Raw genomic sequence first — 57,671 nt, forward strand, 5'->3', positions numbered from 1 at the left:
TTTTCTTTTTTTCATTGCGTTGTGCTGTACCGTAAATGTATATTCACAACAGGATTGGGGGTATTTAAACTTTGAAATTCCTAGCGGAAATAGCCATGGTGCCATTTACCCCATAAATGAAAACATTGTACACATCGCTGCCGATTTTGGCTATTTTTATAAAACGGAAGACGGCGGAAGCAATTGGGTTGCCTACGACAGTGGGGTTTCGGAATATTTTTTAGATATGGTTTTTCAGGATTCGAATACCGGTTTTGCCGTTGGAACCCATGGGGCTATTCTAAAAACTGTCGATGGAGGACAAAATTGGTCGCAACAGGTTTCGGGTACTTCCGAAGATTTAATTTCGATCGCCATCGCTGCCTCTAATAATATATGGGTTGTTGGTAATGAAGGAGTCGTATTGCACTCAACAGATGGAGGTCTGACGTGGATTCTAAACACAGCGATTACGAGTGAAAAACTAAATAGCATACAATTTAAAGATGAAAACGTTGGATATTTCGCCGGAAATAACGGTGCATTTTTCCACACTTCAACAGGAGGAGCTATATGGAATCCTTTATCCATAGGTACTTCAGAAGATCTATTTTCTATTTCCATCACCGAGAATTACACGCAGGTCTTAGCTGGATTCGCCGAAGACGGCGGAAGTTATTATTATATGGGCAATAGTATTTTTAAAACAATAGATAACATTCAGTGGACGAATTATATATTAGAAGATATTTTAGAGGGTGCCGCCGATTTGTATTTTCAAAATGACAATTTGGGTTTTGTTATGAGTTCGGCAGCGCTTTTATGTGATTGTTGTTATGTTAAAATAAATAAATCCTTCGATGTAGGTGACACTTGGATTGAAAGCTATTTTGAAGAAACAAACGCTGATAATTGCAATGCAAATCCAGGTTATGCCGACTTAAAATTTGCGGATGAAGATATTGGTTATGCGCTCCTAGGAAATAAAATTCTTACTACCAACCCCATTGTTTTTGGTGTTCTCGATTATACGCGTCCACAAATTACACTATACCCAAATCCGGTAGAGGGTGGGCATTTCAATATAGAAATTAGCAATACTAAATCGGATACTATTTCTATTGAAATCTTTGATATAAACGGGAAAATGATCTATTCTGAAAAAATCCTGAAAAGCAAGACGAAGGTTTCGATACCTCAAGCCAAAGCAGGGCTCTATTTTGTACAACTAACGCGAAATGGAGATGCCATTGAAACTCAAAAATTAATTCTGATTCAATAAAAAACCACCTATTGCGTAGGTGGTTTCGTATTAGTATATAAACGATGGTCTTAGAACATCTCTCTTCCTGAAAAATGAAAAGCACCTTCAATCGCTGCATTTTCGTCGCTATCGCTTCCGTGTACGGCATTTTCACCAATAGAAGCAGCATATAATTTACGAATGGTACCTTCGGCAGCATCGGCAGGATTGGTTGCACCAATCAACGTACGGAAATCCTCCACCGCATTTTCCTTTTCGAGAATGGCAGCTACAATTGGACCTCGCGTCATATATTCCACTAATTCTCCAAAGAACGGGCGCTCTTTGTGCACCGCATAAAATGCCTTCGCATCATCTGTGGTCATCTGGGTTAGTTTCATCGCTACAATTCTGAAACCTGAAGCAGCAATTTTTTCAAGAATAGCACCAATATGTCCTTTTTCAACACTGTCGGGCTTTAACATAGTAAACGTTCTATCTGTTCTCATAGGTTTTTTAAAATTTTGTGCAAAAGTAGACATTTGTACTACAAAAACAAGGAATAAACCATAGTTTAATAATGGCGCATTGGGTTCGCATAAAAATAATCGCTGTTTCAAAATATGAATAAGTTGTATCTTCGCAAACTATGAATGCAGAAACAACGCTTCGGCTTACCCAATTACTCGACACACCTAAAAAAGTGGTGGTTGTAGGTCATAAAAATCCGGATGGAGATGCTGTTGGCTCCTGTTTGGGATTGACTTTTTTTCTGAAACAATTGCGACATGAGCTTACTATTATCATGCCCAATGATTTCCCCGATTTTTTAAAATGGTTGCCGGGCTGCGATGAAATTGTAATTCACGACAAGGATACAGCGGCCAGTGCTGCTTTATTGGATAAGGCTGAAGTGATCTTTACCTTGGACTTTAACAGTCTGGATCGCACAGGAGATATGCAAACCTATCTCGAAAAGGCCTCAGCCCAATTTGTGATGATCGATCACCATCAGGCACCCGATGGATATGCGGTAGCGACGTATAGCGACGTGGCGATGAGTTCTACCTCCGAAATGGTCTATCACCTCATCGCGGCTTTGAAGGGTTTACATTTGCTGAATAAAGACATAGCTACCCAATTATATACAGGAATTATGACCGATACCGGTTCGTTCCGGTTTCCATCAACGACGGCTACAACGCATAAGGTGATTGCACATCTTATTGAAGTGGGTGCTAATAATTCTGAAATTCATCAGAAAGTATATGATACCAATAGCCCAGACCGACTCAAACTATTGGGTGTGGCCTTAAAGAATATGCGCTTCCTACCGGAATACCATACGGCCTATATTTCACTTTCCCAAAAGGAGCTGGATGCTAACAATTTTAAAAAAGGCGATACCGAAGGTTTTGTAAACTACGCACTTTCGGTGGAGGGCATTTGCTTCGCCGTAATCTTTATAGAGAATAAGCAGGATGGAATTGTTAAAATGTCTTTCAGAAGTAAAGGCACTTTTTCAGTAAACGAATTTGCGCGAAATCACTACAGCGGTGGCGGGCACATTAACGCGGCCGGAGGACGAAGTTTAAAGACATTATCAAAAACAATTTCTGAATTTATTAGTATCTTGCCTAGCTATTCAGATGCCTTGTCCCATGATTCGTAACCTATTTTATCTGTTTCTACTGCTAGTCGCTTTCGCCTCTTGTAAAAGTCCGGAAGCCCGAAAACCGGTACAAAGAAGTTCAGGCTCGTTTATAAAAGAATCGGCCGAACGCAATAAAAAGATTTTTGAAAAAGAAGAAGCCCGAATTTCGGAACTCATGCAAGCCAACCCACAATATGAATATAAAGCTTCGGAAAATGGGTTTTGGTATTTCTATAATATCGAAGATACCATTGCAACCAAGTTACCCGAGTTTGGAGATGAAGTTACCTTCACCTTCGACATCAAAGATTTGAATGGCACTACCATCATTTCAGAAACAGAAAACGGCCTACAACTGTACAAGGTAGACCAAAGCAATCAAGATCTTATCTCAGGGATCCGTGACGGGATTAAACTAATGAACGTAGGTGAGCAGGTGACCTTCCTATTCCCTTCGTATAAGGCCTATGGTTACTACGGAATTGAAAACAAACTAGGCACCAATATTCCTGTGCAAAGTACAGTTACGCTAAAATCCATCTTAGATCCGCACGGAAATTAGAAAATCCTAACTTTCTGCTTAAATAATTCATAATTTTCTATGTTAAATCGAGGATTCAATTATTTTTGCAACATCCAAAATAAGACAAACTGAGTGTCGTATTTTTTAAAACAAAAATTTAAAAAGATGAAAAAACTAACATTGTTATTTTTATTAATTTCATTAACACTCGCTTCATGCGAGAATAAGTACCCCGACTTAAAGGATGGCGTCTATGCCGAATTCGTCACCAATAAAGGTACGTTTGTAGCAAAACTCTATCACGAAGATACTCCATTAACCGTTGCCAACTTTATTGCATTGGCGGAAGGTAATAACACCATGGTTGATTCTACTTTTAAAGGGAAAAAGTTCTTTAACGGACTTACTTTTCACCGAGTGATCAAGGATTTTATGATCCAAGGGGGAGACCCAAAAGGAGATGGTACTGGAAATCCGGGATACCGTTTTCCGGATGAATTCGTCGACAGTTTGGCACATAGTAAAAAAGGGATTTTATCCATGGCAAATTCGGGCCCCGATACCAATGGGAGTCAGTTTTTCATCACATTAAAGGAAACTCCTTGGTTGGACGGAAAGCACTCGGTATTTGGTGAGATTGTAATTGGACAAGAAATCGTAGATTCTATCGGTACTATGGAAACAACCAAGCCGGGAGACAAGCCTGTTGAAACAGTTACCATGCAGGAAGTCAATATCATTAACAAAGGAAATATAAAAGTAGCTTCATTTACGGAAGCGATGGAAAATATTGAGAAGAAGACAAAAGAGAAAGAAGAGCGTATTGCTAAAGTAGCAGCGGCAAAGGCTGTTGAATTAGCTGCGGTACTTGAGGGAGCTGAAACTTTTCCTTCCGGAATTAAAATCTATTGGAATACCAAAGGAACTGAAGCAAAACCAGCTGAGGGTAGTAAAGTGCTTATGAACTATGCTGGATATTTGACCAACGGTATGCTTTTCGATTCAAACTTATTAGATGTGACCGAAGCGTACGAAGCAGTTGACCACCGCAAAGTAGACGGTGGTATGTACAGTCCAACGGCTACCGATTATAGCCCGGACGCTCGTTTGATCCCTGGATTTAGAGAGGGTCTTTTGGCAATGACAATTGGCGATAAGATCACCTTAATGATCCCATCGCATTTGGCCTATGGAGAGCGCGGTTACCCACCGGTGATTGCTCCGGATAGCGACCTGATTTTCGAATTGGAATTGGTCGGTATCGTTGAATAAACGATCTATATAAATAAAAAAAGCCGCTTGAAACAAGCGGCTTTTTTTATTATAGGTGAAATTATTTTTTTGGGATGTTTTTCAAGATCTCCAATACAAATTCCCAGTATTTCTGAGTAGACGAAATACTAGCTCGTTCATCGGGCGAATGTGCTCCTTTGATGGTAGGACCAAATGAAATCATATCCATCCCGGGATAGTTTTGACCCAAAATACCACACTCAAGACCTGCATGGCAGGCCGCAACATTTGCTTTTTCCCCATTCAGCTTTGTATATAGGATATCCAAGACCTTTAGGATGGCACTGTCCATATTGGGCTCCCAACCCGGATACGACCCGGTTAAAGTAACATTGCATCCGGCAAGTGCAAACACCGCTTTTAGCGTATTGGCCATATCGTACTTAGAAGACTCTACCGAAGAACGTGTTAAGCATTCGATCTTGATAGCTCCATCCTTTGCTGTAACTTTCGCAATATTGTTAGATGTTTCCACCAAATCCTCGATCGCAGGGCTCATTCTAAAAACACCGTTGTGAGCGCCATAAATCACATTCAGAAACGCGTTTTGATCGTTTCGATCCATTACTTTATTTGGCACTTCCGAAATTTTTTCAGCTGAAATAACAAGTCCCTTTTCAAGTAATTTGTATTCATCAAGAAGTTGGGCTTTGACCTTATTTATTTCGGCCATAAACAAATCTGCTTTTTCCGAAGGAACCACAACAATAGCTACACTTTCTCTGGGAATAGCATTCCGAAGACTTCCTCCCTGTAATTCGGCTAGCTGCATCGTAGAATTCGCCGCATATAGTAATCGGTTCATCATTTTATTGGCATTCCCCAATCCCTTAATAATGTCCATCCCGCTATGACCGCCGTTTAGCCCCTTTACCGTAATCTTATAGGCTTCAGACTTGACAGCAGGCGTCACTTCGGCATAGTTTCTGGTCGCGGTAACATCTACACCTCCGGCACATCCCACTCCAATCTCATCATCTTCTTCGGTATCGAGATTTAACAAAATCTCCCCTTTCAGCAATCCCCCTTTTAGACCCATAGCACCTGTCATTCCGGTCTCTTCATCTATGGTAAATAATGCTTCCAACGCAGGATGGGCAATCTCTTTACTTTCCAAAATAGCCATGATGGTTGCAACGCCCAGGCCGTTATCTGCACCAAGGGTCGTTCCTTTGGCACGTACCCAATCTCCGTCCACAAACATTTCTATTCCTTGGGTATCAAAGTTGAAGTCGGTATCGTTATTCTTTTGATGTACCATGTCCAAATGTGACTGCATGACAATGGCTTTTCGGTCTTCCATCCCGGGGGTAGCTGGCTTCCGTATAATTACATTGCCAACGGCATCTTCTATTGTTTCCAATCCGAGTTGATTTCCAAAATCCTTCATAAAGGCAATCACGCGCTCTTCTTTTTTGGAGGGTCTGGGAACCGCATTTAAATCGGCAAATTTGTTCCAAATCGCTTTTGGTTCTAAGTTTCTAACCGCTTCATTCATGTGTTTAATGTTTGTTGTTTTACTGAAATAATTTCAGCCTTGACAAAATTACCATTTTAAGACACGATTTAAAATTATGTGATAAAAGATTTCTTTGTATGTTTGAAATATGCAAAGAAGAACACGCCTCATCCTTACCTTTTTGTTACCGGTTCAGATTATTTTTTTGCAGCTTCTCAAAAATTTTCCAGAGTTTGTTGAAACCTATTATAGCAGAGGCCTTTATACGGTTTTATCGAAAGTATCGCGTTATCTATTTGGCTGGATCCCTTTTTCAATAGGAGACCTGTTCTATCTGCTAATCGCCATAGTAGCGATTCGGTGGGTCTATAAAAACTACCATCGTCTTTGGCGAGAACCTGTTTGGTTTTTTATGGATATTACTGCCACGTTATCCATTGTTTATTTTGTATTTAATATGCTTTGGGGGTTCAACTATTATCGCGTGCCCTTACACCAAACCCTCGACCTGGACAATGAGTATACCACCGAAGCGCTGATTAGAACAACCGAAAGGCTCATTCTAAAATCCAATGAGTTGCATGCTCAACTGGGTTATGCAGATACGGTGAAAATTGATCTTCCCTTTACCCAAAAGGAAATGTTCAAAAAATCGATTAATGGATATCAAAATTTAGAGAAAGAATTTCCGAGTCTGGCCTATTCACCCCGAAGCATCAAAAAAAGTGGGTGGAGCTTGGCGTTGACCTATATGGGCTATAGCGGTTACTACAATCCGTTTTCGGGAGAAGCGCAGGTGAATAACCTCATGAAAACCTATAAGTTTCCGGTGATAAGTTGTCACGAAGAAGCACACCAAATTGGGTATGCACGTGAAAACGAAGCCAATTTTATCGCGACCTTGGCTACACTTCACAATGATGACCCATATATTCAATACACAGGATATATTTTTGCGCTGCGTTATTGTATCAACGAAATTGCAAGGCGGGATCTAGACAAATATGAAGAAATACTTGCTACGGTAAATCCGGGAATTTTAAAAAGCTATAAGGAGATGCGTGATTTTTGGGCGAGCTATGCCAACCCCTTCGAAACACTGTCTAAGAGTTTTTGGGATCAGTTCTTAAAAGCAAATAACCAATCCAAAGGAATTATGAGCTATAGCTATATGGTTGCACTGGTAGTGAATTACTTTGAAGACAAACCCTTTTAATGTTAAAAAACTTAACAAGATGTTAAAAGCCAACTCGATGTTTCCCAAACTTGTTTTACATTCCTATCTTTAAAAACCTATTATAAATACAACCAACCACACTATGAAACAAATAACAAGTATCCTCTTGTTGTTCCTATGTATACAGCTGGTTTCTGCTCAGGATTATTTTCCGAAGAACGATGGTGTTAAAGAAGAAAACAACAATTTTACGGCATTTACCAATACCACTATTTTTATTACGCCTACTCAGAAGATTGACAATGGTACCCTATTGATTCAAAAGGGAAAAGTAGTTGCTTCGGGAAAATCGGTTACTATTCCGAAGAATACCGTGGTAATCGACCTGCAAGGGAAATTCATCTACCCCTCTTTTATAGATCCCTATACCGGATTTGGAGTGGAAAAGCCCGAGCGTGCCGAAGGTCGAGGCCGTTCCCCTCAATACGAACCAAGTCGGGAAGGCTTTTATTGGAACGATCATATCATGCCCGAAAATGCGGCCATCAATTCGTTTAAATACAATAAAAAAGATGCCGATGAATTTCGGAAGGCGGGTTTTGGTGTTGTAAATACACATATTATGGATGGGATTGCCCGTGGAACGGGGGTTCTGGTAGCACTAAATGATGACGATGGCGATGCCACTAGGATCATTGAAGATGCATCGGGGCAGTATTTTTCCTTTTCTAAAAGTGTGGCTAGCAGACAATCCTATCCGGGATCACTTATGGGTGCTATGGCCTTGTTACGGCAGATGTATCACGATGCCGACTGGTACGCCAAAGGCAATGTTACGACCAAGGATCGTTCGTTGGAAGCACTCATTAAAAACAGGTCCCTTACTTCGTTTATTGAAGCCGGAAATAAGGGAAATGATCTACGAGCCGATAACATTGGCGACAAGTTCAGTATCGATTACGTAATTGTTGGTGGCGGCGATGAATACGAGATGATCGATAAGATTAAAGCGACCAATGCCCGGTATATCATTCCTATCAACTTTAAGGATGCCTTTGATGTGAGTGATCCGTATATGGCCAATTATATATCCTTAGAAGATATGCGAGCCTGGAATCAAGGTCCTATGAATCCGAAGGTATTGGCCGACAACGGTATTACCTTTTCACTAACCACACATGATCTGAAGAAGCCATCCGAATTCAGTGAAAAACTGAAAAAGGCCTTGGAATATGGTTTGGATAAGACAAAGGCCTTGGAAGCCTTAACTACTGTTCCCGCTCAATTATTGGGCAAGAGCGATCTTATAGGTTCTTTACAACCGGGACGTTTTGCAAATTTTTTAATTACTTCGGGTGATGTATTTGATAAAGAGACCACCCTCTATGAGAATTGGGTACAAGGTGCTAAAAACGTGATCAACGACAAGGATCAAAAAGACATCCGAGGAAGCTACAACCTCAGTGCTGGGGGTAAAATTTACGATATGAACCTTTCAGGGGAAGCTTCAAAACCGAAAATTGAAGTCAGCATAGGCGATGTAAAATACCCTTCAAAAATAGAGTATACTTCAAATTGGGTGACTTTTTCATTTACCGATGATACTTCGAAAGAGGTGTATCGCGCCACAGCTGTCATTCCGAAGGAGGGCACTAATTTCTCCGGAAAATTAGTACTGCCAAACGGTTTAGAAGCAACATTTATGGCAAGCCGAAAAGGAGCTGCTGTTGCCGAAGAGGAAGCGAAGAAAGACACTTCAGAAGAAAGCAAAATAGAAATAGTTCCCCTTACCTATCCCAATGTGGGCTACGGCTTTACTACAAAACCGCGACAGCAAGATATGCTGTTCAAAAATGCGACGGTTTGGACCAGTGAAGCGGCCGGTGTATTGACCGAAACGGATGTTTTGGTAAAGAATGGAAAGATCTCGAAAATAGGAAAGAACCTTTCGGCAGGTGGTGCTCTAGTTGTAGACGCTACCGGTAAACATTTGACCGCCGGAGTGATCGATGAGCATTCGCATATCGCTGCACTGTCGATAAACGAAAGCGGCCACAATTCTTCTGCCGAAGTAAGCATTGAAGATGTAGTAGATCCCGAAGATATTGATATCTACCGAAATCTGGCAGGTGGGGTTACCTCCATTCAAATCTTACACGGCTCGGCCAATCCCATTGGCGGTAGATCGGCCATCATAAAATTAAAATGGGGCGAAGAGGCAGATGGGCTAATTTATAAGAATAGTCCGAAATTTATAAAATTCGCCTTGGGTGAAAATGTAAAACAATCCAATTGGTCGAGTTTCGAACGTTTCCCACAAACGCGTATGGGTGTGGAGCAGTTGTATGTGAATTATTTTAACCGCGCCAAGGAATACGATGCCAAAAAGAAAAGCGGGCAAGCCTTCCGATACGATGAAGAGCTGGAGGTTTTAGCCGAAATCTTAAACGGTGAACGCTTTATAAGCTGTCACTCCTACGTTCAAAGCGAGATCAATATGTTGATGAAGGTCGCCGAACGTTTCAATTTTCGCGTCAATACATTTACCCATATTTTGGAAGGATATAAAGTAGCCGATAAAATGGCGGCACATGGCGTGGGTGGATCTACTTTCAGTGACTGGTGGGCCTATAAATATGAAGTAAATGATGCCATACCTTATAATGCTACGATTATGAGTAGCCAAGGCGTGACAGTGGCCATCAATAGTGATGATGGCGAAATGTCCAGAAGACTCAATCAGGAAGCTGCTAAAAGTGTAAAGTATGGAGGTATGACAGAAGAAGAGGCATGGAAGATGGTGACCATCAATCCGGCGAAACTGCTTCATTTGGACGATCGTGTAGGAAGTATCAAGGAAGGAAAAGATGCCGACTTGGTTTTATGGTCAGACAATCCGCTATCGGTCTATGCGAAAGCAGAAAAGACCTTAATCGAAGGAACCGTTTATTTTGACCTAGCGGAAGATATAGCAAAGCGGAACGCGATTTCAGCGGAACGAAACAAACTGATGAAGCTAATGCTCAACGAAAAAAATGGAGGCGGTAAAACGCGTCCTCCAAAGAAAGAAGATAAAATTCATTTTACCTGTGAAACCATAAACTAAACTGCCATGAAAAAAGTAAAACAATTTAGTATAGCCATAGCATTGTGTGCAGGTTTCGCAATAAGTGCTCAGCAAACACCGGGACCAGATCAAAAAGAAGCCATTACTATTAGCGGAGCAACAGCCCATATTGGAAATGGGGCCGTTATTGAAAACGCTGTATTGGTATTTGAAAACGGAAAGATAACCGCCATAGGTGGGGCAAATACCCCATCCAAAGGCCGTGTGATTAATGCACAGGGCAAACATCTGTATCCGGGATTTATTGCCCCTGCGACCTCTTTAGGGCTTGTAGAAGTAGGAGCCGTACGTGCGAGTGACGATCAGGATGAATTGGGCGATTTTATCCCCAATATTCGAAGCATTATTGCGTATAATGCCGAAAGTAAGGTGGTGGAAAGCTTGCGTCCCAATGGTGTCTTAGTAGCACAGGTTGCACCACAAGGAGGTACCATTTCTGGGACTTCAAGTATTGTTCAGTTTGACGCGTGGAATTGGGAGGATGCTGCTGTAAAGCTAGACGATGGAATTCATTTAAACTGGCCCAATAGCTTCCGAAGAGGACGCTGGTGGATGGGTGAAGAACGCGGTTGGAGTCCGAACAAGGACTATACAAAAGATATCGATGCTATCAAGCACTTTATTGCCAATGCAAAGGCGTATGGAAATTCGAAAAGTGCTTCAGAAAATGAAGGCTTTAAAAACATGAAAGGTCTTTTCGATGGAAGTCAGAAACTATACATTTATGCACATGGAGAAAAGGAATTGATTGATGCCGTTACCGCCGCCAAGGAAAGTGGCGTTCAGGAAGTAGTGATTGTTGGCGGCTACGAGGCCTACAAGATTATTCCATTTTTAAAGCAACACAATGTTCCTGTTCTTGTAAGACATACGCATCAATTGCCCCTTATGGCCGATGATGATTATGACTTGCCATACAAACTACCCAAACTATTGGTAGATGGCGGTTTACTGGTTGCCTTGCAGAATTCGAGTACTTCCGGTTTCCAAACACGTAATCTGCCGTTTTATGCAGGGCAAATGGTGGGTCAGGGCATGGATAAAGAAACTGCTTTACAGCTTATCTCAGGAAATGCTGCAAAGATCTTGGGACTTGACAATTATGGAACCTTGGAGACAGGTAAAAGTGCTACCTTATTTATTAGTGAGGGAGATGCACTGGATATGCGGACCAACCAATTGACAAAGGCGTTTGTTGATGGAAGAGAAATTTCTTTGGAAACCCATCAAACCGAATTGTGGAAACGCTATATGGAAAAATACAGCAGAGATTAAACTGTTTTAAGAATAAAAAAAGCAGCTCAATGAGCTGTTTTTTTTATTCGTTTTATACATATGATTTTTAGCTTCTCAGTGATTGAATAACAATCCACTTACTATCTTTGTTGCATGGAAAAAACGATCTCCAGTCTTCAAAATCCGTTGGTAAAGCAATTGGTTCTACTTTCCGAAAAATCCCGTGAACGAAAGAAAACAGGACTATTTGTAATTGAAGGGCAACGTGAGATTGCTCTGGCCCTAAAAAGCGACTATTTGCTAAAAACTGTACTATTCTGTTCCGACATACTTTCTGAAGAAGACCTGTATGTCATAAAAGAGCAGGCGAACAGCAAAGCTGAATTTATCGAATTATCCATTGAAGTGTATCAGAAGGTGGCCTACCGGGGCAGTACAGAGGGAATTCTAGCCATCACCCAAGCAAAGGAGTTAGGTCTTCAAAATCTGGCGATTACAAATCCGAAGCCGTTAATTCTTATAGCCGAAGCCCCCGAAAAACCGGGCAATATTGGTGCCTTGCTCCGCACAGCAGATGCTGCCAAGCTGGATGCCGTGATCATCGCAAACCCCAAAACTGATATCTACAACCCAAATATTGTTAGGAGTAGTGTGGGTTGTGTATTTACTAATCATATCGCAACGGGAACTACCTCAGAAATCATTTCGTTTTTAAAAGACAAAAACATTGCAATTTATTGCGCTGCGCTACAGGCCTCTAGCCCCTATTACAGTTGTGATTTTAAGGAGGCGGCTGCTATTGTAGTGGGTACAGAAGCCACCGGATTGTCAAAAGAATGGTTGGCTCATAGCAATCAAAATATAATCATCCCTATGCAGGGTGAAATAGATTCTATGAATGTTTCAGTAGCGGCGGGAATCCTTATCTTTGAAGCCAAACGACAGAGAGGGTTCAATGAATAATGAATAATGAATAATGAATGATGAATGATGAATAATGAATAATGAAAGAGAATCTTATTGCGAACAAATCCTATTCATTTGCCATTAAAATTGTTAACCTCAATAAACAATTGATTGCGAAAAATGAATATGTTCTTTCAAAACAACTTTTGCGCTCAGGAACATCAATTGGCGCGAATGTTGAAGAAGCCATAGGAGGAATTTCAAAAAAGGATTTCAGAGCAAAAATGGCAATCGCCTATAAAGAGGCTCGTGAAACCCATTATTGGTTAAGGTTATTGAAGGATACAGATCAAATAAAGGAAAATGAATTTGATCTTTTAAATATTGAATTAACAAGTATTTTAAAAATATTGTACAAAATTATTGAGTCATCAAAGTGATTGTTAATCATGCATCATTAATTACTCATCTTTAATAACTTATGACCTCACAACTACTATTTTATATCATCATCGGAATTCTTGTACTGAATTTTATAATCGATAAAATACTGGACACACTCAATGCCAAACATTTTAACGATCCTATTCCTGAAGAATTACAAGACGTATACGACGCTTCCGAATACCAAAGATCGCAGCAGTACAAAAAAGAAAATTATCGCTTCGCTACCTTAACGGCGAGTATTTCGCTGGTTGCCACCTTGATGTTTTTCTTTTTCGATGGGTTTGCCTGGGTGGATACATGGGCGCGAACATTTAGCGAGAACAATATTGTTATAGCCCTAATCTTCTTCGGAAGTATACTCTTTGCCAGTGACCTACTAAGCACGCCATTTAGTTATTACCACACCTTCGTGATCGAAGAAAAATACGGTTTCAACAAAACAACGAAAAAAACGTTTATACTGGACAAGCTGAAGGGATGGTTTATGTTGGCCGTAATTGGAGGCGGTTTGTTGGCTGTGATTATTTGGTTCTATGAAACCACCGGGAGTCAGTTCTGGTTGTACGCTTGGGGAATCCTAACCATCTTCACCGTTTTCCTGAATTTATTCTATGCGCGTTTGATCGTTCCGCTTTTTAACAAACAAACACCCTTAGCTCCCGGCGATCTCCGCTCGAAAATTGAGGCATATGCAAACAAGGTGGGATTCAATTTAAGCAAGATCTTCGTCATTGACGGCTCCAAACGCAGTACCAAGGCCAACGCCTATTTTTCCGGTTTCGGAAGTGAAAAAAGAGTCACTTTGTACGATACCCTGATCAACGATCTGGACGAGGAAGAGATCGTGGCTGTATTGGCACATGAGGTGGGGCATTACAAAAAACATCATATAATTTTTAATCTGGGAGCCTCAATACTCACCACCGGGTTTACCTTTTGGGTATTATCCCTTTTGGTGGGTAACCCATTACTTTCCGAAGCACTGCAAGTTACGCAACCCTCTTTCCATATAGGATTGATCGCTTTCGGGGTATTGTATACGCCCATATCAGAAATCACCGGCTTGGTGATGAATTTCCTCTCCCGAAAGTTCGAATACCAGGCAGATGCCTACGCCAAAAATACCTACAAGGCACCACCGCTTATTTCGGGCTTAAAAAAACTTTCGAAAAACAATCTGAGTAACCTTACCCCCCATCCGGCCTATGTCTTTGTGCATTACTCACACCCTACTTTGTTGGAACGCTTCCGTAATTTAAAAAAATAGAAAGGGCTTATCCGAAGTGAAAGGCCGTACCTTTCTTTAAAAGAATCAGATTCCGTATATTGTTTCTTACAAACGGAAATCGTACTTTTAACCTATGACAGAAGCGGTTTTAGAAGCGGAAAAAAAAGAACTTGCCAGACAGTATAAGGAGCTCTTAAAGGTTAGTTATCGCACGCTTTCGGCGGAAGATAAAAAACTCATACGAAGTGCCTTCGATGTCGCTGTTGACGCCCATAAAGAACAGCGCCGAAAAAGTGGTGAAGCCTATATTTTCCACCCGATTGCTGTAGCGAAAATCGTCGCTTCAGAAATTGGGCTGGACGCTACTTCTATTGCTGCTGCCCTGTTACACGATGTGGTTGAAGATACCTCCTATACGCTAGCCGATATTGAACAAATGTTTGGTGAGACCGTAGCCCGCATTGTAGACGGGCTTACCAAAATCTCTAATATGCCCTACGACAAGGATGCATCGTTGCAGGCAGAGAACTTTCGGAAGATGCTCTTAACGCTCAACGAGGACATTCGGGTGATCATTATAAAGATCGCCGACCGTTTACACAATATGCAGACGATGGATTCCATGCCTGCCGAAAAACAGGCTAAGATCGCTTCAGAAACACTCTACATCTATGCCCCTATGGCGCATCGTATTGGACTGTACAATATTAAAACCGAATTGGAGGATTTAGGGTTAAAGTATACCGAACCTGAAGTCTATGAAGATATCCTGAGTAAGATTAAGGAAAGTAAGGAGGAACAGGACGAATACATTGAAGCATTTTCAAAGATCATCAAGGACTCACTGGACGCCGAAAAGTTGGAGTATTCCATCAAAGGGCGACCCAAATCGATTTTTTCTATCCGAAGAAAGATGATGACTCAGCATGTGAGCTTTGACGAGGTCTATGATAAGTTTGCGGTCCGAATTATTTACAAAAGCGATACCATTGAAAGCGAAAAGTTTATAGCGTGGAAGATCTATTCTATCGTTACAGATCACTTCCGTCCAAATCCTATACGGCTTAGGGATTGGATCTCTTCTCCCAAATCCACCGGCTACGAGGCGCTTCATATTACCGTCATGGGGCCAAAAGGTCGTTGGGTGGAAGTGCAAATTCGCAGCGAACGCATGAACGAAATTGCCGAAAAAGGATATGCAGCGCATTATAAATATAAGAATACCGAGAAAGATGACGGCGGCCTAGACGACTGGCTCAACAAATTACAAGATACCCTGGAAAACGCCGAGATTAATGCGGTTGATTTTGTGGAAGAATTTAAACTGAATTTATATGCGAAGGAGATCTTTGCCTTTTCTCCAAAGGGAGATCTGTATTCACTTCCGAAGGGATCCACAGCCCTGGACTTTGCCTTTCACATCCATACCGAAGTCGGTCTGCATACAAGAGGAGCCAAGGTAAATGGAAAATTGGTACCACTCAGCCACGAACTAAAAAGTGGGGATCAGGTTGAAATTATTACATCCGATAAATCGAAACCTTCGGCCAACTGGCTTGATTATGCCACCACAGGCCGCGCGCGTTCGAAGATAAAATCCTCCCTCAAGGATGAGCAAAAACAACTGGCCGATGAAGGGAAGGTTATCCTTGCCCGTAAGCTGAAATCCCTTAAAATTACACTTGACGAGAAGACGGTCAACCAATTGGTGGTATACTTTAAAGTGAAGACGAGCCTCGATCTTTTCTATCGGGTAGGCGCCGGTATTATCGACAATCAAAAACTAAAGGACTTTGCAGCCTCCCGAAGCAATGCCTTTGTGAGCTTCTTTAAGAATAGAATTCGCAAACCCGGCAGTCTTGAAGATGTTCATAAGGAAGAGATTACCCATAAATACGATCAACTTGTTTTTGGCAAGGAAGAAGAAAAACTGGATTACAAGATGTCTAACTGCTGTAACGCCATCCCGGGTGACGATGTCTTTGGCTTTATTACCGTAAACGAAGGGATCAAAGTACATAAAAAGAATTGCCCAAATGCGGTACAACTGCGTAGCAACTACAGCTACCGTATTATGCCTGCAAAGTGGATCGACTCTACACAAAGCGATTTTAAAGCCGAATTATCCATTACCGGAATCGACACCATTGGTCTGGTCAATGAGGTGACTAAAGTAGTTTCTAACAATCTGCATATCAATATGAAAAGCGTACACTTTGATAGCAATGATGGGGTCTTCACCGGAAAGATTGTCGTAATTGTAAAAAACAAATCTATTCTTGATAACCTCGTGGAAAACATTAAAAAAATAAACGGAATAGATAAAGTTACCAGGTCATAATTGAGTAACTTTGCTGCTTTATTATGAGCTCAAAGACAAATCAAAATAATCAGGCTATTGTCAAGAATGTTTTTACGGCTTTTCTAGAGGAAAAAGGACACCGTAAAACACCGGAACGCTATGCGATTCTGCAGGAAATCTATGACCACGACGATCATTTTGATATTGAATCGCTTTACGTTAACATGAAGAACAAAAATTACCGTGTGAGCAGAGCGACTTTGTACAATACTATTGAATTGCTCCTGGATTGTAGATTGGTGCGCAAACATCAATTCGGGCAAAATCAAGCGCATTACGAAAAATCATATTTCGATAGACAGCACGATCATGTAATCCTATCGGACGGTGAAGTGATCGAATTTTGCGATCCGCGCATTCAATCTATCAAAAAAACCATCGAAGAGGTTTTCGATATAGAAATTACAAAACATTCGTTGTATTTCTACGGAAACAAAAAAACATCCAATTCTGAATAAATTATGGCAGTAGACTTACTACTTGGATTACAATGGGGAGACGAAGGAAAAGGAAAGATCGTCGACGTACTTACCAAAAATTATGATATCATCGCACGTTTTCAGGGAGGTCCCAACGCAGGACACACCTTGGAGTTTGACGGGATAAAACACGTATTACATACGATCCCCAGCGGTATTTTTCATGAAAACGCCATGAATTTGGTGGGTAATGGCGTGGTCATCGACCCCGTAATCTTTAAGAAGGAATTAGACAATCTGTCCAAATTTGAAGGGAATTTCAAGGAAAAACTGCTTATCTCTCGAAAAGCACATCTTATCCTGCCAACGCATCGTTTGTTAGACGCTGCTTCCGAAGCCTCTAAAGGTAAGGCAAAGATTGGCTCGACCCTCAAAGGAATTGGCCCAACCTATATGGATAAGACCGGCAGAAACGGAATCCGCGTAGGCGATCTGGAAATGGACAATTGGCAAGAAAAATACAGAGCTTTGGCAAATAAACACGAGGCCATGATCGATTTCTACAATGTGCAATTGCAATATAATTTGGCCGAATTGGAAGCCGATTTCTTTGAAGCAGTAGAAGTATTGAAGTCGTTGAAATTTATCGACAGCGAAGAATATTTATATCAGGCACAAAAGGCGAATAAAACGATTTTGGCAGAAGGTGCTCAAGGCTCTTTGCTCGATATCGATTTTGGAACCTATCCCTTTGTAACTTCTTCTAACACCACAGCTGCCGGTGCTTGTACTGGTTTAGGTGTTGCTCCCGGAAAAATTGGCGAAGTATTCGGTATTTTCAAAGCGTATACAACGCGTGTGGGCAGTGGCCCCTTCCCAACCGAATTGTTCGATCAGTACGGTGAGACCATGGGACGTGTTGGAAAAGAGTTTGGCGCCACCACAGGCCGTCCTAGACGTTGTGGCTGGATAGATCTGGTGGCATTAAAATATGCTGTGCAGGTGAACGGAGTGACGCAACTGATAATGATGAAAGGCGATGTGCTGAGTGGTTTTGATAAACTTAAAATCTGTACCGCTTATAACTACAGGGGTGAAAAAATTGAACATTTTCCATTCAATATTGAAGCAGAAAATGTAACTCCGGTCTATACCGAAATGCCGGGTTGGAAAGAAGATCTAACTAAAATGACCTCCGCTTCTCAAATGCCAAAGGCTTTAAACGATTATATCGAATATCTGGAAAAAGAATTGGAAGTGCCTATTAAAATTGTTTCGGTAGGACCGGATAGAACGCAGACCATTCATAGGTAGCCCACTATTTTCAGCTCCCTAACGTTAGTGTTTATAACAAGAACTGTATTTTGAATTTATTTATACAAAATTTAATTACTGCGCATGTTGGGTTGAACACTTTCAAAACGACAAGGAGCTTTACTTGCTTGTTCTTTTTTTTCTTCGGAATTACAGTATTCGCACAGAACGATACCAATACCACGAAAGTTTCGGTACAATCCGGATACTTAGAAAAGAAACCCGAATTTCCCGATGCCGTTATTTATACCAAGGACGAGACCGGACAAGTATATATTGTTCATGAAGGGGTGGAAATGTGGTGCGATCAAGCCTTTGTGTACCTCAAAGACAATTTTGTAAAGGCCTACGGAACGGTTCGAATTACACAGGGAGATACGGTTTCCATGAACAGTAAATACGCCGAATACAACGGTAACACCCAATTTGCCTTTGCCAGCGGAGATGTCCTCTTAACCGAACCCAAAACCACCCTTAAAACCGACACGCTGTACTTTGACCGCATCAAGCAGCAGGCCTACTATCGCACAGGAGGAACCGTTCGGGATACCGCCAGCACCCTAACTAGCAGGATAGGCCGTTATTATGCCGAAACTAAAAAGTATCAATTCCTTTCGGCCGTAAAGATTGTCAATCCGAAGTATACAGTGCATAGTGAACAGTTGGATTTTTATTCCGAAACCGGAGGCGCTTACCTCTATGGCAAATCCACCATTGTAAGTGAGACAAGTACGGTCTATTGCGAACGCGGGTACTACGACACCCGAAACGACAACGGCTATTTTGTAAAAAACTCGAGGGTGGACTACAACAACCGAATACTTTATGGCGACAGTATCTATTTTGACCGAACAAAGAGCTTTGCTTCTGCGACCAACAATATAAAAGTGTTGGATACGGTTAATAAGAGCATCATCCGGGGTCATTATGCCGAAGTATTTCGGGAAAAGGATTCGGTCTTTATCACCAAACGGGCGGTTGCCGTTACTCTTCGCGACAACGATTCTATCTATGTCCACGCAGACACCCTTCAGGTAACCGGAAAACCAGAAAATAGGATCATTAAAGGGTTTTACCGCGCTAGAATGTTCAAACTAGGCAAACCGGGCGAAGCACCTACAAGCGGGAAGTGCGATTCGATCTTTGTAGACCAAAAGAAAGGAATTACCAAGTTACTCCGTAATCCGGTACTTTGGAGTGGTGAGAATCAAATGACCGGAGATACCATTCATATCCTTTCCAACACCAAAACTGAAAAATTAGACAGTTTAAAGGTCTTTAAAAATGCATTTTTGGTGCAAAAGGACAGTGCCGGATACAATCAGGTTTCAGGGGAACGGCTAATTGGGTTGTTTACCAATAACGAACTGGACACCGTAGACATTATTAAAAATGCACAGGTAATTTACTATCCGCGAAATGATAAGCAAGAACTAATCGGCATCAACAATACCGTTTCCAGTTCCATTCAGTTGTATTTGGAACAGCAACAGATTGTTGGAATTCGGTTTATAAAACAGGCCAAAGGAAAGATCTACCCATTGTCTGAATTTCCTAAAAATGCACGACTGTTACCCGGTTTTATATGGCGTGGTGACGAACGATTGTTAAAAGTGAATGACCTTTTCAAAGGCAAAGAAGCTCCTGTATTACCGAAAATTAAAGGAATACCGCTGCCAAAGGATGAAGGTGAATTTTTTGAAAATATTTCTGAAGAAGAACTTGATCTTCCGGAGGCATCCAAACTAAAACCGAAAAATCTTCAGAACAACCCGGACGACCCGAAACCGATGACCCTCGATTCCGAAATCGAACAGGCTTCAAAAGCCACAGATACTTTAGATAATAGGAAGCAAGTTATAAAAAAGGACAACTAATGTTGGACGACTTTTTCACATATCAGGCGCAAACCACACCGCATCCCTTGGCCATGGAAATCTCACATGCCAAAGGGAGTTATATCTATGACACCAATGGGAAAAAACATCTGGATTTTGTAGCAGGTGTTTCAGCCTGTACCCTAGGACACTGTCATCCACGTGTTGTCCGGGCTATCCAAGAACAATCAGACCGCTACCTACATGTGATGGTCTATGGAGAATATGTTCAGGCGCCGGCGGTTGCCTTGTCAAAATTACTGGCGCAGCAGCTACCAGCACCTTTGGAATCCACCTATTTAGTAAACAGCGGTGCCGAAGCCATTGAAGGTGCACTAAAACTAGCGCGGAGAGTGACCGGTCGAAGTGAAATACTGTACGCAGACCATGCCTATCACGGCAATACCTTCGGCGCTTTGAGTGTGATGGGTCATGAAGAACGTAAAAAACCCTTTGCACCCCTACTCCCCGACTGCCATCCCATAAAATTCAACAGTCTTTCAGATATTGATAGAATCACGTCCGAAACTGCAGCGATCATTCTAGAAACCATCCAGGGTGGTGCCGGTTTTATTCTCCCTGAAAATGCGTATCTCAAAAAAGTTAAAAAACGTTGTCAGCAAGTGGGCGCGCTGCTTATTTTGGATGAAATTCAACCGGGTTTCGGCCGAACCGGAAAACTCTTCGGGTTTGAACATTACGATGTGGTGCCCGATATTATCGTTGCCGGAAAAGGGATGGGCGGTGGCTTGCCCATAGGTGCTTTTACAGCTTCGAAAGCACATATGGCCCTGTTGAAAGACAATCCGAAATTAGGCCATATCACAACCTTTGGCGGAAATCCGGTGATCGCATCGGCGGCACTGGCAACGCTTCAAGAGCTAATGGAAACGACCCTTATTCAAGATGCACTTCAGAAAGAAAAACACTTCAGAAAATTGCTGCAACACCCCCTTATTAAAGAAGTTAGGGGAAAAGGCCTGATGCTGGCTGCGCTCTTCGAATCGGCCGAAATTGCTTCGGAAGTGATACTGGAATGCAAAGAAAAGGGACTGGTCCTTTTTTGGCTGCTCTTCGAGCCCAAAGCAATCCGCATAACACCTCCACTAACCATTTCAGAAGCAGAAATAGCGGAAGGCTGTGCCATACTGACAGCCGTGATGGATTCTATTCAGAAAAAAAGAAAGTAATTACCACCTTGAATTTCAGAGATTTAAAGTCTAAAAATTCTGTTAATAAGCCTGTTAACAACAATCACGGCATAACTATTGAAATCTTTTTTACATCAGTATCTTTAAATTAGAAGAAACAGTTAAACCGCTGCGTATGCAATTGAGCCCTAACGAGCATAACAACTTCTCACTTACCCGATTTGAATCCATGCTAAAAACGAATAGTATTCTCTTCTTCGACTCTGAAGAATTCGAAGAGATTATTCACTATTATTTGGAAAATGGAAAGATTGCCCTTGCAAAAAAGGCGACCAAGCTGGGACTAGCGCAACATCCCTCTTCGACCAATCTCAAATTGTTTCGGGTAGAGATGTACATTTTTGAGAACGAATTGGACACGGCCGAAGCCTTGTTGGACGAGTTATATGTTTTGGAACAATCCAATGAAGAAATCTATATACAAAAAGCGAATATTTTTTCTCGTAGGGACAAACACAAGGAAGCAATTCAACTGCTGGAACAGGCCTTGAACATTACCAACGACGAGGCCGACGTCTTGTCTTTAATGGGCATGGAGTACTTGTTTATGGAAGATTTTGAAAATGCCAAATACTATTTTATGAAGTGTTTGGAACAAGATGAGCAGGACTTTTCGGCGCTGTACAATATCATATACTGTTTCGACTATCTCGAACAACACGAAGCAGCCATAGATTATTTAAATGATTTCTTAAATAAGAATCCGTATTGTGAAGTAGCCTGGCACCAGGTGGGGAAACAATACTATATGCTTAAGGAATACAAAAAAGCCTTAGCCGCCTTCGACTTTGCCATTATAAGCGATGATAGCTTTATTGGCGCGTATCTCGAAAAAGGGAAGGTATTGGAACGTTTAAAAATGTACCATGAGGCCATAGAAAGTTATACGGTGACCCTGGGATTGGATGATCCCACTTCTTTTGCCCTGCTGCGCATTGGAAAATGCTATGAAAAATTAAAAGATTACGAAATGGCACTTCAGTTCTACACCAAATGTGTAGAAGAAGATTCGCTTTTGGATAAAGGATGGATCGCTATAACCGATTTCTATTTTAAAATGAAGAACTATCAAAAGGCCTTCTATTACATTGACAAGGCCATCAATATTGATAGTGAAAATGTACTATACTGGAAGCGGTATGCGAGAATTAGCAATCGCCTTAGTTTATTTGAAGAAGCCGAACACGGTTTCCGTAGATCCATCGAATTAGGCAACTACGAATTGGACACCTGGCTTTCAAGATCGGATATTTTAATCCGTTTAGGCGAATACGAAGCAGCTGTCAACAATCTCTTGCAGGCTATGGAGTTCTATCCGGAAAATGCCGAGATCGAATTTCGACTTTCCGGACTTTTCTATTACCTGAATGAAGACAATAAGGGAGAGTTTCATTTAAAGAACGGACTCACGCATGATGCAGAATACATCATCATCATGGAAGAATTATTCCCAACGGTATATCAAAACAAAAGGATCAAAGAAATTATAAAAATTCACCAAAATCCTTCGCTTTAATTTGTGTATTTTTGAGGCTTATACGTAACCTATATGCCCTCAAGAAGCTTATCGCAATATCTCATCATTTCGTTAAAAGGAGTAGCTATGGGTGCTGCAGATGCAGTTCCGGGCGTGTCCGGAGGTACCATCGCATTTATTTCAGGTATCTATGAAGAACTGGTAACTACCATAAGCAATATACGGCCCTCCCTACTCACCACTTGGCGAAAAGAAGGATTTCTGGCCTTTTGGAAAGCAGTAAACGGAGGTTTTTTAGTGGCCTTGCTCAGCGGAATCCTGATTAGTTTTGCTTCCTTTATGCGCTTGGCAAAATACCTCATTGAAAACCAGCCTATCTTGATCTGGTCCTTTTTTTTCGGACTAATAATTGCCAGTATTTACTATGTAGGGCGACAGATATCCAGATGGAATGGACGGGTCTTTATAGGATTAATTTTAGGAACACTTATAGCCTATTTTGTCACCACCCTACCCTCACTGGGCACGCATGAGAGTGCGCTTTATTTGTTCTTTGCAGGGGCAATTGCTATTTGCGCCATGATACTTCCGGGCATTTCCGGATCGTTTATATTGGTGGTATTAGGGGCCTACAAGGCACTGAGTGATGCCATTGTGGAATTTGACGTAAAGCGCCTGCTTGTTTTTGTTGCCGGTGCGGTGATTGGCTTGCTGAGCTTTAGTCATGTATTGAAATGGTTGTTCAAACATTATAAGAATACTACCTTGGCGCTGCTCACGGGATTTATCATTGGTTCTTTAAACAAGGTATGGCCCTGGAAGGAGACTGTTTCTGTTTTTTCTAAAACGGAGGGAAAAATAATTGAATTTTCATCGGTGGCAACTACCGGAACCCTTTCGGTGCTTCAAAAATCGACACAGGATTTTGAAACCTACAAAACTGCCTTCGAGAAAAGTGTGAGTCCGTTTTATTATTCAGAAATCAATCCGTCACAAGATCCCCAGCTGCTATACGCTGCGTTCTTCGGTCTTATCGGATTTTTAACTATTTTTATTTTAGAGCGAATTGCCGTAACCAAAAAACCCAGCTAAATGTACGAAAAGCGTTCCTTTGGAGATAAAGTTTGGTTGGTCTTAAAGGGATTGGCTATGGGCGCGGCAAATAAGGTTCCGGGGGTATCGGGAGGTGTGGTGGCATTTGTCGCAGGTTTTTATGAAGAGTTCATTTATTCGCTTCAGAAAGTAAATCGGAAAGCCTTTAAATTACTCTTTAACGGCCGTTTCAAAAGCTTCTTTCAATACATTAACGGCAGGTTCCTTGGACTGCTAATTCTTGGAATGGTAATTAGTTATTTTAGTATTTCGAAAGTGCTGGATTATTTGATTGACCATTACGAGTTATACGTTTGGAGTGCCTTTTTTGGAATGATCATCGGCTCGATTTACTTTATTGCCAAGGACTTTGGCAGTTGGAACCGAAAATATTTGGCCTATTTAATCTGCGGAATAATAGCCGGAGTGAGTATTAGTTTTTTAGAACCTGCCAAGGAAAACAGCAACCTCTTGTTTGTCTTTTTATGCGGAATCATTGGTGTTTCGGGGATGACCTTGCCGGGATTATCGGGATCTTTTATATTAATTTTGGTGGGTAATTACGTACTGCTTTTGGTGGATTCGGTGAATGCGCTATACGATACCATCGCCGATCTATTTCAATTTGATTTCGGTTTTATTGAAGACACCGAGCGTATTGAGTTATTGAAAGTCCTCAGTGTTTTTTCAACGGGATCACTGGTGGGACTTGTTTCGCTTTCACATCTATTGGCCTATGTATTAAAACGTTTTAAGAAGGCAACCTATGCCGTGATTATCGGTTTTATTGCGGGATCCCTGGGCGTGGTATGGCCTTGGAAACTAAAGAAGATCGAATACGATGCCTTGGGCAACATTCGGCTGGATGCCAACGGCAGGCAAATCATTAGTGGCTACGATCGTTATCTGCCATCTGAATTTTCTGTCGAAACCCTTTTAGCCATTTTGTTTATCATTGTAGGAATACTAATCGTACTGAGTTTAGATTGGTATCAAAAAGCACAAACCCTCAAGCATGGCTAAATACGGTTTAGTTGGTAAAAACATTGATTATTCCTTTTCAAAAGCATTTTTTACAAAAAAATTTGAAAATGAAAAGAGCTCGGATTCTTACTGCAATTTCGATATTGATTCCATTGAAAAGCTAGCTGAAGTGCTTGCTCAAAACCCGGAGCTTAAAGGTTTAAATGTTACAATCCCCTATAAGGAATCCGTCATTCCCTACTTGGACAAAATAGACAGGGAAGCAAAAAATATTGGCGCTGTAAATACCATCAAAATTAAGAAGAATGGAACACTTATAGGCTATAATACAGACCACTATGGCTTTGCAAAGGCCCTTGCCAATTTCTTCCCCATGGCTAACAAAACAGCCTTAATTCTTGGGACAGGTGGCGCCTCTAAAGCAGTTGCCTATGTGTTGGAAGCGATGTGTTTTGATTATACGTTTGTGTCACGGGACAAATCGGATACGGCCATTACCTATAGCGAACTGAACCAAGAAATCATCACAAAGTATTGCCTGATTGTAAATTGCACCCCTTTGGGAACCTTTCCAAACATTCAATTATACCCTCCTATTCCGTACGAATTTCTTTCCGAAAAACATATCTTATTCGACCTAATCTACAACCCGAGGGAAACCGAATTTCTAAAGCGTGGTTTCGCCAAAGGAGCCCGTGTGATAAACGGGCAAAAAATGCTGGAATATCAAGCAAAGAAGTCCTGGAAAATATGGAAATCATAATTTTTATCTAAAAACACCCAAAAATCAGCCGTGCGCTTTGCCAATTCCGCAGTTGTTAGTATCTTGAACGTCTAAGTATATCGAACCTAAACATTGAAAGATATGTCCGACGAAAAATTGCCAAAAGAAAAGGAAAAACCCACCGAACAAGAAGCTATTGATACAGCAGTAAATTCATCTACAGACGAAGTTGCTTCGGAAGATACAAAAGCTGTTGTGGACAGCGAAACAGCATCGCAAGAGCAAGCTGAAGAAAGTGTAGCGACCGAGACTACCGCTGAATTAGAGGAAGAAACCGCTAAAGTAGAAAGTAGTCCTTCAGAAGCAAAGAGTGAAACACCTTTAGAAGAGCAAAGCGAAACTCCATCCGAAGCTATCGAAGCGCCCAAGGCTAAAAAGGAAAAGCCCGCTGTTGAAAGTACCGAAGACACTTCAGAAGATGACGCAGATGAAGAAGATGAGGTAGCCTCATCGGATGATGAAGAGGAGGATGAACATACCGAAGAAGAAGATCACACAGATTATCACGCGCTTACAAAAAAGGAGTTAGTCGCTGCTTTTGGGAAATTAATGAGCAGCAAACCAATTCAGGAGATCAAAAATGAGGTAGAAGAGATCAAAACCGAATTCAATGCCAAATTTGCTGAGGATCTGGAGCACAAAAAGGAAGAATTCCTGACCGAAGGCGGTAATATTATTGACTTTCATTATACTACTCCGCTTAAGAAAGAATTCAATTCGCTATACTTCGATTATAAAGAAAAACGCAATAATCACTATAAAAATTTAAAGAAAGATCTACAGGCTAACTTTAACAGAAGGCAGGAATTAATTGAGGAATTGAAGGGGCTATTAAATGCCGAAGAGAACATAAATACCACCTACAAACATTTTAAAGACATCCAAGAACGGTGGCATTTGGCGGGTCCCATTCCGCGAGACAAGTACAATATCATTTGGAATACCTACCATCACCACGTTGAAAACTTTTACGACTTCTTACACCTTAACCGAGAATTTAGAGATTTAGATTTCAAGCACAATCTTGAACAGAAGTTAAAACTTATTGGAAGAGCCGAAGAGCTTTCACAGGAAGCAGACATCAACAAAGCGTTTAGGGAGTTACAGATGCTGCACAAGATGTGGAAAGAAGAAATTGGACCGGTAGCCAAGGAGTTTCGTGAAGAGGTATGGGATAAGTTTAGCAGTTTCACCAAAATTGTACACGACAGACGTCATGAACTTTTAAAAGATCAAGAAAAAGAGTTTGAAGTCAATTTTGAAAAGAAAAAACAACTTGTAGAAAGCATTAGTCAAATCACTTCTGAAACGAAAGCAAGTCACCAATCTTGGCAAAATGCCATAAAAAAGGTACAGGAATTACGGGATGCTTATTTTGAAACCGGGAAAGTTCCTCGTGCCAACAATAAGGAAATTTGGTCTCTTTTTAAAGACGCCACGCGCCAGTTTAATCGTGAGAAGAATGCGTTCTATAAAAATCAGAAAAAAGAACAATACAAGAACTTGGAGCAAAAGTTGGAACTCATTAAGATTGCTGAAGCCAACAAGGACAGCGATGATTTTGAAGTTGTGACTCCTCTGATGAAAAAGATTCAGAGCGACTGGAAACAAATTGGTCATGTACCTCGCAAGGACAGCGACAAGATCTGGAAACAATTTAAAGGCGCTTGTAACCATTATTTTAATCAGTTACACGCCCAAAAGAACGAAGCCAATAAGGAAGAGGTAGCGCATTACGAAGCCAAATCGCAACTTCTTGAAGCTTTATCTTCCTTCGAACTTACAGGAGATCACAAGGCAGATCTAAAAAATATCAAGGCGCAAATCGCTTCTTGGAAAGAAATAGGACGCGTTCCCTATAACAAACGGAATATCGAGCGTAAGTTCAATAAGGTTTTAGACGGCTTGTTCGGGCAATTGAATCTCGGGAAAAAAGAAACCGAGCTTATCAAATTTGAAAATAAGCTGAATTCGATGGTGTCTCAGGAGGATGAACGAAAGCTTCAGAATGAACAGTTCTTCATCTCGAAAAAAATTGGCGAGACAAAGGACGAGATCAGACAATTGGAAAACAACCTGGGATTCTTTCAGAATACAGAAAGTGAAAACCCGTTGGTAAAAGAGGTGCATAAAAATATAGCCAAACACAAAGAACAATTGGAAGTTTGGAAGGCCAAGCTGTCTAAGATCAAATCCATTCAATAACATCGCCCTATGGTACCCTGTATTATGTGCCATAGTGATCGTACCCAACCACTTGGCGTTTTTCAAGAGGTCCCTTATTTTCGGTGCAGGAATTGCCATACCGTGTACAAGGATCCCGTCCAATTTTTAGATCCTGAAACTGAAAAGCAACGCTATTTATTACATAAGAATGATGTGGACGATATTCATTACCAGCAGTTCGTGAAGCCCATATTCGATGCGGTTGTTCAGAAATACAACAGCAATTGCCTCGGTTTGGATTTTGGAGCAGGAAGCGGCCCGGTGATCACAAAATTATTACGGGACAGAGGGTATTCGATGTCGCTTTACGATCCTTTTTTTTATCCTGACACCGCTGTACTTGAACCTACCTATGACTTTATAGTCTGTTGTGAGGTAATAGAGCATTTCCATAATCCTTCGAAAGAATTCCAGCTGTTGTTCGACCTGTTAAAACCTCAAGGAAGGCTGTTTTGCATGAGTGAACTATTGCCCGAACAGGAAAATTTTGAAGCTTGGTATTATAAAAATGATCCCACACATGTTATTTTCTATTCCGAAGAAAACTTAGATTGGATCAAGGAACGGTTTGGATTTTTTGAAGTAATCGCAGAGGGAAGATTGATCTCCTTTAGTAAATAACCTCAAAAACCAGTAACTACAATTTTTTTGCCTCTTCCCAATACACATCCATTTCGGCCAGTGTCATTTCTTTCATGGATTTACCAAGTGCTTTCGCCTTACTTTCCAAATACTGAAATCGTTTAATAAATTTCTTATTGGTGCGTTCCAGGGCGTTTTCAGGATCTACTTTTAAGAATCGGGCGTAGTTGATCATAGAGAAAAGTACATCGCCAAACTCGGCTTCAATCTTCGTTTCACTCCCCTCCTTTACTTCGTGTTGTAATTCTTCAAGCTCTTCTTTTAATTTTTCAAAGACTTGATTAGGTTCCTCCCAATCGAAACCTACTCCCGCTACCTTATCCTGTATACGGTTGGCTTTTACCAAGGCCGGCAACGATTTTGGAACCCCTTCCAGAACACTTGTTTTGCCCTCCTTCAGCTTTAAATTTTCCCAATTGCGTTTTACTTCTTCTTCATCGGCGACTGTTATATCTCCATAAATATGCGGGTGTCGCGAAATAAGTTTATCGCATATATCATTGGCGACATCACCGATATCGAAATCCTTGGTTTCACTTCCAATTTTGGCGTAGAAAACGATGTGTAGCAACAGATCGCCCAGCTCCTTTTTAACCTCCTGAAGGTCATTCTCCAGTATCGCATCCCCCAGCTCATAGGTCTCCTCTATGGTAAGATGGCGAAGCGACAATAGTGTCTGCTTTTTATCCCAGGGGCATTGCTCCCGCAATTCATCCATGATGGTTAGGAGTCGGTCGAAAGCTTGTAACTGATCTTCTCTAGAGTTCATATGGACAAAACTACCACAAATGACCTTCAGAATTAAACGGAGTTATTAAATTTCATTAACAAAAAAACCCGCAGATCAAAAAGAAGTGCGGGCTATCAACTTGTTTAAATTGCTTATGTTTTTCTAGCCGATGTATTTTTGCCGGTTGCTCCCTTCTTGGTAGAAGATGCTTTTGCACCAGCCATCGGATTTGCTGTTTTTGGTGTTGCACTCGTCTTAGGTTCTACCCCCTTGGTAGCTTCTTTTATTTCTGAATCGGCCGAGGCTTCCGCTTCTGAAAAATCGGTCAATCCTTTTTTCTGAAGCAAATTATACCACTGCACCACTTTCTTTATATCGCTTGGATATACACGGTCTTCGTCGTAATCGGGCAATACTCCGAAAAAGTACTCTTCCAGTTCATCCTTGGATGCTTTATGACTAATAGCCGCTCCTCCATTTTCCTTTTCCTGAATCTTAGTAAACACCACACGTAAGGGTACTTCTTCGGTAAGGGTGTAGATTGCAATTTCGCTTAACAGACTTACATTTTGTCGTGCGCTCACGCTTATTTTCTTTCCGTCAAGTAATGATTCGGCTAAAAACCCGCTTCTGGTTTGTGTTTTCAACTCGTAAAGTCCGGGTTTTCCGGCAATTGATAAGATTTTTTCTAAACTCATATCGTATAACCTAAATTTAAGGGTCGCAAATATCTCTTGTTTCTAGTATATTTCCAAAGATGTTAACGTTTCTTTTTAGCCAAAGGAAAACGCATTCGATAATTCACTTCGATCTTTCCTTTTGAAATATTGGCTAATTTTCCTTTTATCAAACGTTTTTTTAAGACAGAAAGTTTATCGGTAAATAAAATTCCTTCAATATGATCGTACTCATGTTGAATGATACGAGCGACGATCCCTTCAAAGGTGTCTGTATGTTTTTTAAACTGCTCATCGAAATATTCCATCCTAATCTTTGGTTTCCGAAAGACATCTTCATTGATTTCGGGAATACTTAGACAGCCTTCATTAAAGGCCCATTCGTCACCTTCTTCTTCTAGTATTTTTGCATTAATAAAGACTTTTTTAAAGGTAGATACATATTCCTGTTCAGCTTCGGTAAGGTCTTCATCATCTTCAAAAGGCGTGGCATCTACTATAAATAAGCGTATGGATTCACCAATTTGCGGCGCGGCGAGGCCAATCCCCCTTGCTCCATACATGGTATCAAACATATTTTCAAGCAGTGTATCTAATTTTGGATATTCCGCCGTAATCTCCTTGCCTTTTTTCCGAAGTACCGGATCTCCGTATGCCACTATAGGTAATATCATTGTAATCTATTTATTATACAAATAATCCTGAAGGATAATTGTTGCGCTAATCTCATCTATTAGTGCCTTATTTTGACGCTGTTTCTTCTTCAAACCACTATCAATCATAGTTTGAAATGCCATTTTACTGGTAAACCGTTCGTCGACTCTTTTAACGGGTAACTTTGGAAATACCACTGAAAATTTGGTCAAAAATTTCTGAATTTCCACTTCCACATCACTATGGGTACCATCCTTTTGTTTGGGTTCGCCTACTATCACAATGTCTACTTTTTCTGAAGCAAAATAGCCTTCCAAAAAAGCCAGCAATTCTTTGGTCGCGATGGTTGTTAAACCCGATGCAATCAACTGCATTTCATCGGTTACAGCAATGCCGGTTCGTTTCGTTCCAAAGTCTATGGCTAGTATGCGTCCCATTCAGTTTGCAAAAATAAGGCAATAGTATATAGCATGCTAATTTATTTACTTCTGGGGGCCTTGAGTGATTCTTTGTTAGTAAGTTTGCAATTGTATTACTATGTTTATATTCGTAAATATCCTGAAGAATGACCCAACTGCAACAACTCATTGAAAAAGCATGGGAAGACCGCTCCCTTTTACAAAATCCCGAAATCATAGCTGCCATTCGAGAGGTGGTTCGCCTTTGTGATGAGGGACAATTGCGCTGTGCACAACCTACATCCACGGGCTGGCAGGTAAATGAATGGGTTAAAAAGGCCGTGGTCTTGTATTTCCCCATTCAGAAAATGGAGCGTATGGAAGTGGGTATCTTCGAATACCACGATAAAATTCCGTTAAAAAGAGGCTATGAAGAAAAAGGAATCCGCGTGGTTCCACATGCGGTTGCCAGACACGGAGCGTATATTTCGAAAGGCGTCATACTGATGCCAAGCTATGTAAATATTGGTGCTTATGTGGATGAGGGCACCATGGTAGATACTTGGGCAACGGTGGGATCTTGCGCTCAGATTGGCAAGAACGTTCATCTAAGCGGTGGTGTTGGAATTGGCGGTGTATTAGAACCCCTTCAAGCCGCTCCTGTGATTATCGAAGACAATGCGTTTATAGGTTCCCGATCCATCGTAGTGGAAGGTGTTCGCGTTGAATCTGAAGCCGTTTTAGGAGCCAATGTGGTTCTCACTGCTTCTACTAAAATTATCGATGTGACCGGAAGTACACCAAAAGAAATGAAAGGGCTGGTTCCCGCTCGGTCTGTGGTGATTCCGGGCAGTTATACAAAACAATTTCCTGCGGGAGAATACCAGGTGTCCTGTGCTTTAATAATCGGGAAACGGAAAGAAAGCACCAATAAAAAAACATCCCTGAACGACGCCTTACGTGAATATGATGTGGCCGTTTAATTGGGACTTTTAGAAAATAAGTACTACCAAAATAATCTATTGTAAATTTTGAAAATTCTTGTAATTCAGCATAAGATGATCGGTGATGTGCTCACCTCCTCCCTATTGTTTGAAATACTACAAACGCATTTTCCTTCGGCCCAATTGGATTATCTAATTAACAGTAACACATTGGCGGTAGTAGAAAACAATCCATTCATCAATAAATACTGGTTGTATTCAAAAGAACTTGAAATGTCAAGTCAGTTGGGAAAGGCATTTCGGGAAAGCATAATAGCCGAAAAGTACGATGTCGTCATCGATGTCTATTCCAAATTAGGAAGTGCTATCCTCACCAAAAAGACAGCGGCCAAAACTAGGATTGGGTATCGAAAATGGTATACCAAACACAAATACAGCCATACATTTGTTCCGAAAACGATATCGAAAAAAGACGAAGGGCTGGCCATTGAAAATAGGGTAATGTTGTTGGAGCCTTTGATAGGCCAGATTGAAGACATCCCAAAGCCGAAGATTTACTTACTTCCTGAAGAAATTGACGCCGCAAGCAAGATATTGACCAATCATGGGATTGATCTGAAAAAACCGCTCTTTATGATCGGTATTCTGGGAAGCGGTGAAAAGAAATCCTATCCCCTGCCCTATATGGCGAATTTGTTGGATTTTGTAGTTGCTGAAACCCAAGGCCAACTCATATTCAACTATATACCGTCACAACAAGCCGAAGCAGACAGGCTGTATGAAATGTGTTCTGAAATGACCCAAAAACATATTGTTAAGGAGGTCTATGGAAAGGATCTCCGTCAGTTTTTAGCACTTACCAAACACTGCACGGCACTTATTGGTAACGAGGGTGGTGCTGTTAATATGGCTAAGGCATTGTCTAGTCCAACATTTTCAATCTTCGCTCCATGGATCTTAAAAGAAGCATGGAATAGTTACGAGGCCGGTGGAGAAAATGCTTCGGTTCACCTCAAAGATTTTTATCCAGAACTGTATACCCAACATCCAAAAAAGCTGAAGAAAAAGGCGGACAACTTATACAGACAATTTGCTCCCGATTTTATTCTCCCGGAATTACGGAAGTTTCTAGCTCGATGGCATGTTTAACTTTTTATGATACCAAAAGGAGTATACACGGCTTTTTGATCTTTGGTAGCTTTTCGAATTTCGGCATTCTTTTCCAGCATTTCCGGTTTTACATACCCTCGCTCATGATCTAAATGTACGCAGATAGCCGAGTAACGCAATTGTTTTGCCTTGATTCCCAAATTAAAAAGTCGCTCTCCCAATTCGCGATCCTCTCCTCCGTATTGCATGCGTTCGTCAAAACCATTAACCTTCACAATATCTGCCTTCCATCCCGATGCATTATGACCATTCCAGGTCGCTTCGGTAGGTGTGATCCAATTCAGGAATTTTTCCTTGAATCCCGCAGCCGTAAGTTTGTTATTCTTAAATGAAGGGCTTAGCCCATATTCCATAAGCCAATGAATATCAAAGCAATTCTGATTCGCAATATCCTCTTCTGTGATTATTTCTGAAATGGCCATCGGTAGCTTAAAATACCCTCCCGAAAGGAAATAACCCTGTTCCTGAAACTTTAGATGTGTTTCAACAAAATCCTTACGAGGAATACAATCGCCGTCACTGAACAACAAATAATCGGTATTTGACGCTTCAATTGCCTTGTTAAGAATCTTTGTCTTCTGAAAACCGTTGTCCTCATGCCAAACATGGAGGAGCTTCATTTTTGACCTGTTTATAAAATAATCGATCAAATCTTTTGTTTCAGTAGAAGAACCATCGTCAGCAATAACTACCTCAAAGTCGGTTTCGGTTTGATGCTCATATCCCCATAGTACTTTTTGTAACCATTCCGGCTGATTATATGTACTGATGATTACTGAAAGTTTGGGCCTTACCATTGTGTAAAAATAACTATTTTTACTGGTGAAATAAACTGCATGTCAAAACTTAGTGCACTCCTTATTGTTTATAATGAAATAAAGCAACTTCCCGATGCAATCGACACCGTTGCTTTTGCCGATGAGATCATTGTTATCGACTCGTATAGCAACGATGGCACCTATGAAGCGCTACTGAATGACAAGCGTGTACAAGTATTTCAGAAAAAATTTGGGGACTATGCCTCGCAACGCAATTTCGCGCTCTCTAAAGCAGCCCATGAATGGGTCTTGTTTATAGATGCAGACGAACGGATCCCCGAGGTCCTTCGAGAGGAAATTCAGCAGACCCTACTTGGCAATCCACACATCGCGGCCTATTATTTTTATAGGCAGTTTATGTATAAGGGAAAACCACTGCGATTCAGCGGATTGCAAACCGACAAGATCTACCGCCTTTTCAAGAAAGATAGGGCTTCCTATATTCCGTCTAAATTGGTGCATGAAAACCTCGAAGTTGTTGGAGAAAGTGGGATGCTAAAGCATAAATTGTTACATTTCTTCTACGAAGATTACGAGACTTATAAAGGAAAGATGATTGCGTATGGCAAGTTAAAAGGAAAGGAATTATTTCTGAAAGGCGAGCGTTACAGCCTGTTAAAACGATATCTTAAACCACTGTATAAATTCCTGACACATTATATCATCCGACTCGGAATTTTGGATGGTAAGAAGGGTTGGATTATCAGCAAACTCAACGCGTTAAGCGTTTCCGAACGCTACAGAGAACTCAGAAGGTTACAAAGGCTATCTCCAGAATAGATATTTTTGTTTCAGACGCACTTTTCGGTGGTACTTATGCTGAAACTTGGAAACTAAGCTCCACATCAGCGTCACAATCTTTGTATAATCCTCTCCCGAAAGTTTTGCGTATTCATCACTCATAATTTCCACCATCTCCTTCTTTGGCGTGATACGAGAAAAATTCTTAATCCGCTCCTCAAAAGTAAGGGGTCGAAACTCCATCCTATTGAGGTCTACCAAATAAAAATCATAGCCGTTATCCTTCTTTACGATGAGGGTATTTCCGGGAGAATGGTCCTTAAACAAAATATTATTTTGATGTAATTTCCAGGTAAAGGCAGTAAACTGTCGCAAAATATTCTCATGGTCCGGATAATCCGGTTGATGCACCAATTCGCGATAGGTAAGATCGTATCTGAGGTGTTTACTAATATAGTAGCTATCCTTGAGCCCTATGACATCCGAATGCTCAAAAAATGCTATGGGTTGGGGCGTTAGAATTCCCTTATCCAATAACTTATTAGCGAAGGTATAGGAGCGTTCTGCCTTAGATTTCCTGAAATACCTATAAACGATCTTATTGATAAGGTTTGGCTTTTTGAACGACTTTACGTTGAGGGTTGTTCCGTTGAGATCGAACAATTTTATGGTATTGCGGTCTCCATCGCCCAGGCGCTTCCCCTGCGTTTTAAAATTTGTGACAATGCCTACTATTTCGGTTAACTGTGGTAAATAGTCTTTGTGGACAAGTCCTTCAAGGGGTAGCTTAGCTGTATATGAAACTTTTTCCAAGGGTTTCTTTCGTATTGCTTTCGATGCAAAAATACATTTAATAATCCGTTTCTATTTTATTCAAAAAAAGATACCTTTAGGGTGCTGTAAAATTCCTCGATTTGAAAGAAGTTTTCCTTGAAACCCATAATATTAAAAACCCCTTTACCGGCTTCGGTCAGTATAATTTTTATTTGCTGAAAGGCCTGTATCACTGTGCGGATCCTTCCATTAGATTTACGGTACACACGCAGAAAAAAGAGTTTCTGAAGCAGGAATTCGGTAACTTTTTCAATTACAAATTTTATATGGGGTTACGAAGGTATCCTGCACTTCGCCTTCGAAAAAAGTACGATGTTTGGCATTCGGTTAACCAAAACACCAAGGTAGAACCACATCACAACATACCCTATGTATTGACCATTCACGACGTTAATTTTATTGAAGAAATTTCTAGCGACCTCAACCATCCGCGTAACCGGCGCTTTATCGAAAAACTGAATCGCGCAAATGCGATTACCTATATTTCAGAATATGCCAAGCAATCGACCCATGCGAGTTTTGACGTCCCTAAAGTCCCTGAATATGTGATCTATAACGGAAATCCTTCCGAAGCCGCATTAGACCTTTCTAAGTATACTCCTGTAAACAAACCGGAGGGCAATTATCTATTCACGATTGGTGATTTTTGGGAACGGAAGAATTTTCACCTCTTGGTAGAAATGATGCCTTATTTATCCGACTTCAAATTGATCATAGCAGGAAATAACGATCGTCCATACGCCGAAAAAGTACGAGAACGGATCACAGCTTTGAAAGTAGAGCACCGTGTGACCCTTGCAGGACGTATTTCCGATGAAGAGAAGCAATACCATTTAAAAAATGCAACGGCCTTTGTCTTTCCCTCATTGCGCGAGGGCTTTGGCCTGCCACCTATTGAAGCCATGCGATTTGGTACACCGGTGTTTCTGGCCAATGCGACCTCACTTCCCGAAATTGGCGGTGATGCTGCCTTCTATTGGAAGAATTTCAATCCGGAAGATATGGCTTCGGAAGTACAGAAAGGACTCATTACGTTTCAAAAGAACAAAGAAATTCATACCCAAAAACTAGAACAGCAGGCAGCACTTTTTAATTGGAATACTGCTGCCAAACAATATCTTGAAGTATATAAGTCACTATTATGACTACTGAAATCAATAAAGCCTACGAGGTGCTTAAAAAAGGAGGTATTATACTGTACCCTACCGATACGGTTTGGGGTATTGGCTGTGATGCCACCAATGCCGAAGCCATTGAAAAGGTGTTTCAGCTAAAAAAACGCTCAGAAAGTAAGTCGTTAATCTGTTTGGTAAACGATTTCAAAATGTTGGAACAATATGTAGCGCAAGTTCCTGCGGTAGCCTATGATATTTTAAAATTTGCCAATAAGCCAACTACAATTATCTATGACAGTCCTATCCGCGTAGCGGAAAACCTAGTTGCCGAAGATAATTCACTTGCCATTAGAGTCGTCAAAAATGATTTTTGCGAACAACTTATCCGAAAACTGCACAGGCCGTTGGTATCCACATCGGCCAATATAAGCGGAGAAGTGACCCCATTGAGCTTTCAAGAAATAAGTCCGCAAATTTTGGAGGGCGTTGACTATGTTGTAAATTTGCACCGCACCAGAAAATCCGGTCAACCATCAGCTATCATCAGGCTAAAGAATGATGGTACGGTACAAGTAATCAGACAATAACTCATGCCAAAAACCGCAACATTCGAAAATGCGTTAGCGCATCCAGTTTTTAAAACTATCGCCAAGGCTGCACATAATTTGCAGTTGGAGAGTTATGTAATTGGTGGTTATGTACGCGACTATCTGCTAGAGCGAGGTGATGCAAAGGATATTGACATTGTTGCTGTGGGAAGTGGCATTGAGTTGGCCAAAGAAGTGTCCAATCTGCTTCCGGGAAAGCCAAAGGTTTCCATCTTCAAGAATTACGGTACCGCCATGCTGAAAAGTGGCCCCATAGAAATTGAATTTGTCGGCGCTAGGAAGGAATCGTATAACGAGAATAGTAGAAATCCCGCCGTGGAAGACGGTTCATTGGAAGACGATCAAAAACGCAGGGATTTTACCATCAATGCCTTGGCATTCAGCCTTCAAAAAGAAAATTTTGGATTGTTGCTTGATCCCTTCAATGGATTGGACGACCTCAACAATAAGATCATCCGTACCCCATTGGACCCGGACATTACCTTCAGCGATGATCCCTTGAGAATGCTTAGGGCGATCCGGTTTGCGACGCAGTTGGATTTTCTAATCGAAAAAGCATCTTTGGCGGCGATTACGCGGAATGCGGAACGAATTAATATAATTTCTCAAGAACGTATTGTGGATGAAATCAATAAAATATTGATGACTCCCGTACCTTCAAAAGGGTTTGGACTATTGCTCAAAACTGGGTTATTGCCTCATATCTTTCCCGAATTGGTAGCCTTGCAGGGCATCGAAGAAAAAGAAGGGCAACGCCATAAGGACAACTTTTGGCATACCTTGGAGGTGGTGGACAATATCGCCCAAACTACAGACAACCTATGGCTACGTTGGGCCGCCTTATTGCACGATATAGGAAAGGCACCCACCAAGCGTTTCGATAAAAAAATAGGATGGACCTTTCACGCACACGAATTCGTAGGCTCAAAAATGGTGTACAAATTGTTCAAACGCCTTAAAATGCCATTGAATGAAAAAATGAAATTCGTACAAAAGATGGTACTTATGAGCTCAAGACCCATCGCCCTTGCTTCGGAAGTAACTGATAGTGCCGTACGCCGACTCATATTCGACGCCGGAGAATACGTGGAAGATCTTATGACCCTTTGCGAGGCAGACATCACAACAAAAAACCCAAATAAGTTTAAAAAATATCAAAACAATTTTAAATTAGTACGCGATAAAATTGTGGAAGTGGAAGAACGGGATCATATTCGTAACTTCCAACCTCCGGTAAGTGGTGAGGAAATTATGAAAACATTTGGATTGGATCCATCACGCGAAATTGGAATTATAAAAGACGCCATCAAGGAGGCAATACTAGAAGGAGAAATACCTAATGAATATGAAGCGGCTAGAAAATATATGTTGACCAAAGGCGCAGAACTCAAACTAACACCTGTAAAATAATGTATCGAAAATGGGTTAAAATTTCATTGCTATTTGTTTTCCTAGTAATAATTGCCGGTGCCATGGTACGAATGACGGGTTCCGGTATGGGCTGCCCCGATTGGCCTAAATGTTTTGGCTACTATATCCCACCAACCGATGCGGCGGATCTTGAATGGCAACCCGACAGAAACTTTAAAAAAGGCCAGGTAATTATAAAGGATAATACCCTGCAAGTCGCAGCCTCCTCATTTACGACTTCAGATGCCTTCGACCCATCCAACTGGAATAGATATACCAAACACGATTATGCCACATTTAATGTTTGGCATACATGGATCGAATATATCAACCGACTCTTTGGCGCCTTGTCCGGCCTCGCAATTTTGATCATGGCCATACTTTCCCTTAAAAAATGGAAAAAGCATAAACGTCTCACACTACTTTCATGGTTAGGCGTGGTGTTAATTGTATTTCAAGCTTGGCTTGGAGCCGCTGTAGTGTATTCTGTTTTATCGCCCGTGAAAATTACAATACACATGGTAATGGCCTTGGTGATTGTAGCACTCCTTTTGTATTTATTATTTATTTCGAAGAAGAAACGCAAGAACTACAATGTATCACATGGATATCGGGGCATCTTGCTCATTGCCTTGATATGCAGCTTATTGCAAATAGTGTTGGGTACACAGGTGCGACAATTTGTCGATGAACAGGTAGACCTTTTGGGCTATGAAAACAAATCACAATGGCTATCTGATTCAACCATAACTTTTTATATACATCGAAGTTTCTCCATTCTGGTGGTTATGTTAAACATTGCGGTCTGGTACTTTAATAGAATATATCGCTATGGTTTAAAAATGTTGAACCTAATGATGGCACTCGTCATAGCCGAAATTGTTACAGGTATCTCCATGTATTATTTTGACTTTCCATTCCTGACTCAGCCATTGCATTTAATTTTTGCCTCCTTGTTATTTGCAATTCAATTTTATGTTCTATTAGAGGCATATCAGCAAAGAAATGAGTGGAAAAGTTCGTAGCTTTGTGCCATAGTTAATCCATCATTTCACGTATTATCTAAATTTCAGCAGATGATCTACCGTTTCAGAATAATCCTAGATACCCATGAGGACGTTTTTCGGGATATCGAAATAGAGGCCGCGTCCACCTTAGAGGATTTTCACAACGCTATTACCCAAGCCTTTGGGTTTGCCGGGCAGGAAATGGCCTCCTTTTATACAAGTAACGACCTATGGGAGCAGGAAGAAGAGATCGCCTTATTCGATATGAGCGATGAACCCGGTGGTGCGCGCGTTATGAATGAAACCTTTATTGAGGATGTGGTTTCTGAAGATGAAACCAAACTAATTTACATTTACGATTTCTTGAATATGTGGACCTTTTTAGTGGAACTGGCCGAAATTGTTGAAGCCGAACCGGGAATGAGCTATCCCAACCTCATGTTCGCTCATGGTGTCATCCCAGAAGATGCCCCTGAAAAGGAATTTGTAGCCGAAGAAATGGACGAAGACGACTTTGAAGAAGACTTCGGCCTGGATTCGGAAGATTACGAAAACCTCGACTTTGACGAAAACTGGAATTAGCATTTTTCCAACATCCAACAAACCAATTATCTAATAACCCAAACCTCTAAATGATCAACCTATTTAATACGCATATAGCGTCACTTTCTATTCACCGAGTCGGAAATAAAAGCAAGAACGAACCCATCTTATTATCCTCCCAACCCTATAAAACAGACGATGAGCTTACTCCATTGCTGAAGGAATTTTTTCTGAAACCCTTTCGCGATAAGGAGGAGAATTATTTTCAGTTTGTACACGAGACCGACTTGGAGTTTCACGAATTATTCGCCCTCACTTCGAAGATTTTCGAGGCACCCGAAACAGTGCATGAACTCGGCAAGCAGATCACACAATACTTGTTCGATCAATCCTTGCATCCCCATATTAAAAGTGGGGAGGTGTATATCGCCTATTTGGAGAATATGCAGATCGATAACGAAAAGGTAAATGGTCTGGGCATCTTTAAATCGGAGATCAAGCAGGATTTCTTGCAGTTTTCAGAAAAAGAAAATCAGTTGGAAGCACTACTGCAACAAGGAGTAAACCTAAACCGACTGGATAAGGGCTGCCTTATTTTCAATACCAAGAAAGAAGAAGGATACAAGATTCTTTCGGTAGATAGTAACCGTTATGATGCGCGTTATTGGTTGGAAAGTTTTTTGGGGGTGGATGCTTGCGAAGATGACAATTTCTTTACTAAGAAATACTTGAAATTTTGTCAGGACTTTGCCAAAGATGTGGTATTACCTGCCGAAGACAAGAAGCAAGAAGTCATGTTTATGAATCGCGCCGTAAATCATTTCGCCAAAAACGATACGTTCGAAGAGTCTAACTTTATGAATGAGGTGATCGACAATCCGGACCTGCTACCTGAATTCAGACATTATAAAAGTGAAATGGCCCCCAAATACAGCATTGAAGATCTCACCACCTTCCCTATTGCGAACACCGCCGTAACCGCAGCCAGAAAGAAGATTAAGAATGTCATCAATCTGGATACTAATATTCAAATAAAATTAGATTTCATCAATCCCGAAAGTGCCGAGCGGTTTGTAGAAAAAGGTTGGGACGAAGAAAAGCAGATGTATTATTATTTGATCTATTTCAACAACGAACAAAAGAGCTAGTTAATTAGGGTTTACGCCTTTTTTACGCACTCACTTTGAGGTGGCATTCAGCGAAGTACTGTTATGGTGATGTAACAAAATCTCCATACATTCGTCATACTTTTAACTTTTTAATCAAAAAATCACTTCGTGCATCCTATACTCACTATTAATAATCTCACCAAGAAATTTGGACCTATTACGGCAGTCGATGACTTGTCGTTTACCATTGAAAAAGGAAATGTTTACGGCATCTTAGGCCCCAACGGAAGTGGTAAATCCACGACTCTGGGGATCGTCCTTAATGTTGTGAACACGACCTTAGGCAACTTTCACTGGTTCGATGGAACAGATTCAACGCACAACGCTTTAAAGAAAGTAGGAGCCATTATAGAACGACCTAATTTTTACCCATATATGACAGCGGTTCAGAACTTGGAACTTGTTTGCAAGATCAAGGGAGTCGCAACTACCAAAGTAGAAGAAAAACTGGAAACCGTAGGTCTTTTAGACCGAAAAAATAGTCGGTTCAGTACGTTTTCATTGGGAATGAAGCAGCGTCTTGCCATAGCCTCTGCCTTGTTAAATGATCCTGAAATTCTAATTCTGGATGAACCCACCAACGGGCTCGATCCACAGGGAATCCATCAAATTCGTGAGATTATTAAAAAAATTGCTTCGGAAGGAACTACCATACTGTTGGCATCTCACCTTTTAGACGAAGTAGAAAAGGTATGTTCCCATGTGGTTATTCTTCGGAAAGGAAGAAGCCTCTACACCGGAAGTGTGGATGGTATGAATGCCAGTCACGGATTCTTTATCCTCCAAAGCAAAAATATGGTGGAATTGCAGGCGGCGCTCGAAGGAAACAATTCCTTCGGAAACATTAAAAAAGAAGGTGAGCAGTTAATCGCCTATCTTAATGAACCTATGGATAGCGGTAGCTTAAATCAATTGCTTTTCGAAAAAGGAATCGTCTTATCACATTTGGTAAAGCGGAAAGAAAGTTTGGAAGAACAATTCCTTGAAATCACCAAAAATCAAAACTAAGCGGCTATGTTACGATTACTTCAAATAGAACTCCAAAAACTGAAATACAACAAAGCGGCCAAGGTTATTTCCATTGTCTACTTTGTCCTTATCACCTTTATAGCGCTTATCGCCTCTATCGAATTCAAGTTCGGCGGGATCAATTTCCGAGTGGCAGACCAGGGGATTTTTAACTTTCCGTTTATCTGGCATTTCAATACGTTTATGGGAGCGATCCTAAAGATCTTTTTAGCGATTGTAATCGTTTCGATGATGGCAAACGAATACAGTTACCGTACCTTAAAACAGAACCTTATCGACGGTCTAAGTAAGAAAGAATTCGTGCTTTCCAAGTTTCTTACGGTCATACTGTTTGCTTCAATGTCTACAATTTTCCTATTTATTGTATCGATGCTCCTTGGATTGAGCTTTTCAGATTATAAGGAAATAGGTATCATCTTTAGCGATATGCAGTACATATTGGCTTATTTTATCAAACTAGTGGCCTTCTTTTCCTTCTGCCTATTTCTTGGAGTTTTGGTAAAGCGTTCAGCCTTTGCACTAGGCTTTCTTATTATTTGGTATGTGGTCGAGAAAATCATTTACGGCGTATTAAAGTGGAAGTTTTTTAAGGGGACCGATATTGCCGAACAAGTAACGCAATTCCTACCGCTAGAATCCATGTCGAACCTCATTGGAGAGCCTTTTTCCCGTCTGGGCGCTGTACAATCGGCTGCGAGTCAGTTGGGAGAAGAATTCACCAAGAGTTATGATGTACCGGTACTCGGGATATTCATTGTACTAGCGTGGACTGCTTTGTTTATCTACTGGTCCTTAGTTATCTTAAAACGCAGAGACTTGTAAAATACAATCGGCCTTTCCATTATTGGATGACTGAACCAAATATTCTGTATATTTAACAGTCAATCAAAACGGTATGCGCAGTCGTTATAGTACAATAAGCTTTATTTTGGCAATTTTTTCGTGGGCTCTCACGGCTCAGGATATTTCCTTGTACGAACAATTTAATGGACGCTACGACTACCTTTCCTTTGGCAATACGCTAAACACCGGTGAAAATACAGGACAAGACCCGCCTACTCCCTGTGAGATTCTAACTGAAAGCAGTGCAGATTTTGCCCTGCAACCCGGACAAACACTTGTTGCAGCCTTTCTTTACTGGGCAGGATCCAGTCCTATAGGCGATTATGATATCCTGTTTAATGGAGCACCCATGACCGCCGAAAGGACCTTTACATTAGTACAGAATGGCGGCTTGGTCTATTTTGCGGCTTTCGTCGATATCACATCCTACCTGCAGAGTAACGGTAATGCAAACTATACACTTTCAGAATTTGATATCACAGCCGATATCGATACCTATTGTGGAAATACCACCAACTTTGGCGGTTGGGCCGTCACGGTAATCTATGAAGACCCTGCACTACCTCTCAATCAAGTAAACATTTTTGACGGACTTGAAAGTGTTTCGGGAACCAATCCGGTACTAACCATAGAATTAGACAATCTAAACGTGCTAGACAATACCGGGGCAAAGATTGGCTTTCTTTCCTGGGAAGGCGATGCATCACTCGCAGTCATGGAAACGCTAAAAGTAAATGGAAACATCATTAGTAATCCACCACTTAATCCGCCAGACAACCAATTCAATAGTACCAACAGTTTTACCAATTCCGACCAACTGTATAATATGGATATCGATTTTTACAATATCGAGAGCAATATACAACCGGGAGACATAAGTGCTACGATAGAACTCACCTCGGGTCAGGATTTTGTAATGATCAATAACGTGGTAACGGTTCTTAATACCGAATTACCAGACGCCACCATAGAAATTGACGAGGTGGTTGGTGGCACCGAATGTGGCAACCGAGAGTTGGAAGTAGCCTATACCGTCTATAATGTGAATAGTACTGACGAACTCCCGGCCAATGTCCCAATCGCCTTCTATGCAAATACCACATTAGTAGGACAAGCGGCAACCACCATGGTACTGCCCATTGACGGTTCGGAAAGTGGCACTATAACACTGACAATTCCTGTTGGTATTCTTGCCGATTTTGAATTAAAAGCAGTAGTCGATGACAATGGTTCCGGAATTGGAACAGTTGCCGAACTGCATGAAGATAATAACGAATACCGCCTAGATTTCCACCTGTTGGTCTTTCCTGAAGTCGCCGCAATTTCCAATATAGTACTGTGTGATGTGGTGGGCACCGAAGTCTTCGATCTAACCGAAGCAACCGCGCAAGTCAATCCTATTTATGATATTTCCTATCACGAAACAGAAGATGATGCGAACAACAATACAAACGCCATCCCCAATCCCGAAGCCTACGAAAATATCGAAAATCCTCAAGTAATCTATGTGCGAGTGGCCAACCCCGATTGTTTTGTATTAAGACAATTTACCATAGAGGTGATCCCTTGTCCCCTCCCCGATGCCACTGTTGTAATTGATGACAATCTCAACGCATGTAGACAAAGAGAGCTAAGGGTTATGTATACCGTTTTCAATGTAAAATGCACCGGCCCACTTCCTGCACAAACTCCAATCGCCTTTTATGTAGACGGTGCGCTTGTGGCCATATCTCAAACAGTTACTACTATTCCAATTGGAGGTAATGAGCCCGGAGAAATCGTGCTTTCGATTCCCGATGAAACACAAGATCAGTTTATCATTAGAGCTGTAGTAGATGATATTGGAAACGGCAATGGCATTGTTGAAGAATTAAATGAAAACAATAATGTATTTGATATCGATGTGGAGTTCGAAACCATTCCGCCTATTGGGGAGCTTCCGGACCTACTGGTATGTGATGAAGGGATGAATACGGGAACCTTTGATCTCACCCAACAGCATGAATATATATCCACCAACCCCAACGATGTGATTACCTATTTTACGACCTATGAAAATGCAGTGGCCAATGAGAACCCCATCAGCGATCCGGGCGCTTACGTAAATGGAGCAGATCCACAGCTTATTTTCGTCCGTTTGGAAAATGAGATCTGTTTTACCATAGGAGAGTTCTTATTGACTACGGGGAAATGTCCTCCCTGGATTCCCGATGGCTTTTCACCCAATGGAGATACTATCAACGATGTCTTCGAAATATCCGGATTGTTAGATGTGTTTGAAAATTTCGAATTACAGATCTTTAGCAGGGAGGGGAATCGCATCCATACGGGCCACAATGCAGACGGTTTCTGGGATGGAATTGCAACCGAAGGTTTATTATTCAATGGAAGTTTGGTTCCCGTAGGCACCTACTATTATGTACTTCAGCTAAACAACTCCAAGTTTCCAAATCCATATCTCGGTTTTATATATATCAACTATTGAGAAAACAACGAATATGAAAGAAAACAACGCCTATATTTTAGGAACCGATACGAAAGAACTTCACAGACTGGGCATACAACATCAAGTGTGGGCGGAAGAAGCGCAACGCGGCTGGAGTTTGGCTCAATTTACCGCAGGACAAACCTTGCTGGATCTGGGGTGTGGACCGGGTTTTTGCACTAAGGAATTGGCCTATGTCGTTGGAAGCTCCGGGAAGGTGATTGGAGTGGATCGTTCGGAAGCCTATATAGCACACCTGGAACAGGTAAAAAAACTACATCATTTGAACATTGAGGGTGTACTATCCGATTTTGATACAATGAAGTTAGAGCCCAATAGCCTTGATGGAATGTATTGTCGCTGGGCCCTTGCCTGGCTTTCCAATCCGAAAGAAATTCTGAAAAAGGTGTATCAGGCACTCAAACCTGGGGGTAAAATGGTATTGCATGAGTACTACGACTGGTCTACCCATCAGACCGAACCCAATTATCCGGCCTTGGACAAGGCAATTGCAGCTGCCTTAAAAAGCTTTAAAGATTCAGCCGGAGAGATTGATGTGGGGCGGCAGCTTCCTGAAATGCTTACAGCACTAAACATGCAGGTAACGAGTATCCGACTCATGGCAAAGATCGCCACTCCCCAAAACTTGAATTGGCAATGGCCCAAAACCTTCTATCACAGTTATTATCCTCGTCTGGCAGAAATGGGCTATCTCACTCAGGAAGAAGTGTCTCAAGCGCTGGCTTCGCATAGCAAGCTGGAGCAAACGCCGGGTGCCACACTATGTTGTCCATTGATGGTGGAAGTAATAGCGGAAAAGTAATGTCATGAAACGACAACCATGGACCTCTCATATATTTAATCTGAACATCCACCCCGGATGGGCAGCCAATATCATGGCCCGTGTACAGGATACCGAAATTAGGATTCAGCACTATTGCAAAGACCTCAGCGATACACAGCTATCCTTTCAACCTGAGGGTGGGTGGAGTATCAAAGAACACATTGGACATTTGATCGACCTAGAGATATTGCACCATCAGCGCATTGCAGAATTTGCCATTTTAAAAACGGAACTCTCTGCCGCCGATATGTCCAATGCCCAAACCGAGGCTGCCAATCACAACAGTAAATCTTTTGAAAACCTGTTGAATGCATTCCGAAGTGCCCGAAATGCATTTATAACCGAGTTTGAAGCACTTCCCGAAAGCAGTTTACAACACCAAGCAATGCATCCCCGCCTGAAAGTACCCATGAAGCCGGTAGACCTCCTCTTTTTTGTAGCCGAGCATGATGATCATCATTTGGCTACTATCTTAGCACTGAAGAAAATAGTATAAGATGCACCTATCAGTTCGAGAGATACAACCAACCGATATTGACTTTATAATCCGTTACTGGCTGGAATCTAGTGATGCCCATTTGGTGGGTATGGGCGTAGATCTATCAAAAATACCCGCCAGGCAAACACTTCAACAAAACCTAAGGGAGCAGCTTAACACCCCGATGGAAGCAAAAAAGGCGTATGCGTTAATTTGGGAATTGAACAGACAACCCATTGGCCATTGCAATGTCAATCGGATCGTCTTTGGAAAAGAGGCCTATATGCATTTACACCTGTGGGAAGGACAGCATCGACAAAAAGGCATGGGAAGCCTACTCATGAAAAAATCATTGCCCTTCTTCTTCGAAAACCTAGAATTGAAAATACTTTTTTGTGAACCCTATGCCCTCAACCCGGCACCAAATAGAGCACTTGAAAAAATAGGTTTCAAATTTGAAAAAACCCATACCACCACCCCCGGATCCCTTAATTTTAAACAAGAAGTGAATCTTTGGAAGCTGGACAAAACTGACTATGAAAAAATTTTACAGAAGCCTGTGTAAAATTCCTTTTGCAGAGCTTATTGGGATTAGGTATCTTGGACCCAACACTAAATGCAACCAATGGGATTCCTTAGAAAAGTAGATAAAGTGCTAGCCGCCATGGGAAACAGCCGCGCCATGGAACGCTTGCATGTAGACAAGGTTACCGAAGCAAAGAGTATTGAAATTGAGGGAACGGCTTTGGCTTCGTCAGAACAGGGGCAGCTTTTCGGTGGAATTCAAGAGTTAAATGGTTACCTCTTTCTGGAAACCGTTATTGTTAGTGGCACTAAGATTAAGACTTTTGATGGGGGCCGACTCACTTTTATAAGCGATACCGGTAATTTTGAATTGCCTTCCGATACGCAGGAGATCGATTCAGAATATTCTAACGTATCTCGTCGTTTTATGACGCAAATCAGTTTTGACATAACAGAAGCGGAGATCGAACGCATCAAGAACAAGGATTTTACTGAAGTACATTTCGATTGGAAAAAGAAATCACTTCGCTTTGACCGTGCCAATTAACTCATAAATTTCTCTTCCGTTTACCATTTACCAAGCTAATCACTTTATAAATTTTAGTAAATTTATAGTCTAGTGACTTTCACAAATACCATATGGGATAGGCTGCCGTTAAATATCTAGAGGAGAAATAAGACATGAAAACAATCTTAGGAATACTTTTCATTGTATTGAGCATCCATCAACTGATGGCCCATCCGGGCATTGGTATTGTGATGGATGGCGAGGGAAGTGTATTCTATACCGATCTATCACATGTTTGGAAAATAGCAGCCGACGGAACTCATACAATAGCTGTTGAAGATGTACATACGCACGAATTATACCTAGATCAATACGACAACCTATACGGTGAACATGTTTGGTACGAAGGAGAAGCCACAGATAAATGGGGAAGTTATGTATGGTGCCTAAGTAGTTCCGGAGTCCTTGAACAAACCATCCCTCCTACCGAAGGATTTCTATCCAATAATACCCTAGTGCGCGATGCCGATTCGAATATGTATTGGCCGGAAAAATTAGGAGATCATGAGGTTTTAAAAAAAGAGACACCTCAGGGTGAGATCACCTTACACACCAACTCCAAATTCAAAGACATTCGCTGGATGTATTATGCTGAAAGCAATGCGTATTTATACGTCATTGACCATCTGAATTTGAAAAAAGTAAACCCTAAGGGAGAAGTAAGCCTCGTAGCTGATAATTTATACGAAGGGAAATCCTCCTTCGAAAATGTGGGCGACCACCACTATCTTATGGGAATGTGGACAGACACAATGCAAAATACATATGTTGCAGCATACGGAGCTCAAAAAGTAAAAAAAATTAGCCCGAATGGAACGGTTGAAACCGTATTCGAGTCGGATAGATTCTGGTCTCCGGCCGGGGGTTTAGTCGCTCCTGATGGTACTATGTGGATTATGGAATTTTCAGCAAGAAATAAAACGAGGGTGAGGAAGATCAATCCCGACGGAAGGGACATCGTATTTCAGAAAAAAGAATAATGTAATACTGAGAACAGAATTAGATGCAATTTTCAATTTTTGACCTACATAGTACACAAATAGCAAAAAAAATTGTTCGTTGCCCTCCTATTTCCTTTGATCTGCATGCGATTTACCGGAAGACGAATGCTAAACAAAAAAACAGAGGTGATATTAGTCATATATTTCTAAGATTTTAGGTAGTAATTTTATTTCTAAACTTGAAATAACCCGAACATGAAAGCTCAAAAAAAAATTACTGCATGGCCTCGTATGCTACTGGGACTCTTTTTAATTGTATACGCCCTTAATCAGTTTTTTCAAATTCTACCCACAAGTTATGGTACAATGCCCGAAAACACCGAAAACTTTTTGGATGCAGTGGTAGTTTATTTACCGGTCTTGTATATTTTTGAAATTCTGATAGGTCTTTTATTAATCTTTAATAAATGGACTCCGTTTTTGATTATTGTACTTTTCCCCCTCTCTATTACCTTTTTGATCTTTGTGATTTCAAATTGCGACATATCAAAAATGTGGCCCGCCTTTATTGTTGCCTTATTAAATATCTGGTTGCTCTGGATGCATCGTGGAAAATACAAGCCGCTATTTTCATAATTTCACACAAAAATAGGAAGGAATTCCCGGCATTAGTCATGGAGGGGCCATTGCATACATCGCTCGAGATACAGACGCAATCCTTACTGCGGAAATAGGATGAGTCTTGGAGAGTAGGTGGTAAACGAAGCAGGATTTATCATCCGTATTGCGGTAGCTGTGCTACAAATGTCCGGGTGAGCTGCTACTCCCGAAGCGGAGCACATCACGATGGATGCAAACAGAACAATTGCAGGCCTATCTAAGGCCTGTTGCTGTAGCTGGCTCGATTAAAATGGTCGTTTTTTTGCCAAGCACGCCTCGCCATTTTTCGTTACTTTTGCACAACGGAAAAAAGGCATATGAAATTCAAGTTAAAATCTGATTTTACCCCTCAAGGAGACCAACCTACTGCCATCAAAGCATTGGTAGCAGGAATCAATTCGGACGAAAAATACCAAACACTCTTGGGTGTAACCGGTAGTGGAAAAACCTTCACCGTAGCGAATGTCATTGAGTCCGTGCAAAAACCAACATTGGTTTTGGCGCATAATAAAACGCTGGCGGCTCAACTTTATACCGAATTTAAAAATCTATTTCCTGAAAACGCCGTAGAATACTTCGTTTCTTACTACGATTATTACCAGCCGGAGGCCTTTATTCCGTCAAGCGGTACCTATATTGAAAAGGATCTTTCGATCAATGAGGAAATCGAAGTCATGCGACTGAGCACCACTTCTTCTTTACTTTCGGGGCGACGCGATGTGATAGTAGTAGCGTCGGTATCTTGTTTATACGGTATTGGAAATCCTGCGGAATTTGAAAAGAATGTGATTCACTTACAGGCCGGACAAGTGATCTCTAGAACCAAACTGCTTCACATGTTGGTTCAAAGCCTATATTCTCGTACCGAAGCTGAATTCACTCACGGCCGTTTCAGAATAAAGGGAGATACACTTGATGTGTATCCCGGCTATGCCAACGAAGCCTTCCGTATCCATTTCTTTGGTGATGAGATTGAGGAAATCGAAGCTTTTGATCCTTTGAACAATTCGGTTATCGAAAAATACGACCGACTCAATATCTACCCCGCCAATATGTTTGTCACCTCACCGGATGTGCTACAAGATGCCATTAAAGACATACAGGACGATCTGGTGAAGCAGGTAGATTATTTTAAGGAGATTGGCAAACATCTGGAGGCAAAACGCCTAGAGGAACGTACCAATTTCGATTTAGAAATGATTCGTGAATTAGGCTATTGTAGCGGGATTGAAAACTATTCTCGCTATCTGGATCGAAGATTGCCCGGCACTCGGCCTTTCTGCCTGTTGGACTACTTCCCCGATGATTTTTTAATGATCGTAGATGAAAGTCATGTCTCCATACCTCAGGTGGGCGCCATGTATGGTGGTGATCGCTCCAGAAAGGAAAACCTCGTAGAGTATGGATTCCGTTTGCCGGCTGCCATGGACAACCGACCCTTAAAATTTGAAGAGTTTGAAGCAATGCAGAATCAGGTGATCTATGTAAGCGCTACCCCTGCAGATTATGAACTCGAGAAGACCGGAGGAGTGTTCGTAGAACAGATCATTCGTCCGACCGGATTATTGGATCCTCCTATTGAAGTAAGGCCAAGCCTGAATCAGATTGACGATCTGCTGGAAGAAATTCAATTACGCGTCGAAAAAGACGAACGAGTATTGGTCACCACCCTTACGAAGCGCATGGCTGAAGAATTAACCAAATATATGACTCGAATTCAGATTCGGTGTCGGTATATCCACAGTGATGTAGATACGTTAGAGCGTGTAGAGATCATGCAGGATCTCCGTTTGGGATTGTTTGATGTTCTCGTGGGCGTGAATTTATTAAGGGAGGGATTGGATCTTCCGGAGGTATCCCTAGTCGCCATTTTAGATGCCGATAAGGAAGGATTTCTAAGAAGTGCTCGTTCCCTTACTCAGACCGTAGGGCGTGCCGCAAGACACCTTAACGGAAAGGCAATCATGTATGCCGATAAGATTACCAAGAGTATGCAAGCGACTATCGATGGCACCGAATACCGTAGAGAAAAACAGATCGCTTATAATCTAGCCAACAACATTACCCCTACGGCAATTAAAAAGTCTTTTGAAAATTCATTGACCAAATCGAAGCAAGAGGCCTATTCGTTTGAAACTGCCGGTACCTTAGCGGCAGCAGAGCCGGATGATGTATATTTGACCAAGGCCCAGCTGGAGAAGAAGATTCGGGATACGCGAAAGGCCATGGAAAAATCGGCCAAGGAATTGGATTTCTTGATGGCAGCCAAGCTTCGGGATAAGATCAAATCACTTCAGCAACAATTGGAAAAAGTAGCTTCCTAAGATATTTAACCGAAGTCAAATTATAATTATTTAAAAACCGTAAACCTTTAATCCAATTCTAAAAATGAATCACCCCGATTCCATTCGAATAAATAAGGCCATTAGTGATAGTGGTTATTGTTCCCGTCGCCAGGCCGATACACTTATTGAACAGGGCCGTGTTACCATCAATGGAGAAAAGGTCACCCTGGGTGATCGCGCTATGCCCGGCGATGAAATAAAGGTAGATGGTAAATTGATTACTGAGAACGATGCGCTTGTATATATAGCCTTAAACAAGCCCATAGGAATAACTTGTACGACCGATCGACGCATTGATGGTAACGTGGTAGATTTTATCAATCACAAGGAGCGCATCTTCCATGTTGGACGTTTGGACAAACCAAGTGAAGGCTTGTTGTTAATGACCAACGATGGAGATATTGTTAACAAGATCCTGAGAGCGGGAAATGATCATGAAAAAGAATATATTGTAAAAGTTGATAGACCCATTACAGAAGATTTCCTAAAAAAAATGCGGGGCGGTGTGCCGCTTCACGAGTTACAGACCACAACGAAGCAATGTGAGGTGGAGCAACTGAGTCGTTTTGTATTCAGAATTGTTCTCGTTCAAGGTTTAAATAGACAAATACGTCGTATGTGTGACTATTTGGGCTATGAGGTGGTGGAACTAAAACGAATTCGCATTATGAATATTGAATTAGGGAATTTACCTATCGGCGAGTGGCGCGATCTAACATCAAAAGAATTGGACGACTTAAAGCGGGCAGTTTCGATTTCGGACAATACGCCTCAAGCAGAACGCACCGAACGCACTACAGGTAAAAGACGTAGAGGTCGTTAATTTTAGGGCAGAAAAAAACCACGTACCGATTGAGTAGCACGTGGTCATTTCAACTAACTAACCAAATTAAATTTCAATTATGAAATCTCAACCATTCTTTTAATCTCTTTCTGCTCTTCTTTCTTCGGAATGGTTATAAGCAGCAAACCATTATTATAAGTGGCATTAATTGAATCCACTTCTACTGTCTCAGGTAACGTAAACGAACGCTTAAAACTACTGTAATTGAATTCTTTACGGGTAACTTTTGTATGTTCATCTACTTTCTTAGCGTCTTCCTTTTCATTCTTAACTTCAGCAGAGATCTTTAAAACATTTTCATCGACCTCTATGGTGAAATCTTCTTTCTTTAATCCGGGTACGGCTAATTCGAGTGCAAAGTTCGCTAAATTCTCTTTAATATTTACCGCCGGAATGCTAAAGTTTTCATAATTAGGCACATCCAATCTATTTTCATTAAAAATGTCATCAAAAATAGTGGGAAACCACACGTTATTTCTTTTAACTAATTTCATATCAATTTAGTATTAAAGGTTATACTTATTTTTCAAATTGATATAAACAAATTAAAGTCCAAAACGAATAACAGGACATTTTGACCTGATTTTGAACCCAATAGCTGTCTTTTTGTCCATTCTGAATGATAAAATGACCGAATAACTAGTTGTAGTAGGTCTGGAAAATTTTTAATAGCTCCTCTGTTGGAATGATCTTATCTTTATAATCGTTCATACGCAGCAAGATTTGGTCTACCACTCCCGGACGAATACCCATTTTCAGTCCAAAATTACGCACGGCTATGATCTCCTTTTCATGCGTTTCCCTATCTACGTTCATCACTAGCACTAGTTTATAGAAGTGTGTGAGGCGTTGTAACTCGCTATTTTGTGGCTTGGAAGGCAACGGATTGTCAAAAAGTTCGGTCACATCTGCTTCAGAGAGTCCCATCTGTTCGGCAATACGTATGATAAAATCATATTCCGAGTCGGTCACCTTATTATCCGCTTGTGCGAGCAAAATAAGATCGCTTAAAAGGGCACGGTTTGTTTCTTTATCCATGCCACAATACTAAAATAAATCTTACAATTTTAAAAACATTTTTTAAAATATGCCTAGGTAGATTTTGTTGTGATTTCTGAAACGCTATAGGGCTTGATCTTGTGGTCTTTACAATATTTGTTTGCTCGAACAAGCATTTGGTCCATCTTTTCACTGAACAAAATATACAATTGATCTACATAGTTCGTATAGCTACTTTGTTTGAAGTCGATTGCAAGTCGGTTAATAGTTTCGTATGCGGGAAGTTCGGAACCACTAGTCAAAATATCGTGAATAATGCCTTCGGCTTGAAGGATTGCTTCTTTTCGTTTGGCATCATTTATCGCCCGAATATGATCTATCATATAGATCTCTAGTTTCACCGCCAAAGCAATTCCGTAGCCTTCCGTAGCCAGTAAGGACTTTTCAAGAAATTCTAAGGCAATATCGCGCTTATCACGGGACGAGGCATAATTGTGGAATGTTTCCAAGGCAATCAAAGCCCCATTGACATAGACGTTTCCTTTAAGGGTGTATTTCTTTTCGTATTCCGAGATCAATTCAATTAATTGACTATCACGTCTCTTGTTGTAAAGAATAACACTCAAATGACTAATGACAATTGGTATTTGAAATAAGTTGGTATTTGAGGATTCAATATCTTTTATGATCTGCAAGCCACGCTCAATATCTTCATCGGTATAGGTCTTTTGAGCCACCTTATTGCTCAATTCCTGAATCTCTACGTTCGTAAGATAGGCCTCTGCCCTACTTACCTGTCGTTTGGTCTGTTCATTCTGTTGTTCGATGCTTAGCAGTTTTTGGTTTACGTCATTTTTAATGGCATCAATGCTATTCCTAATATGTATGTCTTCATTTTTCAATTCTAATTTTAAACTTTCCATTTTGGGGTCAATGGACTTGATATAATCATTCTTGATATCGGTCATTGCCTTGGCCGTGTCATTGTTAATACGGGTATCGATATGTTCCCGTAACGCATTCTTGGCACGATTCGCCTGAATGATAGAAAATGTACTCAACAAAGCGATTATGGCTCCCAATAAATAAAGCAGATTGTTAAATTTTTTATTGACGCGTTCGGAGATTTGATGTTCTACGATCGCATCAAAGTCCTTTTTGGGAATTCGAATGTATTCTTCTTCTATCAATTTCTCGACGGCCTCCTTAAGCGCATCGTCAGAATTTTCGGTTACTGTAGGCTGTTGTGCCACGGCCGGTGAAAAGACACATCCCAGCACGAAAAGTAGGCATAAAAGTTTAAGTTTCATAACGTATCTATTTAATAGACACTAAGTTATGTATTTTACAAGGGATATAAAACCGAAAAGAGAAATTCAGGGAAAATCCTGTACATCGTTGACGGATTTCCCTCAAAATAAAAAATCCCGGTTGATGAGTCCGGGATTTGTATTGTTTTGTGGTTTCGACCTATGCCTTAAGTACGATAGGCACTTTGTATTCCTTTCCTATTTCTAAGGGCGTGCTTAACTTGTGATAATTCAGTCTGGCCTTAACAAAAGATTCGACGACAGCGTCTTCTGTTTCAACAGTAAGTACAATCATTTCGCCTTCTTTGTTCAACATAAATGTAACATAGGCTGAGGTGTCTTCTTCGACTGTGAAGGTTGGATCTGTTAGCAACACTCTAATTTCTTCGGAAGTTGCACTTTTCTTGTCTTTTGTAGGAATTACAGCTGCCGAGGCAACAGATCCTACAAGTAGCACTGTGGCTAATAAAATTGCTTGAAGTTTTTTCATAACGGTTCGATTTTAAAAGATTGATATACATAATAGACTAGCAAAACCGAAAAAGTGTTACGCTATTTTAAATATTTAACACTTCGTTAACGCAACCCACTAACAATCAACAAAAAAAACCTCCCAACTATTTGGGAGGTTTTTCCTTTATAACATAGTATAAGCTAGGAAAGCAATGCCTGAACTTTGTCGGCCGCTTCTTGAAACTCGATTGCACTGTACACATCGAGTCCGCTATTGTCAATTATTTCTTTGGCTATGTCGGCATTGGTCCCTTGTAAACGCACGATGATAGGCACATTAATGGTCCCCATATTCTTGTAGGCATCAACAATACCTTGTGCTACTCGATCACATCGAACGATCCCGCCAAAGATGTTCACGAGTATGGCTTTTACATTCGGGTCTTTTAGAATTAGTTTAAAGGCGATCTCGACACGCTCCGCATCGGCTGTACCTCCAACATCTAAAAAATTAGCTGGTTCTCCGCCTGCTTGTTTAATAAGATCCATAGTGGCCATTGCCAAACCGGCTCCATTCACCATACAACCAACGTTCCCATCCAAATCCACATAGTTTAATCCAACTGCCTTGGCTTCCACCTCGACCGCATTTTCCTCTCGCAAGTCGCGCATGGCCTCATAGTCCTTATGGCGGAACAATGCATTGTCATCGATGCTTACCTTTGCGTCAACTGCAATCACACGATCATCACTCGTCTTAAGCACCGGGTTGATCTCGAACAAGGAGGCATCCGATTTGATATAGGCTGTATATAGGGCGGTAACGAACTTCGTCATCTGCTTAAATGCCTGTCCGCTCAATCCAAAGTTAAATGCAATTCTTCTGGCTTGAAATGGCAGTAATCCAACGGCCGGATCAATTTCTTCGGTAAAGATAAGATGCGGCGTTTCTTCAGCAACGGTCTCAATATCCATGCCTCCTTCCGTGGAGTACATAATCATATTTCTCCCAGTACCACGATTCAACAACACACTCATATAATATTCTTCCGGCTCATTTTCACCGGGATAGTACACATCTTCAGCAATCAAAACCTGATGTACTTTTTTTCCCTCTGCAGAGGTTTGTGGTGTGATCAAATTCATCCCTATGATCTCCCCGGAAAGCTGTTCTACCTCAGCAAGACTCTTTGCCAATTTTACACCGCCTCCTTTTCCACGGCCTCCGGCATGTACCTGTGCCTTGATCACATGCCAACCGGTACCGGTATCTTCTGTTAATTTCTTTGCGGCTGCAACGGCTTCAGCGGGAGTGGTAGCCACGATCCCTCTTTGTATTTCTACTCCAAAACTGTTTAAGATCTCTTTTCCTTGATATTCGTGTAGATTCATAGTGCGCGTTTCTCAATTTAGAATGTGCAAAAATAACAAATGTTATAGGATTGGACTAATCTTTTTTAGATAGCTTCTTCCTAAATAATTCATAGCTACCAATTAGTGATATTTTAAGGCTTGTATACTAATTAATCTATTCATACCCACTATTTTTGCACCCTAATTTTTTAAACTTTTATGTATGAACCAACAAGACCTTTTAGCTGTAGTCCGGGAATATGGAAGTCCTGTGTATGTGTATGATGCCTCCAAGATCGAAGCGCAATACAAACGCTTGCATGATGCATTTAAGAAGGTGAAACAGTTAAAGATTAACTATGCTGTAAAGGCCCTGTCGAATATTTCGATTTTAAAATTATTGAGTTCATTGGGAAGCGGGATGGATACGGTTTCCATTCAGGAAGTACGTTTGGCCATGGAAGCAGGAGTAGCTCCAAATCAGATAATCTATACCCCAAACGGGGTATCCATGGA

Annotated in this window: 54 protein-coding genes and 1 pseudogene (1 of these 55 running past the window's edge); 42 read left to right on the forward strand and 13 right to left on the reverse strand. The window is 41.1% G+C overall.

Annotated elements, in window-relative coordinates:
- A partial coding sequence (locus tag K8F54_RS00005; RefSeq protein ID WP_290785244.1) for a YCF48-related protein occupies positions 1–1,261 on the forward strand: 1,261 nt, incomplete at its 5' end.
- 50 nt (positions 1,262–1,311) lie between these two features.
- Here K8F54_RS00005 and K8F54_RS00010 read toward each other — a convergent pair.
- Positions 1,312–1,731, reverse strand: a complete 420-nt coding sequence (locus tag K8F54_RS00010; RefSeq protein WP_290785247.1) for a nucleoside-diphosphate kinase — start codon at positions 1,729–1,731, stop codon at positions 1,312–1,314.
- A 140-nt stretch (positions 1,732–1,871) separates the two neighbouring features.
- On the opposite strand from K8F54_RS00010, the gene K8F54_RS00015 reads away from it, so the two are divergent.
- The 3 genes from K8F54_RS00015 (at position 1,872) to K8F54_RS00025 (ending at position 4,671) form a co-directional block, all read left to right on the forward strand.
- On the forward strand, positions 1,872–2,894 hold the full coding sequence (locus K8F54_RS00015; protein WP_290785249.1) for a bifunctional oligoribonuclease/PAP phosphatase NrnA: 1,023 nt from the start codon (positions 1,872–1,874) through the stop codon (positions 2,892–2,894).
- Positions 2,884–3,438: a gliding motility-associated peptidyl-prolyl isomerase GldI gene (gldI, locus tag K8F54_RS00020; RefSeq protein ID WP_290785252.1), complete on the forward strand. Its 555-nt coding sequence runs from the start codon at positions 2,884–2,886 to the stop codon at positions 3,436–3,438. Before K8F54_RS00015 ends, gldI begins: the two co-directional genes overlap by 11 nt.
- Positions 3,439–3,564: 126 nt before the next feature.
- Complete coding sequence (locus K8F54_RS00025) at positions 3,565–4,671, forward strand: peptidylprolyl isomerase (protein ID WP_290785254.1); 1,107 nt, start codon at positions 3,565–3,567, stop codon at positions 4,669–4,671.
- Between the two features lie 61 nt (positions 4,672–4,732).
- Here K8F54_RS00025 and K8F54_RS00030 read toward each other — a convergent pair whose 3' ends face one another.
- Complete coding sequence (locus tag K8F54_RS00030; protein ID WP_290785257.1) at positions 4,733–6,190, reverse strand: aminoacyl-histidine dipeptidase; 1,458 nt, start codon at positions 6,188–6,190, stop codon at positions 4,733–4,735.
- A 109-nt stretch (positions 6,191–6,299) separates the two neighbouring features.
- Between K8F54_RS00030 and K8F54_RS00035 the strand changes: the two genes are divergently transcribed.
- The 17 genes from K8F54_RS00035 (at position 6,300) to K8F54_RS00115 (ending at position 28,639) form a co-directional block, all read left to right on the forward strand.
- Positions 6,300–7,367, forward strand: coding sequence for a DUF3810 domain-containing protein (locus K8F54_RS00035; protein ID WP_290785260.1), 1,068 nt, complete (start codon positions 6,300–6,302; stop codon positions 7,365–7,367).
- A 103-nt stretch (positions 7,368–7,470) separates the two neighbouring features.
- The gene (locus K8F54_RS00040) at positions 7,471–10,434 is read left to right on the forward strand and encodes an amidohydrolase family protein (RefSeq protein WP_290785263.1); all 2,964 of its coding nucleotides are present in this window, start codon (positions 7,471–7,473) and stop codon (positions 10,432–10,434) included.
- A 6-nt stretch (positions 10,435–10,440) separates the two neighbouring features.
- Positions 10,441–11,730: an amidohydrolase family protein gene (locus tag K8F54_RS00045; protein ID WP_290785266.1), complete on the forward strand. Its 1,290-nt coding sequence runs from the start codon at positions 10,441–10,443 to the stop codon at positions 11,728–11,730.
- A 114-nt stretch (positions 11,731–11,844) separates the two neighbouring features.
- On the forward strand, positions 11,845–12,654 hold the full coding sequence (locus K8F54_RS00050; RefSeq protein ID WP_290785269.1) for an RNA methyltransferase: 810 nt from the start codon (positions 11,845–11,847) through the stop codon (positions 12,652–12,654).
- Positions 12,655–12,695: 41 nt separating this feature from the next.
- On the forward strand, positions 12,696–13,037 hold the full coding sequence (locus tag K8F54_RS00055; protein WP_290785272.1) for a four helix bundle protein: 342 nt from the start codon (positions 12,696–12,698) through the stop codon (positions 13,035–13,037).
- A 41-nt stretch (positions 13,038–13,078) separates the two neighbouring features.
- Complete coding sequence (locus tag K8F54_RS00060; RefSeq protein ID WP_290785274.1) at positions 13,079–14,311, forward strand: M48 family metallopeptidase; 1,233 nt, start codon at positions 13,079–13,081, stop codon at positions 14,309–14,311.
- A 94-nt stretch (positions 14,312–14,405) separates the two neighbouring features.
- The gene (locus tag K8F54_RS00065) at positions 14,406–16,613 is read left to right on the forward strand and encodes a RelA/SpoT family protein (protein WP_290785277.1); all 2,208 of its coding nucleotides are present in this window, start codon (positions 14,406–14,408) and stop codon (positions 16,611–16,613) included.
- A gap of 23 nt (positions 16,614–16,636) precedes the next feature.
- On the forward strand, positions 16,637–17,092 hold the full coding sequence (locus K8F54_RS00070) for a transcriptional repressor (RefSeq protein WP_290785280.1): 456 nt from the start codon (positions 16,637–16,639) through the stop codon (positions 17,090–17,092).
- Positions 17,093–17,095: 3 nt separating this feature from the next.
- Positions 17,096–18,367, forward strand: a complete 1,272-nt coding sequence (locus K8F54_RS00075) for an adenylosuccinate synthase (RefSeq protein ID WP_290785281.1) — start codon at positions 17,096–17,098, stop codon at positions 18,365–18,367.
- Positions 18,368–18,495: 128 nt separating this feature from the next.
- Positions 18,496–20,244 carry an OstA-like protein gene (locus K8F54_RS00080; RefSeq protein ID WP_290785284.1) on the forward strand — a complete coding sequence of 583 codons (1,749 nt, stop codon included), beginning with the start codon at positions 18,496–18,498 and terminating at the stop codon, positions 20,242–20,244.
- Positions 20,244–21,434 (forward strand): aspartate aminotransferase family protein, encoded by a 1,191-nt coding sequence (locus K8F54_RS00085; RefSeq protein ID WP_290785287.1) that lies wholly within the window; start codon positions 20,244–20,246, stop codon positions 21,432–21,434. The genes K8F54_RS00080 and K8F54_RS00085 overlap by 1 nt, the downstream gene beginning before the upstream one ends.
- 136 nt (positions 21,435–21,570) lie before the next feature.
- Positions 21,571–22,971 (forward strand): tetratricopeptide repeat protein, encoded by a 1,401-nt coding sequence (locus K8F54_RS00090; protein WP_290785290.1) that lies wholly within the window; start codon positions 21,571–21,573, stop codon positions 22,969–22,971.
- A gap of 33 nt (positions 22,972–23,004) precedes the next feature.
- Entirely contained in the window at positions 23,005–24,024 is a 1,020-nt protein-coding gene (locus tag K8F54_RS00095) for a DUF368 domain-containing protein (protein WP_290785293.1), read from the forward strand.
- Positions 24,025–25,047: a DUF368 domain-containing protein gene (locus tag K8F54_RS00100; protein WP_290785296.1), complete on the forward strand. Its 1,023-nt coding sequence runs from the start codon at positions 24,025–24,027 to the stop codon at positions 25,045–25,047.
- Positions 25,040–25,771: a shikimate dehydrogenase gene (locus K8F54_RS00105; RefSeq protein WP_290785299.1), complete on the forward strand. Its 732-nt coding sequence runs from the start codon at positions 25,040–25,042 to the stop codon at positions 25,769–25,771. Before K8F54_RS00100 ends, K8F54_RS00105 begins: the two co-directional genes overlap by 8 nt.
- A gap of 102 nt (positions 25,772–25,873) precedes the next feature.
- Positions 25,874–27,997: a DUF349 domain-containing protein gene (locus K8F54_RS00110; RefSeq protein ID WP_290785302.1), complete on the forward strand. Its 2,124-nt coding sequence runs from the start codon at positions 25,874–25,876 to the stop codon at positions 27,995–27,997.
- Between the two features lie 9 nt (positions 27,998–28,006).
- Complete coding sequence (locus tag K8F54_RS00115) at positions 28,007–28,639, forward strand: class I SAM-dependent methyltransferase (RefSeq protein WP_290785304.1); 633 nt, start codon at positions 28,007–28,009, stop codon at positions 28,637–28,639.
- A gap of 16 nt (positions 28,640–28,655) precedes the next feature.
- Here the strand turns inward: K8F54_RS00115 and mazG are convergent, their stop codons facing one another.
- The 4 genes and pseudogenes from mazG to ruvX all read right to left on the reverse strand — a co-directional run bounded on the left by mazG (position 28,656) and on the right by ruvX (position 31,158).
- Complete coding sequence (mazG, locus tag K8F54_RS00120) at positions 28,656–29,429, reverse strand: nucleoside triphosphate pyrophosphohydrolase (protein WP_290785306.1); 774 nt, start codon at positions 29,427–29,429, stop codon at positions 28,656–28,658.
- Positions 29,430–29,677: 248 nt separating this feature from the next.
- Positions 29,678–30,088 (reverse strand): annotated as a pseudogene (locus K8F54_RS00125) (DUF5606 domain-containing protein); the annotation flags it as partial.
- A gap of 62 nt (positions 30,089–30,150) precedes the next feature.
- A complete protein-coding gene (gene def / locus K8F54_RS00130) occupies positions 30,151–30,741 on the reverse strand; it encodes a peptide deformylase (RefSeq protein ID WP_290785309.1) in 591 nt (196 codons plus the stop codon).
- Between the two features lie 6 nt (positions 30,742–30,747).
- Complete coding sequence (gene ruvX, locus K8F54_RS00135; protein ID WP_290785312.1) at positions 30,748–31,158, reverse strand: Holliday junction resolvase RuvX; 411 nt, start codon at positions 31,156–31,158, stop codon at positions 30,748–30,750.
- A 128-nt stretch (positions 31,159–31,286) separates the two neighbouring features.
- Between ruvX and K8F54_RS00140 the strand changes: the two genes are divergently transcribed.
- On the forward strand, positions 31,287–32,102 hold the full coding sequence (locus K8F54_RS00140) for a 2,3,4,5-tetrahydropyridine-2,6-dicarboxylate N-succinyltransferase (protein ID WP_290785315.1): 816 nt from the start codon (positions 31,287–31,289) through the stop codon (positions 32,100–32,102).
- Between the two features lie 48 nt (positions 32,103–32,150).
- Positions 32,151–33,212 (forward strand): glycosyltransferase family 9 protein, encoded by a 1,062-nt coding sequence (locus K8F54_RS00145; RefSeq protein ID WP_290785317.1) that lies wholly within the window; start codon positions 32,151–32,153, stop codon positions 33,210–33,212.
- On the opposite strand, the gene K8F54_RS00150 is transcribed toward K8F54_RS00145, so the two are convergent.
- On the reverse strand, positions 33,209–34,030 hold the full coding sequence (locus tag K8F54_RS00150; protein ID WP_290785320.1) for a glycosyltransferase family 2 protein: 822 nt from the start codon (positions 34,028–34,030) through the stop codon (positions 33,209–33,211). The two genes, K8F54_RS00145 and K8F54_RS00150, sit on opposite strands and share 4 nt — an antisense overlap.
- A 39-nt stretch (positions 34,031–34,069) precedes the next feature.
- Between K8F54_RS00150 and K8F54_RS00155 the strand changes: the two genes are divergently transcribed.
- On the forward strand, positions 34,070–34,831 hold the full coding sequence (locus K8F54_RS00155) for a glycosyltransferase family 2 protein (RefSeq protein ID WP_290785323.1): 762 nt from the start codon (positions 34,070–34,072) through the stop codon (positions 34,829–34,831).
- Here K8F54_RS00155 and K8F54_RS00160 read toward each other — a convergent pair.
- Positions 34,817–35,605 carry a Kdo domain containing protein gene (locus K8F54_RS00160; protein ID WP_363298933.1) on the reverse strand — a complete coding sequence of 263 codons (789 nt, stop codon included), beginning with the start codon at positions 35,603–35,605 and terminating at the stop codon, positions 34,817–34,819. The genes K8F54_RS00155 and K8F54_RS00160 overlap by 15 nt on opposite strands.
- Positions 35,606–35,706: 101 nt before the next feature.
- Between K8F54_RS00160 and K8F54_RS00165 the strand changes: the two genes are divergently transcribed.
- The 17 genes from K8F54_RS00165 to rluF all read left to right on the forward strand — a co-directional run bounded on the left by K8F54_RS00165 (position 35,707) and on the right by rluF (position 53,019).
- Positions 35,707–36,771, forward strand: a complete 1,065-nt coding sequence (locus K8F54_RS00165) for a glycosyltransferase family 1 protein (RefSeq protein WP_290785326.1) — start codon at positions 35,707–35,709, stop codon at positions 36,769–36,771.
- Positions 36,768–37,328, forward strand: a complete 561-nt coding sequence (locus K8F54_RS00170; protein WP_290785330.1) for an L-threonylcarbamoyladenylate synthase — start codon at positions 36,768–36,770, stop codon at positions 37,326–37,328. The genes K8F54_RS00165 and K8F54_RS00170 overlap by 4 nt, the downstream gene beginning before the upstream one ends.
- Positions 37,329–37,331: 3 nt before the next feature.
- On the forward strand, positions 37,332–38,759 hold the full coding sequence (locus tag K8F54_RS00175) for an HD domain-containing protein (protein WP_290785333.1): 1,428 nt from the start codon (positions 37,332–37,334) through the stop codon (positions 38,757–38,759).
- Positions 38,759–39,784, forward strand: a complete 1,026-nt coding sequence (locus K8F54_RS00180; protein ID WP_290785336.1) for a COX15/CtaA family protein — start codon at positions 38,759–38,761, stop codon at positions 39,782–39,784. The genes K8F54_RS00175 and K8F54_RS00180 overlap by 1 nt, the downstream gene beginning before the upstream one ends.
- 51 nt (positions 39,785–39,835) lie before the next feature.
- Positions 39,836–40,348 carry a hypothetical protein gene (locus K8F54_RS00185; RefSeq protein ID WP_290785339.1) on the forward strand — a complete coding sequence of 171 codons (513 nt, stop codon included), beginning with the start codon at positions 39,836–39,838 and terminating at the stop codon, positions 40,346–40,348.
- A 50-nt stretch (positions 40,349–40,398) separates the two neighbouring features.
- Complete coding sequence (locus tag K8F54_RS00190; RefSeq protein WP_290785342.1) at positions 40,399–41,457, forward strand: nucleoid-associated protein; 1,059 nt, start codon at positions 40,399–40,401, stop codon at positions 41,455–41,457.
- A 129-nt stretch (positions 41,458–41,586) separates the two neighbouring features.
- Entirely contained in the window at positions 41,587–42,486 is a 900-nt protein-coding gene (locus K8F54_RS00195) for an ABC transporter ATP-binding protein (protein WP_290785345.1), read from the forward strand.
- 6 nt (positions 42,487–42,492) lie between these two features.
- Entirely contained in the window at positions 42,493–43,329 is an 837-nt protein-coding gene (locus K8F54_RS00200; RefSeq protein ID WP_290785348.1) for an ABC transporter permease, read from the forward strand.
- A gap of 106 nt (positions 43,330–43,435) precedes the next feature.
- Positions 43,436–45,835, forward strand: coding sequence for a gliding motility-associated C-terminal domain-containing protein (locus K8F54_RS00205; protein WP_290785351.1), 2,400 nt, complete (start codon positions 43,436–43,438; stop codon positions 45,833–45,835).
- 13 nt (positions 45,836–45,848) lie between these two features.
- Complete coding sequence (locus K8F54_RS00210; RefSeq protein WP_290785353.1) at positions 45,849–46,658, forward strand: methyltransferase domain-containing protein; 810 nt, start codon at positions 45,849–45,851, stop codon at positions 46,656–46,658.
- Between the two features lie 4 nt (positions 46,659–46,662).
- Positions 46,663–47,175, forward strand: coding sequence for a DinB family protein (locus tag K8F54_RS00215; protein WP_290785356.1), 513 nt, complete (start codon positions 46,663–46,665; stop codon positions 47,173–47,175).
- A gap of 1 nt (position 47,176) precedes the next feature.
- The gene (locus K8F54_RS00220; RefSeq protein ID WP_290785359.1) at positions 47,177–47,722 is read left to right on the forward strand and encodes a GNAT family protein; all 546 of its coding nucleotides are present in this window, start codon (positions 47,177–47,179) and stop codon (positions 47,720–47,722) included.
- A 60-nt stretch (positions 47,723–47,782) separates the two neighbouring features.
- Entirely contained in the window at positions 47,783–48,229 is a 447-nt protein-coding gene (locus tag K8F54_RS00225; protein ID WP_290785362.1) for a hypothetical protein, read from the forward strand.
- Positions 48,230–48,363: 134 nt separating this feature from the next.
- Complete coding sequence (locus tag K8F54_RS00230; RefSeq protein ID WP_290785365.1) at positions 48,364–49,230, forward strand: hypothetical protein; 867 nt, start codon at positions 48,364–48,366, stop codon at positions 49,228–49,230.
- Positions 49,231–49,446: 216 nt separating this feature from the next.
- Complete coding sequence (locus K8F54_RS00235) at positions 49,447–49,827, forward strand: DoxX protein (RefSeq protein WP_290785368.1); 381 nt, start codon at positions 49,447–49,449, stop codon at positions 49,825–49,827.
- Between the two features lie 341 nt (positions 49,828–50,168).
- Positions 50,169–52,175 (forward strand): excinuclease ABC subunit UvrB, encoded by a 2,007-nt coding sequence (gene uvrB / locus K8F54_RS00240; RefSeq protein WP_290785371.1) that lies wholly within the window; start codon positions 50,169–50,171, stop codon positions 52,173–52,175.
- Between the two features lie 64 nt (positions 52,176–52,239).
- Entirely contained in the window at positions 52,240–53,019 is a 780-nt protein-coding gene (rluF, locus tag K8F54_RS00245) for a 23S rRNA pseudouridine(2604) synthase RluF (RefSeq protein ID WP_290785373.1), read from the forward strand.
- Between the two features lie 77 nt (positions 53,020–53,096).
- Here the strand turns inward: rluF and K8F54_RS00250 are convergent, their stop codons facing one another.
- From K8F54_RS00250 to sucC, 5 genes are all read right to left on the reverse strand, one after another.
- The gene (locus tag K8F54_RS00250) at positions 53,097–53,534 is read right to left on the reverse strand and encodes an Hsp20/alpha crystallin family protein (protein WP_290785375.1); all 438 of its coding nucleotides are present in this window, start codon (positions 53,532–53,534) and stop codon (positions 53,097–53,099) included.
- A 145-nt stretch (positions 53,535–53,679) separates the two neighbouring features.
- Complete coding sequence (locus K8F54_RS00255; protein ID WP_290785378.1) at positions 53,680–54,078, reverse strand: TerB family tellurite resistance protein; 399 nt, start codon at positions 54,076–54,078, stop codon at positions 53,680–53,682.
- Between the two features lie 53 nt (positions 54,079–54,131).
- The gene (locus tag K8F54_RS00260) at positions 54,132–55,349 is read right to left on the reverse strand and encodes a hypothetical protein (RefSeq protein ID WP_290785381.1); all 1,218 of its coding nucleotides are present in this window, start codon (positions 55,347–55,349) and stop codon (positions 54,132–54,134) included.
- Between the two features lie 160 nt (positions 55,350–55,509).
- A complete protein-coding gene (locus K8F54_RS00265) occupies positions 55,510–55,839 on the reverse strand; it encodes a hypothetical protein (RefSeq protein ID WP_290785384.1) in 330 nt (109 codons plus the stop codon).
- 164 nt (positions 55,840–56,003) lie between these two features.
- A complete protein-coding gene (sucC, locus tag K8F54_RS00270) occupies positions 56,004–57,194 on the reverse strand; it encodes an ADP-forming succinate--CoA ligase subunit beta (RefSeq protein ID WP_290785387.1) in 1,191 nt (396 codons plus the stop codon).
- A 184-nt stretch (positions 57,195–57,378) separates the two neighbouring features.
- Here sucC and lysA point away from each other — a divergent pair, with 184 nt between their 5' ends.
- On the forward strand, positions 57,379–57,671 hold the 5' end (the start) of the coding sequence (gene lysA, locus K8F54_RS00275) for a diaminopimelate decarboxylase (protein ID WP_290785390.1). The gene runs 913 nt beyond the window's last position; only the first 293 of its 1,206 coding nucleotides appear in the window; the start codon lies at positions 57,379–57,381; its stop codon lies beyond the right edge, outside the window.

It is taken from the genome of Altibacter sp., assembly GCF_019913785.1.
Lineage (GTDB): Bacteria > Bacteroidota > Bacteroidia > Flavobacteriales > Flavobacteriaceae > Altibacter.

Bases quoted from the DNA above. Each gene is read 5' to 3' on its own strand.
- K8F54_RS00025 (WP_290785254.1), top strand. From the start codon at position 3,565: ATGAAAAAACTAACATTGTTATTTTTATTAATTTCATTAACACTCGCT.
- K8F54_RS00045 (WP_290785266.1), top strand. From the start codon at position 10,441: ATGAAAAAAGTAAAACAATTTAGTATAGCCATAGCATTGTGTGCAGGT.
- K8F54_RS00150 (WP_290785320.1), bottom strand. From the start codon at position 34,030: ATGGTAAGGCCCAAACTTTCAGTAATCATCAGTACATATAATCAGCCG.
- uvrB (WP_290785371.1), top strand. From the start codon at position 50,169: ATGAAATTCAAGTTAAAATCTGATTTTACCCCTCAAGGAGACCAACCT.
- K8F54_RS00235 (WP_290785368.1), top strand. From the start codon at position 49,447: ATGAAAGCTCAAAAAAAAATTACTGCATGGCCTCGTATGCTACTGGGA.
- K8F54_RS00100 (WP_290785296.1), top strand. From the start codon at position 24,025: ATGTACGAAAAGCGTTCCTTTGGAGATAAAGTTTGGTTGGTCTTAAAG.
- sucC (WP_290785387.1), bottom strand. From the start codon at position 57,194: ATGAATCTACACGAATATCAAGGAAAAGAGATCTTAAACAGTTTTGGA.
- ruvX (WP_290785312.1), bottom strand. From the start codon at position 31,158: ATGGGACGCATACTAGCCATAGACTTTGGAACGAAACGAACCGGCATT.
- K8F54_RS00050 (WP_290785269.1), top strand. From the start codon at position 11,845: ATGGAAAAAACGATCTCCAGTCTTCAAAATCCGTTGGTAAAGCAATTG.
- K8F54_RS00265 (WP_290785384.1), bottom strand. From the start codon at position 55,839: ATGAAAAAACTTCAAGCAATTTTATTAGCCACAGTGCTACTTGTAGGA.
- K8F54_RS00075 (WP_290785281.1), top strand. From the start codon at position 17,096: ATGGCAGTAGACTTACTACTTGGATTACAATGGGGAGACGAAGGAAAA.
- rluF (WP_290785373.1), top strand. From the start codon at position 52,240: ATGAATCACCCCGATTCCATTCGAATAAATAAGGCCATTAGTGATAGT.
- K8F54_RS00140 (WP_290785315.1), top strand. From the start codon at position 31,287: ATGACCCAACTGCAACAACTCATTGAAAAAGCATGGGAAGACCGCTCC.
- K8F54_RS00095 (WP_290785293.1), top strand. From the start codon at position 23,005: ATGCCCTCAAGAAGCTTATCGCAATATCTCATCATTTCGTTAAAAGGA.
- K8F54_RS00010 (WP_290785247.1), bottom strand. From the start codon at position 1,731: ATGAGAACAGATAGAACGTTTACTATGTTAAAGCCCGACAGTGTTGAA.
- K8F54_RS00200 (WP_290785348.1), top strand. From the start codon at position 42,493: ATGTTACGATTACTTCAAATAGAACTCCAAAAACTGAAATACAACAAA.
- K8F54_RS00215 (WP_290785356.1), top strand. From the start codon at position 46,663: ATGAAACGACAACCATGGACCTCTCATATATTTAATCTGAACATCCAC.
- K8F54_RS00155 (WP_290785323.1), top strand. From the start codon at position 34,070: ATGTCAAAACTTAGTGCACTCCTTATTGTTTATAATGAAATAAAGCAA.
- K8F54_RS00210 (WP_290785353.1), top strand. From the start codon at position 45,849: ATGAAAGAAAACAACGCCTATATTTTAGGAACCGATACGAAAGAACTT.
- K8F54_RS00180 (WP_290785336.1), top strand. From the start codon at position 38,759: ATGTATCGAAAATGGGTTAAAATTTCATTGCTATTTGTTTTCCTAGTA.
- K8F54_RS00115 (WP_290785304.1), top strand. From the start codon at position 28,007: ATGGTACCCTGTATTATGTGCCATAGTGATCGTACCCAACCACTTGGC.
- K8F54_RS00110 (WP_290785302.1), top strand. From the start codon at position 25,874: ATGTCCGACGAAAAATTGCCAAAAGAAAAGGAAAAACCCACCGAACAA.
- mazG (WP_290785306.1), bottom strand. From the start codon at position 29,429: ATGAACTCTAGAGAAGATCAGTTACAAGCTTTCGACCGACTCCTAACC.
- K8F54_RS00175 (WP_290785333.1), top strand. From the start codon at position 37,332: ATGCCAAAAACCGCAACATTCGAAAATGCGTTAGCGCATCCAGTTTTT.
- K8F54_RS00170 (WP_290785330.1), top strand. From the start codon at position 36,768: ATGACTACTGAAATCAATAAAGCCTACGAGGTGCTTAAAAAAGGAGGT.
- K8F54_RS00185 (WP_290785339.1), top strand. From the start codon at position 39,836: ATGATCTACCGTTTCAGAATAATCCTAGATACCCATGAGGACGTTTTT.
- K8F54_RS00035 (WP_290785260.1), top strand. From the start codon at position 6,300: ATGCAAAGAAGAACACGCCTCATCCTTACCTTTTTGTTACCGGTTCAG.
- K8F54_RS00055 (WP_290785272.1), top strand. From the start codon at position 12,696: ATGAAAGAGAATCTTATTGCGAACAAATCCTATTCATTTGCCATTAAA.
- K8F54_RS00225 (WP_290785362.1), top strand. From the start codon at position 47,783: ATGGGATTCCTTAGAAAAGTAGATAAAGTGCTAGCCGCCATGGGAAAC.
- K8F54_RS00015 (WP_290785249.1), top strand. From the start codon at position 1,872: ATGAATGCAGAAACAACGCTTCGGCTTACCCAATTACTCGACACACCT.
- K8F54_RS00190 (WP_290785342.1), top strand. From the start codon at position 40,399: ATGATCAACCTATTTAATACGCATATAGCGTCACTTTCTATTCACCGA.
- K8F54_RS00040 (WP_290785263.1), top strand. From the start codon at position 7,471: ATGAAACAAATAACAAGTATCCTCTTGTTGTTCCTATGTATACAGCTG.
- K8F54_RS00255 (WP_290785378.1), bottom strand. From the start codon at position 54,078: ATGGATAAAGAAACAAACCGTGCCCTTTTAAGCGATCTTATTTTGCTC.
- K8F54_RS00030 (WP_290785257.1), bottom strand. From the start codon at position 6,190: ATGAATGAAGCGGTTAGAAACTTAGAACCAAAAGCGATTTGGAACAAA.
- K8F54_RS00070 (WP_290785280.1), top strand. From the start codon at position 16,637: ATGAGCTCAAAGACAAATCAAAATAATCAGGCTATTGTCAAGAATGTT.
- K8F54_RS00220 (WP_290785359.1), top strand. From the start codon at position 47,177: ATGCACCTATCAGTTCGAGAGATACAACCAACCGATATTGACTTTATA.
- def (WP_290785309.1), bottom strand. From the start codon at position 30,741: ATGATATTACCTATAGTGGCATACGGAGATCCGGTACTTCGGAAAAAA.
- K8F54_RS00065 (WP_290785277.1), top strand. From the start codon at position 14,406: ATGACAGAAGCGGTTTTAGAAGCGGAAAAAAAAGAACTTGCCAGACAG.
- K8F54_RS00085 (WP_290785287.1), top strand. From the start codon at position 20,244: ATGTTGGACGACTTTTTCACATATCAGGCGCAAACCACACCGCATCCC.
- K8F54_RS00060 (WP_290785274.1), top strand. From the start codon at position 13,079: ATGACCTCACAACTACTATTTTATATCATCATCGGAATTCTTGTACTG.
- K8F54_RS00105 (WP_290785299.1), top strand. From the start codon at position 25,040: ATGGCTAAATACGGTTTAGTTGGTAAAAACATTGATTATTCCTTTTCA.
- K8F54_RS00260 (WP_290785381.1), bottom strand. From the start codon at position 55,349: ATGAAACTTAAACTTTTATGCCTACTTTTCGTGCTGGGATGTGTCTTT.
- K8F54_RS00090 (WP_290785290.1), top strand. From the start codon at position 21,571: ATGCAATTGAGCCCTAACGAGCATAACAACTTCTCACTTACCCGATTT.
- K8F54_RS00250 (WP_290785375.1), bottom strand. From the start codon at position 53,534: ATGAAATTAGTTAAAAGAAATAACGTGTGGTTTCCCACTATTTTTGAT.
- gldI (WP_290785252.1), top strand. From the start codon at position 2,884: ATGATTCGTAACCTATTTTATCTGTTTCTACTGCTAGTCGCTTTCGCC.
- K8F54_RS00230 (WP_290785365.1), top strand. From the start codon at position 48,364: ATGAAAACAATCTTAGGAATACTTTTCATTGTATTGAGCATCCATCAA.